50 protein-coding genes and 1 pseudogene (1 of these 51 running past the window's edge) are annotated in these 57437 nt (G+C 63.7%); 28 read left to right on the forward strand and 23 right to left on the reverse strand.

All coding sequences use genetic code 11. The features are described from left to right. Window positions 1-60: 60 nt before the first annotated feature. Window positions 61-1392: pseudogene (locus ACCAA_RS10360) on the reverse strand (chemotaxis protein CheB); the annotation flags it as partial. A 286-nt stretch (window positions 1393-1678) separates the two neighbouring features. Here ACCAA_RS10360 and ACCAA_RS10365 point away from each other — a divergent pair. From ACCAA_RS10365 to ACCAA_RS10375, 3 genes are all read left to right on the forward strand, one after another. Next, on the forward strand, window positions 1679-1882 hold the full coding sequence (locus ACCAA_RS10365; protein WP_186407176.1) for a CsbD family protein: 204 nt from the start codon (window positions 1679-1681) through the stop codon (window positions 1880-1882). Between the two features lie 177 nt (window positions 1883-2059). After that, window positions 2060-2788, forward strand: coding sequence for a proteasome-type protease (locus ACCAA_RS10370; protein WP_186407177.1), 729 nt, complete (start codon window positions 2060-2062; stop codon window positions 2786-2788). Window positions 2789-2898: 110 nt separating this feature from the next. Then, window positions 2899-3711, forward strand: a complete 813-nt coding sequence (locus tag ACCAA_RS10375) for a transglutaminase-like domain-containing protein (protein ID WP_186407178.1) — start codon at window positions 2899-2901, stop codon at window positions 3709-3711. A 55-nt stretch (window positions 3712-3766) separates the two neighbouring features. Here the strand turns inward: ACCAA_RS10375 and ACCAA_RS10380 are convergent, their stop codons facing one another. The 9 genes from ACCAA_RS10380 to ACCAA_RS10420 all read right to left on the reverse strand — a co-directional run bounded on the left by ACCAA_RS10380 (window position 3767) and on the right by ACCAA_RS10420 (window position 16915). Next, on the reverse strand, window positions 3767-4975 hold the full coding sequence (locus ACCAA_RS10380) for an ABC transporter permease (RefSeq protein WP_186407179.1): 1209 nt from the start codon (window positions 4973-4975) through the stop codon (window positions 3767-3769). Continuing rightward, complete coding sequence (locus ACCAA_RS10385; protein ID WP_186407180.1) at window positions 4957-5682, reverse strand: ABC transporter ATP-binding protein; 726 nt, start codon at window positions 5680-5682, stop codon at window positions 4957-4959. Before ACCAA_RS10385 ends, ACCAA_RS10380 begins: the two co-directional genes overlap by 19 nt. Before the next feature lie 3 nt (window positions 5683-5685). Further along, entirely contained in the window at window positions 5686-6846 is a 1161-nt protein-coding gene (locus ACCAA_RS10390; protein WP_186407181.1) for an efflux RND transporter periplasmic adaptor subunit, read from the reverse strand. Between the two features lie 180 nt (window positions 6847-7026). Continuing rightward, a complete protein-coding gene (locus ACCAA_RS10395) occupies window positions 7027-7536 on the reverse strand; it encodes a PEP-CTERM sorting domain-containing protein (protein WP_186407182.1) in 510 nt (169 codons plus the stop codon). 518 nt (window positions 7537-8054) lie between these two features. Beyond that, entirely contained in the window at window positions 8055-9533 is a 1479-nt protein-coding gene (locus tag ACCAA_RS10400; protein WP_186407183.1) for a c-type cytochrome, read from the reverse strand. 7 nt (window positions 9534-9540) lie between these two features. After that, window positions 9541-11058, reverse strand: coding sequence for a c-type cytochrome (locus tag ACCAA_RS10405; protein WP_186407184.1), 1518 nt, complete (start codon window positions 11056-11058; stop codon window positions 9541-9543). Window positions 11059-11083: 25 nt separating this feature from the next. Beyond that, the gene (locus tag ACCAA_RS10410) at window positions 11084-13240 is read right to left on the reverse strand and encodes a hypothetical protein (RefSeq protein ID WP_186407185.1); all 2157 of its coding nucleotides are present in this window, start codon (window positions 13238-13240) and stop codon (window positions 11084-11086) included. A gap of 155 nt (window positions 13241-13395) precedes the next feature. Continuing rightward, window positions 13396-14283, reverse strand: a complete 888-nt coding sequence (locus ACCAA_RS10415) for a hypothetical protein (RefSeq protein WP_186407186.1) — start codon at window positions 14281-14283, stop codon at window positions 13396-13398. A 19-nt stretch (window positions 14284-14302) separates the two neighbouring features. Further along, window positions 14303-16915, reverse strand: a complete 2613-nt coding sequence (locus ACCAA_RS10420; RefSeq protein ID WP_186407187.1) for a cytochrome c — start codon at window positions 16913-16915, stop codon at window positions 14303-14305. 274 nt (window positions 16916-17189) lie between these two features. Here ACCAA_RS10420 and ACCAA_RS10425 point away from each other — a divergent pair, with 274 nt between their 5' ends. Continuing rightward, window positions 17190-17771, forward strand: a complete 582-nt coding sequence (locus ACCAA_RS10425; protein WP_186407220.1) for a Uma2 family endonuclease — start codon at window positions 17190-17192, stop codon at window positions 17769-17771. An 80-nt stretch (window positions 17772-17851) separates the two neighbouring features. Here the strand turns inward: ACCAA_RS10425 and ACCAA_RS10430 are convergent, their stop codons facing one another. Together ACCAA_RS10430 and ACCAA_RS10435 are read right to left on the reverse strand one after the other, a co-directional pair. Beyond that, window positions 17852-19633, reverse strand: coding sequence for a carbamoyltransferase family protein (locus tag ACCAA_RS10430; RefSeq protein ID WP_186407188.1), 1782 nt, complete (start codon window positions 19631-19633; stop codon window positions 17852-17854). Between the two features lie 140 nt (window positions 19634-19773). Beyond that, window positions 19774-20649, reverse strand: a complete 876-nt coding sequence (locus ACCAA_RS10435; protein ID WP_186407221.1) for a lysophospholipid acyltransferase family protein — start codon at window positions 20647-20649, stop codon at window positions 19774-19776. A 381-nt stretch (window positions 20650-21030) separates the two neighbouring features. Here ACCAA_RS10435 and ACCAA_RS10440 point away from each other — a divergent pair, with 381 nt between their 5' ends. From ACCAA_RS10440 to ACCAA_RS10450, 3 genes are all read left to right on the forward strand, one after another. Further along, window positions 21031-22305: a TIR domain-containing protein gene (locus ACCAA_RS10440; protein WP_281193186.1), complete on the forward strand. Its 1275-nt coding sequence runs from the start codon at window positions 21031-21033 to the stop codon at window positions 22303-22305. A gap of 202 nt (window positions 22306-22507) precedes the next feature. Continuing rightward, complete coding sequence (locus tag ACCAA_RS10445) at window positions 22508-23848, forward strand: NTP/NDP exchange transporter (protein ID WP_186407190.1); 1341 nt, start codon at window positions 22508-22510, stop codon at window positions 23846-23848. A gap of 44 nt (window positions 23849-23892) precedes the next feature. Then, window positions 23893-24642: an NADPH-dependent F420 reductase gene (locus ACCAA_RS10450; protein WP_186407191.1), complete on the forward strand. Its 750-nt coding sequence runs from the start codon at window positions 23893-23895 to the stop codon at window positions 24640-24642. 112 nt (window positions 24643-24754) lie between these two features. Here ACCAA_RS10450 and ACCAA_RS10455 read toward each other — a convergent pair whose 3' ends face one another. Further along, complete coding sequence (locus tag ACCAA_RS10455) at window positions 24755-25012, reverse strand: hypothetical protein (RefSeq protein ID WP_186407192.1); 258 nt, start codon at window positions 25010-25012, stop codon at window positions 24755-24757. A 248-nt stretch (window positions 25013-25260) separates the two neighbouring features. Here ACCAA_RS10455 and gltA point away from each other — a divergent pair, with 248 nt between their 5' ends. Then, the gene (gltA, locus tag ACCAA_RS10460; RefSeq protein ID WP_186407193.1) at window positions 25261-26595 is read left to right on the forward strand and encodes a citrate synthase; all 1335 of its coding nucleotides are present in this window, start codon (window positions 25261-25263) and stop codon (window positions 26593-26595) included. 34 nt (window positions 26596-26629) lie between these two features. Here the strand turns inward: gltA and ACCAA_RS10465 are convergent, their stop codons facing one another. From ACCAA_RS10465 to ACCAA_RS10485, 5 genes are all read right to left on the reverse strand, one after another. Further along, the gene (locus tag ACCAA_RS10465; RefSeq protein WP_186407194.1) at window positions 26630-27763 is read right to left on the reverse strand and encodes an ABC transporter ATP-binding protein; all 1134 of its coding nucleotides are present in this window, start codon (window positions 27761-27763) and stop codon (window positions 26630-26632) included. After that, complete coding sequence (gene modB / locus ACCAA_RS10470; RefSeq protein WP_186407195.1) at window positions 27760-28422, reverse strand: molybdate ABC transporter permease subunit; 663 nt, start codon at window positions 28420-28422, stop codon at window positions 27760-27762. Before modB ends, ACCAA_RS10465 begins: the two co-directional genes overlap by 4 nt. A gap of 7 nt (window positions 28423-28429) precedes the next feature. Beyond that, on the reverse strand, window positions 28430-29146 hold the full coding sequence (gene modA, locus ACCAA_RS10475) for a molybdate ABC transporter substrate-binding protein (RefSeq protein ID WP_245754536.1): 717 nt from the start codon (window positions 29144-29146) through the stop codon (window positions 28430-28432). Between the two features lie 61 nt (window positions 29147-29207). Continuing rightward, on the reverse strand, window positions 29208-30164 hold the full coding sequence (locus ACCAA_RS10480) for a D-2-hydroxyacid dehydrogenase (RefSeq protein WP_186407197.1): 957 nt from the start codon (window positions 30162-30164) through the stop codon (window positions 29208-29210). Window positions 30165-30168: 4 nt separating this feature from the next. Next, window positions 30169-30876 carry an aldehyde dehydrogenase family protein gene (locus tag ACCAA_RS10485; RefSeq protein WP_186407198.1) on the reverse strand — a complete coding sequence of 236 codons (708 nt, stop codon included), beginning with the start codon at window positions 30874-30876 and terminating at the stop codon, window positions 30169-30171. 277 nt (window positions 30877-31153) lie between these two features. Between ACCAA_RS10485 and petA the strand changes: the two genes are divergently transcribed. The 5 genes from petA (at window position 31154) to ACCAA_RS10510 (ending at window position 35010) form a co-directional block, all read left to right on the forward strand. Beyond that, complete coding sequence (gene petA, locus ACCAA_RS10490; RefSeq protein ID WP_186407199.1) at window positions 31154-31750, forward strand: ubiquinol-cytochrome c reductase iron-sulfur subunit; 597 nt, start codon at window positions 31154-31156, stop codon at window positions 31748-31750. A 3-nt stretch (window positions 31751-31753) separates the two neighbouring features. After that, on the forward strand, window positions 31754-33073 hold the full coding sequence (locus ACCAA_RS10495; protein WP_186407200.1) for a cytochrome b: 1320 nt from the start codon (window positions 31754-31756) through the stop codon (window positions 33071-33073). 13 nt (window positions 33074-33086) lie between these two features. After that, the gene (locus tag ACCAA_RS10500) at window positions 33087-33797 is read left to right on the forward strand and encodes a cytochrome c1 (RefSeq protein ID WP_186407201.1); all 711 of its coding nucleotides are present in this window, start codon (window positions 33087-33089) and stop codon (window positions 33795-33797) included. A gap of 103 nt (window positions 33798-33900) precedes the next feature. Continuing rightward, window positions 33901-34497, forward strand: coding sequence for a glutathione S-transferase N-terminal domain-containing protein (locus ACCAA_RS10505; RefSeq protein ID WP_186407202.1), 597 nt, complete (start codon window positions 33901-33903; stop codon window positions 34495-34497). A gap of 78 nt (window positions 34498-34575) precedes the next feature. Then, window positions 34576-35010, forward strand: coding sequence for a ClpXP protease specificity-enhancing factor (locus ACCAA_RS10510; RefSeq protein WP_186407222.1), 435 nt, complete (start codon window positions 34576-34578; stop codon window positions 35008-35010). 101 nt (window positions 35011-35111) lie between these two features. Here ACCAA_RS10510 and ACCAA_RS10515 read toward each other — a convergent pair whose 3' ends face one another. Together ACCAA_RS10515 and ACCAA_RS10520 are read right to left on the reverse strand one after the other, a co-directional pair. After that, complete coding sequence (locus ACCAA_RS10515) at window positions 35112-35435, reverse strand: type II toxin-antitoxin system PemK/MazF family toxin (protein WP_186407203.1); 324 nt, start codon at window positions 35433-35435, stop codon at window positions 35112-35114. Beyond that, the gene (locus tag ACCAA_RS10520) at window positions 35432-35644 is read right to left on the reverse strand and encodes an antitoxin MazE family protein (RefSeq protein ID WP_186407204.1); all 213 of its coding nucleotides are present in this window, start codon (window positions 35642-35644) and stop codon (window positions 35432-35434) included. The genes ACCAA_RS10515 and ACCAA_RS10520 overlap by 4 nt, the downstream gene beginning before the upstream one ends. A 131-nt stretch (window positions 35645-35775) precedes the next feature. Between ACCAA_RS10520 and ACCAA_RS10525 the strand changes: the two genes are divergently transcribed. After that, window positions 35776-37803, forward strand: a complete 2028-nt coding sequence (locus ACCAA_RS10525) for a diguanylate cyclase domain-containing protein (RefSeq protein ID WP_186407205.1) — start codon at window positions 35776-35778, stop codon at window positions 37801-37803. Between the two features lie 26 nt (window positions 37804-37829). On the opposite strand, the gene ACCAA_RS10530 is transcribed toward ACCAA_RS10525, so the two are convergent. Together ACCAA_RS10530 and ACCAA_RS10535 are read right to left on the reverse strand one after the other, a co-directional pair. After that, on the reverse strand, window positions 37830-40790 hold the full coding sequence (locus tag ACCAA_RS10530) for an ankyrin repeat domain-containing protein (protein ID WP_186407206.1): 2961 nt from the start codon (window positions 40788-40790) through the stop codon (window positions 37830-37832). 36 nt (window positions 40791-40826) lie between these two features. Continuing rightward, window positions 40827-42839, reverse strand: a complete 2013-nt coding sequence (locus ACCAA_RS10535) for a fused MFS/spermidine synthase (RefSeq protein WP_186407207.1) — start codon at window positions 42837-42839, stop codon at window positions 40827-40829. A 308-nt stretch (window positions 42840-43147) separates the two neighbouring features. On the opposite strand from ACCAA_RS10535, the gene rpoH reads away from it, so the two are divergent. Beyond that, the gene (rpoH, locus tag ACCAA_RS10540) at window positions 43148-44032 is read left to right on the forward strand and encodes an RNA polymerase sigma factor RpoH (RefSeq protein WP_186407208.1); all 885 of its coding nucleotides are present in this window, start codon (window positions 43148-43150) and stop codon (window positions 44030-44032) included. A gap of 88 nt (window positions 44033-44120) precedes the next feature. On the opposite strand, the gene ACCAA_RS10545 is transcribed toward rpoH, so the two are convergent. Next, the gene (locus ACCAA_RS10545; protein ID WP_186407209.1) at window positions 44121-45053 is read right to left on the reverse strand and encodes a PAS domain-containing protein; all 933 of its coding nucleotides are present in this window, start codon (window positions 45051-45053) and stop codon (window positions 44121-44123) included. Window positions 45054-45071: 18 nt separating this feature from the next. On the opposite strand from ACCAA_RS10545, the gene bufB reads away from it, so the two are divergent. The 13 genes from bufB to ACCAA_RS10605 all read left to right on the forward strand — a co-directional run. Next, entirely contained in the window at window positions 45072-45926 is an 855-nt protein-coding gene (gene bufB, locus ACCAA_RS10550; RefSeq protein ID WP_245754537.1) for an MNIO family bufferin maturase, read from the forward strand. Then, on the forward strand, window positions 45910-46737 hold the full coding sequence (locus ACCAA_RS10555) for an HvfC/BufC N-terminal domain-containing protein (protein ID WP_186407210.1): 828 nt from the start codon (window positions 45910-45912) through the stop codon (window positions 46735-46737). Before bufB ends, ACCAA_RS10555 begins: the two co-directional genes overlap by 17 nt. A 127-nt stretch (window positions 46738-46864) precedes the next feature. Then, on the forward strand, window positions 46865-47161 hold the full coding sequence (locus ACCAA_RS10560) for a BufA1 family periplasmic bufferin-type metallophore (protein WP_186407211.1): 297 nt from the start codon (window positions 46865-46867) through the stop codon (window positions 47159-47161). A gap of 72 nt (window positions 47162-47233) precedes the next feature. Beyond that, complete coding sequence (locus tag ACCAA_RS10565; RefSeq protein WP_186407212.1) at window positions 47234-47725, forward strand: DoxX family protein; 492 nt, start codon at window positions 47234-47236, stop codon at window positions 47723-47725. A 36-nt stretch (window positions 47726-47761) separates the two neighbouring features. Next, window positions 47762-48589 carry a glucose 1-dehydrogenase gene (locus ACCAA_RS10570; RefSeq protein WP_245754538.1) on the forward strand — a complete coding sequence of 276 codons (828 nt, stop codon included), beginning with the start codon at window positions 47762-47764 and terminating at the stop codon, window positions 48587-48589. 3 nt (window positions 48590-48592) lie between these two features. Then, window positions 48593-50056 carry an FAD-dependent oxidoreductase gene (locus ACCAA_RS10575; protein WP_186407214.1) on the forward strand — a complete coding sequence of 488 codons (1464 nt, stop codon included), beginning with the start codon at window positions 48593-48595 and terminating at the stop codon, window positions 50054-50056. Continuing rightward, complete coding sequence (locus ACCAA_RS22610) at window positions 50053-51540, forward strand: hypothetical protein (protein WP_342674048.1); 1488 nt, start codon at window positions 50053-50055, stop codon at window positions 51538-51540. The genes ACCAA_RS10575 and ACCAA_RS22610 overlap by 4 nt, the downstream gene beginning before the upstream one ends. Continuing rightward, window positions 51495-52430: an MGH1-like glycoside hydrolase domain-containing protein gene (locus ACCAA_RS22615; protein WP_342674049.1), complete on the forward strand. Its 936-nt coding sequence runs from the start codon at window positions 51495-51497 to the stop codon at window positions 52428-52430. Before ACCAA_RS22610 ends, ACCAA_RS22615 begins: the two co-directional genes overlap by 46 nt. Window positions 52431-52442: 12 nt before the next feature. Then, window positions 52443-53249 (forward strand): MIP/aquaporin family protein, encoded by an 807-nt coding sequence (locus tag ACCAA_RS10585; protein ID WP_186407215.1) that lies wholly within the window; start codon window positions 52443-52445, stop codon window positions 53247-53249. Further along, on the forward strand, window positions 53246-54682 hold the full coding sequence (locus tag ACCAA_RS10590; RefSeq protein WP_186407216.1) for an FAD-dependent oxidoreductase: 1437 nt from the start codon (window positions 53246-53248) through the stop codon (window positions 54680-54682). Before ACCAA_RS10585 ends, ACCAA_RS10590 begins: the two co-directional genes overlap by 4 nt. Window positions 54683-54794: 112 nt before the next feature. Further along, window positions 54795-55583, forward strand: a complete 789-nt coding sequence (locus ACCAA_RS10595; protein ID WP_186407217.1) for a DUF1223 domain-containing protein — start codon at window positions 54795-54797, stop codon at window positions 55581-55583. Window positions 55584-56090: 507 nt separating this feature from the next. Then, window positions 56091-56891: an SDR family oxidoreductase gene (locus ACCAA_RS10600; protein ID WP_186407218.1), complete on the forward strand. Its 801-nt coding sequence runs from the start codon at window positions 56091-56093 to the stop codon at window positions 56889-56891. 133 nt (window positions 56892-57024) lie between these two features. Then, window positions 57025-57437, forward strand: the beginning of a protein-coding gene (locus ACCAA_RS10605) for a GGDEF domain-containing protein (RefSeq protein ID WP_186407219.1). Its footprint extends 493 nt past the window's final position; 413 of the gene's 906 nt are visible here — the first part of the coding sequence; it begins with the start codon at window positions 57025-57027; its stop codon lies off the right edge, out of view.

Genomic DNA, 57437 nt, shown 5'->3' on the forward strand with positions numbered 1-57437 from the left:
AACCTGCAAGCAAGAATCCCAGATTCAGCGAACGGTCATGCCCGCGCTTTTTGAGAAGTTACAACTGATCAGGTCCAGTCGAGAGAAGGGCGGGTCCTTGATCACATCCTGCTCGGAAAAGACCATCAGGTCGCGGATGCCCTTGTGGATGCGGTAGGCGCCGCCGTCGGCCTCGGCCGTAAAGAAGCGCTTCAGCCGTTCCGGCGAGACGTCGGCAGCGATGCTGGCCGGATAAAGCCCGCTGCGCGCCGTGGCGATGGCGCGGCTGTCGATGTCGGTGGCGAACACTTGTACGGTGTAGCGCTGCTTGATCGCCTGCAGGTACTCCTGCAGGATGATGGCCAGTGAATAAGCCTCCTCGCCGGTGGAGCATCCCGTTGACCAGACACGGATCACGGCGCCGGCAGGTTTGTCGGCAAAGAGCCGGGGGACGGCCTTCTCCGCCAGTGCGGCGAAGGCCTCGGGATCACGGAAAAAGCTGGTCACGCCGATCAGCAGGTCGCGAAACAGCGATTCCACCTCCTGCGGCGTCTGCTGCAGGTACTTGACATAGCTGTCGATCGCTTCGATCTGGTGCACGGCCATGCGCCGCTCGATGCGGCGATTGATCGTGCTCGGCTTGTATTGCGAGAAGTCGTGGCCCGTCTGCGAGCGCAGGACGACGAAGATCTTCTTCAGCGCGCCCTCGGTCTTCAGGGTATGAACCGGGTCGGGGCGGGCAGGCCGGGCGAAGGCTCGCGCCGCGTAGGCGACGAGCTGAGCAGGCATTTCGGCCGGTGGCAGCTCGTAATCCACCAGGCCGGTGGCCAGCGCGCTGCGCGGCATGCCGTCGTACTCGGCGGAAGCGGGGTTCTGAGCGATCACCAGGCCGCCCTCGCCCTTGATCGCGCCCACGCCCAGGGTGCCGTCGCTGCCCGTGCCGGAGAGGACGATACCGATTGCCCGCTCGCGCTGGTCGTGGGCCAGCGAGCGAAACAGAAAGTCGATGGGCAGGCGATGACCGCGCGGCGACGAGGGCTCGAGCAATTGCAGCGTGCCGTTGAGAAAAGCCATGTCGCGGTTGGGTGGGATGATGTAGGTGCAGTTGGGCTGCACGCACATGCCGTCCTCGACCTCGAAGACCTGCATGCGCGTGCACCGCTGGATGAGGCTGCACAGGAGACTCTTGTGGTCGGGTGCCAGGTGCTGAACCAGGACAAAGGCCATGCCTGTATCGGTATCGGCCGGCATGCCCGAGAAGAAGGCCTCGAACGCCGCCAGTCCCCCGGCCGACGCGCCGATGCCGACGACCGGGAAGGACGCCTCCGGCGTCTGCTCTGACGGGTCGCCGCAGTTGAGCGGCGGCGGCAAAGGTTGAAGGGAATCCTTGTTCGTGACTCGTTCGCTGGCCATGATTTCCGCATCGCCTGGTTGGCAGATTACCGATGATCGGATTCTATCCAAATTGGGGGGGGGGGGGGGCAATACCATACGGCCCTCCTGCGAAGCATCTCGTCGATGCGCGGGTCGGACTTTGCCACCGTTGGCGTAAGCCCGTATGTTGGCCAGCGCACAGAACCGTTCTCCGTGTGCTGGTAGTCTTCTTGCGTCGATGCGATGTCTGCATTGCATGATTTGCCGGACGGGCCGAGGCTGGCTCGTCCATCAGAACTACCCATCAACCAGCACGGAGACCAGGATGAACAAGGATCAAGTCAAGGGCGCAGCAAAAGACTTCGGTGGAAAAATTCAGGAAGAGGTCGGCAAATTGACTGGCAGCAAGGAGCAGCAGGCCAAGGGACTGAAAAATCAGGCCCAAGGCAAGGTGCAGGAACATGTCGGCGACCTGGAAGAAAACGTCAAGGACGCGACAGACGCCGTCAAGGAAGCCATGAAGCCGTAATACAATGGGTGTTCCTGCCCATCAGCGAAGAGAAGCAGCGGCCAATGGCCGCTGCTTCTCTTCCGGTGGCCGTGTACGCGGCTCATGGGGTCAAGGCCAGGCAGCCAGGCGCCATCATGGACCATGGCCAAGGTGTTCGCAGCGTCGCTCCGACGTTGCCACTCGGGGACAGCAAGGATGACTTATTGTGTCGGTGTACGGCTGGACGAGGGAATGATCTTCGCCTCGGATTCGCGAACCAATGCCGGCGTCGATAACTTCGCGAAGTTCTGCAAGATGACGGTATTCGAGCGCCGGGGCGAGCGCGTGATCATCCTCTTGAGTTCGGGCAATCTCGCTGGCACGCAGGCGATCGTCAGCCTGTTGACCCAACGCAGCGAAGGCACTGACCAGCAGGCGTCACTATGGAATGCGCGCACCATGTTCGACACGGTCAATCTGGTCTCCGACGCCATGCGCGACATCGAACGGCGCGACGCGCCCTTCCTCGAAGCAAGCGACATTAGGTTCAACGCCTCGTTCATCGTCGGCGGGCAGATCCGCGGCGAAGGGCAACGCCTGTTCCGCATCTACGCCGAAGGTAACTTCATCGAGGCTGGCATGGACACACCCTATATCCAGACCGGTGAAACGAAGTACGGCAAGCCGCTCATCGACCGCGTCATCATCGGCTCGACAAGGCTTGCGGACGCAGCGAAATGTATTCTCGTCTCGTTCGACTCGACGATGCGCAGCAATCTTTCGGTGGGTATGCCGATCGACCTCATCTGCTACGAACGTGACAGCCTCGAAATCCGGATGCGACGCCGTTTTGCCGAAGGCGACGCGTATTTCACGTCCTTGCACCAAAGCTGGAGCGAGGGCACTCGCCGGGTGTTTCGAGAACTCCCCGAGTTGGTCTGGTGAATTTGCCCTGGCCACGACTGCTGCACGCGGCACTGTGCTGACCCCTCACCGCCGCCACGCCTTCTCCATGTTCCATCCTCCATGACATCGCTTACCGCAAGGAACCTGAAATGAAAATCCGCATCGGCTATGAAATCGTTTATGAGTGCCCGCAGCCGACACCGATGATCCTGACGCTCGATGTCCACTACTCGCGGGTGAACGACGTCGTCGTGCCTGCTCACCTGATGACCGACCCGGCGGTACCACTGGTTGCCTATCGCGACGGCTTCGGCAATTGGTGTAGCCGAATCGTCGCGCCGCGCGGCGATATCCGCATTTTTGCCGACGGCGTCGTTCGCGATTCCGGCCGGGTAGACGACCTCGCACCGGAGGCGAACCAGCTCGCCCTTCAGGATCTGCCCGAGGAGACGCTGGTCTTCCTGCTCGGCAGCCGCTATTGCGAAACCGATCTGTTGTCCGCCGAGGCCTGGCGCCTGTTCGGGCACACGCAGCCGGGCTGGGCACGCGTGCAGGCGATTTGCGATTTCGTCCATCAGCACATTCAGTTTGGTTACCAGTTTGCCCGCCCGACCAAGACCGCCTGGGAAGCCTACAACGAGCGCGTCGGAGTTTGCCGCGACTACGCCCATCTGGCGGTCACCTTCTGCCGCTGCCTGAACATACCGGCCCGCTACTGCACCGGCTATCTGGGCGACATCGGCATCACGCCGGTGCCCGGTCCGATGGACTTCTCCGGGTGGTTCGACGTGTACCTGGGCGGCCGCTGGTACGCCTTCGATGCCCGCAACAACGTTCCTCGCATCGGGCGCATCCTCATTGCGCGCGGCCGCGACGCTGCCGACGTCGCGATGGTCACCACCTTCGGGCCAAGCGTCCTGAAGAGCTTTCTCGTCCGTACCGACGAACTGCCGGCGACCTGAAGCGGGGATAAAATGTTCATCCGCACCACGCCCGGATTTGCTGATCGCTCTCGGCTCAGCGCTTGGCCAGCGACTCGACGGGGTCGAGGCGCGCCGCCTGGCGCGCGGGCAGCACGCCGAAGACGATCCCGGTGGTCAGCGCCGTTGCCAGTCCGGCGAGCACCGCCCAATCCGGCGGAAAGGCGGGATAGGCGGGATAGAGCTGGCGGATGATCGCCGCTCCGGCTTGACCGAGCAGAAAGCCGAGCACTGCGCCAGCCACCGAGAGCATCGCCGCCTCGGTGAGAAAAGCGTTGCGAATCGTCGCACTGGTTGCGCCAAGCGCCTTGAGGAGGCCGATTTCCGCCGTGCGCTGGGCCACCGAAACGAGCATCACGTTCATCACCAGGATACCTGCGACGGCCAGGCTGATCGCCGCAATCCCCGCGACCGCCAGGGTCATCGTACCGAGCAGCCGGTCGAAGGTGGCCAGGACGGCGTCCTGGGTGATGATCGTCACGTCCTGCTCGCCCTCGTGGCGCAGCCTGATGATCTCGGCGACCTGCGCCTTGGCCGGCTCGATGGCATCGCGGCTGGCGGCTTCGACGAGGATGCGGAACAGCGTGTTGCTGTTGAACATCGCCTGCGCCAGGGCCACGGGTACGATCACCAGCTCGTCGGTGTTCATTCCCAGGCCCTGGCCGCTCGCCGCGAGGACGCCGACAATGCGGAAGCGTCGGTCGCCAATGCGCACCAGTTGGCCGAGCGCCGCCTGGCGGCCGAACATCTCGTCGCGCACCTTGGCGCCGATCACCGCTTCGGAAGCGCCGCGCCGCCAGTCGCCGGCGGGCAGAAAGCGCCCCTGGGCAAGCACCAGGCGACGCACGTCGATGAACTCGGCCGTCGTGCCGGCGACCATCACTTCGCGCAGCTTGCCGCCGACGCTGATTTCCGAAGTGCCGACGGCCAGCGGCGCGACGCGGTGCACGGCGCTGGCGCGCAGCAGTGCCTGCGCATCGTCCACGGTCAGGTCGCGCGGCGTGCTGGTGATCGCGTTGCCCGGATTGAAACCGCCTGTTTGCGAGCGACCGGGCAGAACGATCACCAGATTGCTGCCGATCGACGAGAATTCGTTCAGCACGTAGCGGCGCGCGCCGTCGCCGAGCGCGGTGAGGACGACGACCGCGGCGACGCCGATGGCCATCGCCAGCACCAGCAGGAAGGTGCGCAGCGGGTTGCCGGTCGCCGCGTCGCGCGCGAAGCGAATCAGGTCGGGAGTACGCATGCTTCGGGAATCACCCTGTTGCTGCGTGACTGGTCGTTCTGCAGTGCGCCGTCCTCCATCAGCAACTGGCGTCGCGCGCGCGCTCCGAGGCTGCCGTCGTGCGTGACGACGATCAGCGTGACGCCATTCTCGTTGAGTGCTTCGAGCAGACGCATCACCTCTTCGCCGGTGGCGCGGTCGAGGTTGCCGGTCGGCTCGTCGGCGAGGATCACCGCCGGCTGCATGATCGTCGCCCGGGCGATGGCGACGCGCTGGCGCTGGCCGCCGGAGAGTTGGTCGGGACGATGATCGGCGCGGTTCTCCAGCCCGTAGTCGCCCAGCGCCCGGGCCACGCGCTCGGCGCGTTGCGCCGGGGCGATGCCGGCCAGGATCATTGGCAGGGCGATGTTCTCGCCAGCGGTCAGACGGGGCACCAGGTGGAAGCTCTGGAAGACGAAACCGATGCGCTCGCTGCGCACGCGCGCCTGCTCTTCTGCCGACAGCGTCGTCACGTCGCGGCCTTCGAGACGATAGACGCCGGCATTGGGACGGTCGAGGAGACCGATCAGGTTGAGCAGCGTCGACTTGCCTGACCCTGAAGGTCCCATCACGGCGACGTACTCGCCAGCCGCGATGCTGACATCGAGGCGGCGCAGCGCATGCACCTCGCTGTCGCCAAGGTGAAAAACCCGCTCGATGCCGGCGAGTTCGATCAGCGCGGCGCTCATCGACTACTTGCCGACCGCTTGGACATCGACGGCATAGTGCGCGCCGGCCTTGACGCCGGCGCGCTCGAGCGAAGTGACCACGCGCTCACCGGCGACCAATCCGGCCAGCACTTCGGTGAACTCCCAGTTGGCCAGTCCGGTCTTCACCTGGCGCTCTTCCAGCGTACCGTCGGCAGCAGCGACCAGCACCCGGCCGCCTTCGAGCAGAGCCGACGTGGGCACCCGGACGACTTTCTCGCGAGCGTCGAGAATCACTTCGATGTCGGCGCTGTAGCCGACGAGCAGTTTGCCGGGTGCCGCTGGATCGTCGAAAATCGCCTCGATGTCGACCGTTCGCGCCTGCTTCTCGACCGCCGATACGTACGGTGCGACGCGCCTGACCTTGCCGGGAAACGACTGTCTTGGCAGCGCGTCTAGGCTGATCCGTACCGACTGCCCGGCGCTGATCTTCGGCGCATCGACTTCATCCATCGGCGCCTTGACGTACAGGCACGAGTCGTCGATCAGGTCGATGGCCGGTGGTGTCGGTACGCCGGGCGGCGAAGGCGTCGAGTACTCACCGACTTCGCCGACGATCTTGGCGATGGTGCCGGCAAATGGCGCGTAGAGTACCGTCCGCCCCTGCTCGACGCGAGTCAGGCTGACCTTGGCTTCGGTTTGCGCGACGTCGGCCGTCGTCGCAGCGCAGGCCGCGCGCTTGGCCAGCGCCTCGCTGCGAGCGCTGTCCTCCCTGGCACCCGAGACAAAACCCATGGCGCGCAAGGCCGCCTGACGGTCGGCTTCGCGCTCGGCGTTGGCCGCCACGGCGCAGGCCTCGCTGGCGCGGTAGCGAGCCGTGGCTACCTGCGTCATGGCCAAGGTGCTCTGGGCCTGCTGGTCGTCGTTCCACAACTTCATCAGCAACTGGCCCTTGCGCACGCGGTCGCCTTCCTTCACTGCCAGCACCTCGATGCGGCCACCGGTAATCGTCGACAGTTTGGTCCGCTGACACGCTTCAACGGTCCCGGCGCGCGTGTTGGCGAGTGTCGATTCGACCAGGCCGGTTTCGATTTCCTTGACTACGACGGTCACCGGTTTCGGCCGAGTCGCCCACCATATCCCGCCGATGATCAGCAGGACAAGCAGAAACGCGATGAGCAGGCGGCGGATCAAGGGTGACGGCATGGCGGGAACCGGGATGGGGAACGATGCCTGGCATCAAGGCTCACTATGGTCCGACGAAAGCGCCGGGCTGGCAAGCCCGGCGAGCATTCCGATGGCTTCGGCGTCGCGCAACGCGTAGCGTCTTTGACGCACAAAAAAAGAGCGCCCGCCGGCGCTCGCTGAGGCAAGAAGGAAAGCGGGTCAGGCCGCCTTTCTGCGCCTAGCCCAGCCCAGCCCACCGAGACCCAGGCTCAGTAGCAGGGCCGTCGCCGGCTCAGGCACGTCACCGTCGCTATGGACGCGATAGACGTTGCCCACATCCCAGACGGCCAACCCTTGGGCATCTTCAAAGATCACTTCGTTTGGGGCCCCGAAACACGACAGATCGCCCACGTTACCCGTGCCGCAGCCATCGCTGACCAGTTGCACCGTCTGGTTGGTGAAGAGGAGCATGTCGCTCCAGGTGTTTCGGTCCTGAATGTTGCCACCGGGCTCAAGGATCAGCACATTTCCGGGTGTGACGCTTTTCGGCAGCGAAATCACCCAGCCAATTTCCGATACATCCCCGTTGGCATCTTCCTCGTAGAGGTCGCACTGGATGTTACCCAGGGCGTCGAGGACGCAGCTCGACGCCGGAGCAGCGATGGCTGCCCCCATGGTGCCCACGACCAGCAACCCAACTCCGGCAAGCATCTTGACAATCTGTTTCATGGTCTGTCTCCTCCTGATGAATAGTCACTCCGAGCGTTCGTCATCCGTCGCGCTCAGCGCATTGCGTATCGATTCCTCTGCTTTCTCTACGCCAACGAAGGGTCAGTAGACGCAGTCAACGACTGTCCTGCCTGCTGGCCCGCGCGACGCGATTGAACCGTACGCCCGGATCTAAAAGCAATGCTCGTGCCAGTTTGCATTTGCGTTTAATAATCAATAGCATTCATGACAGGTCGCGTCTACTCCCTTGAGCAACTGTAAAATTTTCCGACACCTGGATCGCGGAAAGGTCTGCGCCAGCGCGCAACGCGCAGGTTGGGGTGAGCTTGCGAACCCCAACGCCAAAACCCATACGCCATCTCTTTTCTGCCGCGCCTGGCGGGTCAGATGACCGTGACGAGCGAACGGCGAGCGATGGCCGAATGTTGGGGTTCGCAAGCTCACCCCAACCGGTTCTTGACACCCAATACGCCTACGCCGCGGGGCTAGGCAACGCCGTTGGCGCCGACACCGAGTCTTCACAGCGTCTTCATGTACTCCACCAGCGCGTCCTTTTCGTCGCCTGACAACGCGGTACCGAACTCGTGGCCGTAGTTGCCGCCACCCTTGCTTCTCGTGTCGAGCCGCGTGCCGATACGCTGTGCCTCGGGGCCATCGGTCACGAAGCCCACCCTAGTCTGGTCATACACATCGTAACCGCGCCAGAATACCTTGGGGCGTTCGGCTGCCGGTTCGAGCAGATCACGCAGGGTGGGGACCGAACCGTTGTGCAGGTACGGGGCTTTCAGCCAGATACCGTCGAGGAAGGCAGCGACATAGCCCTTCAGGTCTTCCTCCACCAGGCCGCGGCGCTCGAGGCCCATTTCCTTGACCACCTGGTTGGCCTTGATCGCGGCGCCCTTGTTCCAGGAATCGAGGCGCCCGCGGTCGGTACCGACTTCGGCCAGAGCCAGCGGCCGTCCGGTCAGTTCGCTGGCGTGACAGCCGGCACAGTTCGCGTCGAACAGCGTTTTGCCGGCAGCGGCCCTGGCCGCGTCGATGGGGAACGGGTACCTGGGGGACGGCATTTCCGAGAGGTAAGCGTGCAGCCATTTGACCTGCTCGACGAAATCATCCTTGTCTGCCGGTGGGGCGCCGAGCAGGCCGAGGGCCGAGTCCATGATCACCGAGTAGGCGTCGTTGCTGTCGCCGGCATAGTTCATGCGGTGGCCCTTGTCCCAGACGTACTTCTTCAGGTTCCATACCGAGGGCATGTCGGTCGGGCCGAAGGAGTCATCCATCGGGGCTCGGATCATGAAGTACTTGGTGAGGTTCATCGCGTCGTCGCGGCCCCGACCCCAGTCGGGAAAGTCCTGGCGGTAGATCCAGGCGAACTGGGCCTCGCGTTCAAGCAGGCGCTTCCTGGTGATCGGGATGATGAAGAAACGGTAGAGCAGTTTGTCGATGACATCGAGGTCGGTCACCCGGTTGATCTCGGCCATCAGGATGTCGGCGTTGAAGCGCGGGTCCTTGGCGCAGTCGATGAGATAGCGAAAGAAGCCCTCGACGTTGGTGGTATGGGCCGCGCCGCCGACGACGAAAACCGGGTCGGCATCGGGCGTCGCACGGTAGCTGGTGGTGTGGCAGACGGCGCAGTTGTTGCCCACCCGCGGGAAGCCGATGATTTTATTCGTGAAGCCCACCGGCAGTTCCTGGCCCTCCTCCCAGGGAACGCCCAGCGCAGCGTAGCCACCGGGAATCACCTTGCCGTCCTGGGTAAGCTTTTCGGGAAAAATTCGCGGCAGGACGTAGAAGATCCAGTAGGGAACGCCGGCGTCGTGCTCGGCGCCGATCGACCCGTACTTGAAACGCATCTCTGGCGTGGCGGTCACCCAGTCGGGCTGCGGATGTTCGCGGAAGCCGCGGTCGTAGCCGATCCAGGCGCCGACGATGGCGATCACGATAACGACGAGGACGATGATCTTGAACCAGATCCTGGAGAAGAAGTTGCTCATCATTGAACCCTCAGAAAGTCTTCAGGAACTCGACCAGCGCGGTCTTGTCGGCGGGGCTGAGGTCGGTGCCGTAGTCCTTGCCTTCGTGGCCGCCGTTGCCGTTGCCCAGCACCGCGGTGTCGAGGCGGAAGAACTTGTGGCCGTTGGCTTCCGGCTGATCGGAGACGAAGCCGACCTTGGCCGGGTCGTAGACGTCGTTGCCGCGATAGAAGGCCGCGGGTCGCCTGGCCGCCGGCTCAAGCAGGTCGCGCAGGCTGGGCACCGAGCCGTTGTGCAGGTAGGGCGCTCGCAGCCACAGTCCGTCGAGCGGCATGTTGGCGTAGCCGAAGGTCTTCCGGAAATGCGTGAAGCGCCACGGGTAGCCGGCGTAAAGCGTGGCCTGGTTCACCGCCAGGGTGTGGGTGTAGGAGTCGAGCCGCCGCCGGTCGGTGCCGATGGCGCCCAGAGGCGTCACCTGGCCGACATATTCGCCGCTGAAATCGCTGCCCGAGGCACCGTGGCAGGCAGAGCAATACGCCTGGTAGATCGGTTCGCCGCGGGCTGCCAAATGGCTATCGATGGGGAAGAACTGGCTGAAGAGGGGAGGCGTCGCGTCCATGATCCAGTCCTCGACCCGGCGGATGCGCGCCAGGTCGATGGTCGGCGGCGTCGTTCCGGTGCCGAAGGCAGCGCTCTTGTTGCGCTCCTCGACATTGGTATTGTTGCCGTCCCAGTGCAGTTGCATCTCGTGCGGCTCCTTGCGCTGGCGTTGCCGCCAGAGCGAGGGAAAATCCGCCGGCCCGTTGAACTCGCTGGGGTCGAGATGCGCCATGGGGAAGTTGAAGATCACTTTGGCCGAGTTGAACGTGTCGACCCGTCCGGGGCCCCATTCCTCCTGGTCGAACACCCACTTGAAACGTCCGGCCAGGGCCAGCACCCGATCGCGCATGATCGCGATGGCCACGGGATAGACGACGTAGCGGTCGAGCAGGTCGAGTTGCCCGCCCTGGCGCTCGATTTCCGGCATGATGAATTCCTTGGAGAATTTCGCATCGGCGGCGCAGCGGAAGAAAAACTCCTCGAACCCCTTCATGTTGAAAGTGGCGGCGGGCATGCCGAGAACGATGGTCGGTGGCTGGTCGGCTGCGGTGCGCACGGTGCTGGTATGGCAGACGGCGCAATTGACGAAGACCCGGTCAATCCCCTGGTAGCGGCGACGGGATGTCCCCACCGGGACATCCTTGTCGCTGCCGTCGGAATTTTTCTCGTAGACCATTCCCAGCGACTGGTAACCCTTGCCAGGCAAGTACTGGGGGCAGACATCGGGCAAGGCTCGCCAGATCCAGTAAGGGAAGCCCATTTCGTGCTCGCCGCCGGTAGACCCGTACTTGAAGTGTTCGGTCGGACTGTCGTAATCGACCGCGACGTCGCCGCCGAAGCGTTGCACCAGCCAGATCCCGATCAACGTCGGCAGCGCCACAATGACGATCAAGAGGATGAGAAAGCGCCGCCTCCAGGGGTTCGCGGCTTGTGCGTGGTCGTCGTTCATGGTGCTTTCCCCCACTGATGGTGCGTTAGTGCGGCGGCAGGCACGGCCGCAGGGCTTCGTAGCCGCCGGCGAGCATGGCTTTCAACTGCGGCGGGTGGCCGGTTTCGCCGTGCAGCCAGTCCTCGACCAGAGTCAACAAGACGGCCCGCGCCGGGCTCTCCCGCCAGGCTCTGGCATCGGTCGCGAAAGCCGGCAACACGCTGGCCGGCGGCATCGGCGTCTTTTCCCGCTGCTCCTGCGCCACGTCGGCCATGGCCAGGCGGACGTAGATGCGCGGCGCGCAGTGGCGGAGTTTGCTGGCCACCTCGGCTGGGCCGCCCTGGAGGAAATTCGGCGGGAAGGTCTCGGCCGTCTGATGACAGGCGGCGCAGTAGGGGTGAAAAGCGCGCGCCGCCGTTTCGCCGGCGGCTCCCGGCGACTGGCCGGAGGCCACGGCGGGCACTTCCAGCTCGGGCGGCAGCAGCAAGCGTGCCGCCTGGCAACAGGGCGTCGGAGCACCTGCGCCGAGTTCGGCGAAGAGTGCGGCGAAGAGCTTCTCGCGCGGCAAGGGGGCTGGCGCGAACAGCGTCGCCGCTTCGGGGCCGGCGGCCAGGCGGTCGATGGCCTGCTCCAGAACGGGGAATTCCTGGCGGATTTCCACGCTCGCCTCGCCGCTATAGTCGGACGAAGTGGGGTCAGCTCCGCGGCGGAATTCGATGCGGCCGATGGCGTTGCCCTCCGCGGTGCGCGCTGGGCGACCTCCTGCCTGCGCCAGCAGGGTCGCCCGGCTGGGCGTCGCCTGGCCAATGAGCATCAGTTCCAGGTTGTTCAGCGCAGTGCCGCCGGGTAGCGTCAGGCGCGTCAGTTGCCCACCAGTCGGTCGTCCGGAGTGCAGGAAAAGCGATCCTTCGAGCAGCATCCCTCCTTTCGCTGCGCAGCGCAGTGCCCAGCGCGAAGCCGGCACGCTGGCGTCGATGCGACACGGTAGCGTCACCCGCAGCGGCGCGGTTGGCGTCCGGGCCAGGGAGCTTTCCAGCCTCAGCCGGTCGGGATCGGCGACAAACTCGGCCAGGCCGGTGACCAGCTGGCGCAGTCCATCGGGGTCATCGGCCTGCCAGCTTCCCCGTGGCGGGCGCGGCAGCAGAGGATCGAAGCGCGCCGGCACATGCGCGAGGGCCAACTGGCCAGCGCGGTCTGGCGGCCAGTTGGCCACGCCCTGTAGCGGATTGCGGTTGGGGATGTCGGGATTGCCGGCGGCCAGGCCGCCTGGCCAGCGGCGGCGGCCCTCGTCGCGCAGCGGAGCGGCAACGGTCTGTTCGAATCGGGCATCCGGCGCCCAGGGCTGGCCGCCGGAGAGCGCATGGCGCAAGGCGGCGGCGAACAAGCCGGCGCGGCAGCGCTGGGCGGCGCGATCGGTCGCGCCGCAGCCTTCGCGCCACAGGTGCTGGGTCAGGGCAAAGCCGTTGGCTCGTTCGGTGGCGTTGTCGATGGCGTAGGGGATGTCGATTCCCCGCTCGGGCGCAATGCCGTAAAAGCGCCGGCCACTGGCCAGCAGCAGGGCTGCAACCTGGGGATTGGCGTTGGTCTCGTCCCACAGCGCGCGGGAGAAGATCGGCGAGCCGTTCTGATGACAGGCGAAGCAGAGCGTGCGATTGGCATAGATCACCCTCGGTTTGCCGCCGGCCCGGTAGTCCTTGACCAATTGGAATTCGAAGCGGCCGGCATCCTCGTTGTAACTGATGATCTCCAGGATTGCCGACTTTTCCTGATAGCCGATGTAGAGCCGATCCTTGAGCAGGGGCGCAGCCGCGGTGGCTGGTTGGCGATCGATGGCGACCACCACCCGCGGGTAGGCGAAGTAGTCCGGTGCGGCCGCCGTGCGCTGCAGCGAGCGACCCAACGGAATGAGTACCCGCTTGGCAGGTGGCAGAGCGCTGGCCGGGTCGCTTTGCAACTGGGCGTCGAGCCGCGCCAGCAGAAGCTCGAAAGGGAAAGGCAGGTCGATTTTCGTCTGCCCGCCGCGCGTCACGGCAAAAATCCGGTCGAACAGCGAGCGGCCGCGGCTGGGGAGATTCTCGCCGGGGTCGGCCGGGTCGACGACCCGGACCGGGGTCGGCAGTTCAGCCGCCAGCACCTGCACCACGGCTGCCCAGGCGCAGACAAGGCCCAGCAGGCCAGTCAGAAGGGCTTTGCGCGGGCTCATCACGGGTTCCCATACTCGGCGGCCCGGTGTGCCGGTCAGGGTGACGATGAAAGTCGCGCAAGCGACTCACGAACCTCCCCTCTCCCGCACGCGGGAGAGGGGTTGGGGGTGAGGGAAACGGTCATGATTTTTATTATCGGGTGTGTCTTGAGAAGTCACGACCGTTTGGCGGCGACCACAGAGCGCGTTTGGGTGCCCGGCCAGCAGTCTTCCTGCACCTTGCCGCCGTTGACGAAATCCTGCCGCGCCTTGTCGTCGGTGGCCTTGTCGTAGAGCGTGAAATTGAGCGCGAAGCCGCGGTCCAGGTAAGCCCGGCCGAGGTAGAAACCGGGGCGGATCATGCGGATTTCGTCGCGCACCTTGAGGCCGCGCCGGCCGGCCAGGTAATCCGGGTTTTCCTGATAGCCGGGGATGTCATCGGTGAACAGGTAGTCGATGATGATCGATTCCCGCCGGGCGTCGAGCAGGCTCTGGCCGCAGTAGAGCTTGGCCGGGAAGAGCAGCCAGGTGTCCTTGCCGCCATAGCTCATTTTCCTGGGTTCGCCTTCGACCAGGCCGACCTTCTTCAGCACCGACAGATCGTCGATCCGGTTACGCAACACTCGCTCGTCGCGGAAAAAAACCTTGCCCCGCCACAGCGCTTCGCCGATGTCCTCGATGACCAGCCCCTTGAGATGCAGAGCGGTGCCGGCAAAACCGCCGACCACCTCGGAAAGGCGGAACTTGCCGCTGCTCCCTTTGGGCAGCAGGATGCGGCCGTCGAAAGCGCCATCGGGAATCGGGCCGGCGGGCAGGCGCGCGTAGATCTGGTCGAGCTGTTCCTGGTCGAAGGTGGCCAGGTAGTCCGGCGTGATCTTCGCCAGTTCAACCGCAGCGATGGGGTACTTGTAGTCGACCTGCGCCAGATCCATCTTCGTCTGGTAGCCCTTGTCGTAGGGGGCGAAAGCGATGGTCGGCGGTTCCGGCTGGCTGCACGAGGCCAGCGCCAATGCCGCAAGCACGCTCGGACCTGCGCGCAGAATGAAGGTGCCCGGCAGTCCCATGATGTGATCTCCCGTTTCCTTACAGCGTGGCGAGGAAGGCGGTGAGCGCCTTCTTGTCCGCCTCGGAGAGGTCCTCGCCAAAGCGGTGGCCCTCGTTCTCTATTTCCTGGCTGCAGGTCTCGTAGTTGGCGCTGATGAAATCCCGTTTTTCACGCAGGATATCGACGAAGCGCGACGGCTGTTTGAGGATCTCGTCGGCCATCGCCTGCAGGGTGGGCAGCAGGCCTTTCTTGCCGGCCGCTTCCAGACGCGCCGGGTCGCGCTTGGCGAGAAACAGGTCGTCCACCAGTTGCTTGTGCATCACGCCGTTGAGGAAGCCGGCGCTGCTGCCGGCCGGGATCTTCACCTGCCCGAAGCCGCCCAGCGGCTTCTCGATCTTGCCGTCGAGGGGCCGGATACCGACGTCGATGAGCAGATCGCTGTTGGTCAGCGTGCGCTTGATTCCCCTGTCCTTCGGGTGCAGCAGGTCGGCCATCGACAGCTTGAACAGCTTGAAGCGGCCCTCGACGCTGGGGTCGTAGCGCAGGCAGTCGGGCTGCTTTTCGAGCAGCTTGCCATTGCTGTCCACGTAGCGGGCGCGATGGAAGTCGTTGCCCTTGTTGGCCGGTTGGCCGCAGATTTCCGGCCCGATGGCGTTGTTGTGCATGAAGGGAGCGGTCGCCCAGACATTGATCAGCGAGACGTTGCGGTAATAGCCGCGACCGCCGTCCTTGAGTTCGACGCGCTCCGGGATGTCCGCTACCACCGGTCGATTGTGCACCGTGGCCGACGCGTATTCCATGTACAGGTGGCCGGGCTTGTGATTCGAGTGCAGTGCCCGGCAGCGGAAGGTGCCGACTTCGGTCACCGGTGTCGCCTGATCGTTGCCCAGGAAATCGGCCCGCACCTTGCGCGGATGCTGCTCGTTGGCGGCGGCAAAGTCGCGGTTCCTGAACGGACCGCCTGCGCTTTCCGGAATGCTCGAATGGCAGCGCGCGCAGTTGTCGGCAAAGACGGTCTGGCCGCGACTCACAGCGCCCTTGCCGAATTCCTTTTCCAGGTCGGCGACGAAATCCGCGCGGCTGTAAGTCGCCGCCGGATCGCTGGCCTGGCGGGCCTTGGCCATGGCGACCTGGAGGTCGGCCTCGTCCGATTCGGCCGAAGCGAAGAAGTCGAGCACGTTCTGCAGTCGATCCTCGATGGCCCGGAAATTCGGGCAGTCGCGCCGACACTGGCCGATGTTGAAGGAGGTCTGCCCGAAGCCGCGCTGCGCCGGGTCCACCTGGCGCATGTCGGACAAGTGATTGACCCAGCACTGTTCGGAACACGAGCCGATATTGAAATAAACCCGCTGGATGGCCTCGTGGGCGCCGATGGAATCCTCGCCGCCCTTCAGGATGTGATGAACGCCGGGCAGAACGACCCTCTGGCCGCCGAGATTGACCACCGTGGTGTCGTCCTCGCGCGTGCTCTTCTGCCAGCACTTGCCGTTGCGGCCCGGTTCGCACCAGCACTTGTCCTCGTCTTTCTCAACGCCGCAGGAGTTGGTCTTGCGCCACTTGCTGACCGTCTCGCCCTTGAATACCGGCCGCTGGGCGACATTGATCAGCGCGTTGATGGTGCCCGGGTTGTTGATCTGGTCGTGCGAGATCGCCGATGTGTCCGTCGCTCCCGGCCGGGCGTGAGCGAACATCTGGTATTCCAGGCTGCTGATCGGCATGCCGGAACCCAGCAGTTCGGACATCCGGGTGTACTGGTTGCCGATCAGCCCCTTGATGTTCTCCCACTTGGGATGCGCCGGATCGGCAGGCGGGTTGAGCGGGTCGAAGGCGATGTGGCACGAGCCGCAGGACGTGCCGATGAGGAAGGGTGGTTCCACCGAGGCATCGGCGAGTTTGCTCACCCGCTGGTCCGATTCGATGCCGGTGGTAGTGGCCATGAGGCGGCTGAATCCGGACCAGTTGGCCAGGTCGCCGTTCAGTTGTTTCCACTTGGCGGCGTCGAAACGGGGATTGGGAAACTTGCGGATACCGAGAGCGCCGGTGGATGTGCCGAACTTGAGATCGCAGGCCGAGTGCCGCTGATCTTCCTTGCCCGCCTGGCTGTGCGGGTCGTTCGCGTCCAGCGGCGCATCCTGCAGACCGCAGGCGGGGTCTACGTAGCCGGGCTTGCCGACGTACTTGAGCAGCACATCGTCGCCGGGGCACCAGTCGAAGCCGTAGGTTTCCTCGGCCGATTTCGCCGGGCAGTCTGCATCGCCGGGCTTGCAGCAGGCCGGGTCGTTGATGATTCCCCAGGCCCAGAAACGATCGTCGCGCTGATCGCCACGCAGGACACGGAACCAGTCCACCAGCACGCCGATGCGCTGCTGGAAGGTATAGGTATGAAAGCGGTCATTGCCAGCGGTGGCCTTGAACCAGATCAGGCGCCCGACACATTCGGAGTCGTTCAGGCCCTCACGGGCGCAGGCCTCGTGGTAGGGCGCATCCTGATCGACGAGCGACGCTTCTGGAAGCGGCTTGGCGGGCGGCGCGGCGGCAACGACCGGCGCGTTTTCGGCGTGGGCGGGGCTCACGCCACGGCTCTGGAAAACGCCGACGCCGACGCCAAGAATAGCGGCTGCCGCAAAGGCAGCAAGCAGGGCACGTTTCATGCATTCTCTCCCGATGGACAAATGGCTGCGAAAGCCCCAAGGATGTGAAACTCAACGGCACTGCGAAGAGTATCTGTGGCCCTGCCGGCGCTGTCAACCGCAAGTCCATGGCGAGCTTGTGAAGACAGGTTGCCAGAAGTTGATTCCGCGCCACTGAAACGGGATACTTGTCGACGCGCCGCTGTGGATAGTTCCGACCACAACGGTGGTCGCCCTGCTCGAACTTGCCGGAATTTCCTATCCTTTCAAGCGCTTGAATCCGCGAGAACACATCATGGGCCTGCCGAAGCGCGACCTTGAACTGCACACCTACGCCGACTATCAGACTTGGCCGGACGACTGCCGTCACGAACTGATCGACGGTATTGCCTACGCGATGGCGCCGGCGCCATCGCGTAGGCATCAAATCACGGTCGGGGAAATCTTCCGCCAGATCGCCAACACGCTCGACGGCACACCCTGTCGCCCGTACATCTCGCCCTTTGACGTGCGCCTGACGCAGGCCGACCAGACCGACAACCGCATCGATACGGTCGTCCAGCCCGATATCAGCGTCATCTGCGACCGCAACAGGGTTGACGACAAGGGCGGCAAGGGCGCGCCGGACTGGATCATCGAAGTCCTTTCGCCGGCGACCGCCAGCCACGACCAGATCATCAAACGCGCCCTCTACGAGCGCGTCGGTGTGCGCGAATACTGGCTGGTTCATCCAACCGACCGTATTGTCACCATCTATCGTCTGATCGACGGTGCCTACGGCAAGCCCGACATCCGCGAACTCGACGGCGAAACCGCCTGCGGCGTGCTGCCCGAAGTCGTCATCGGTTGGGAGAAAGTACTGCGCGACGACGACTGAGCGAGCAAGACCGCGGCCCAGCATGGCCGTTTGCGGGAAGTCGATTTCGAATCAGGGCCTTGATCGACCGTTCGACTCGATCAAGTCCCGGCGATGGCTTCCCGGGCCAGCGGTGAAGCGCTGGTGCTGGCTTGTGCCTTGACGACCAGAATGTCCTCCATCACCAGATACTCCAGATCCGACCCGAAGAACATGTTCAGCGCGTCGGTCGGCGAACAGATCATCGCTTCGCCGCGACGATTCAGTGAGGTGTTGAGGACTACGCCGTTACCGGTCAGCTTTTCGAGTTCGACCATCAGGTCGTAGTAGCGCGGATTGAATTCGCGCTGCAGCACCTGCGCTCGCGAGGTGCCGTCTTCGTGTACCACTTCCGGGACACGCTCCTGCCAGCCATCGGCGACCTCGAAGGTGAAGGTCATGAAGGGCGCGGGATGTGCGCTGCCGAGCATCTGCGGGCCGACCGTGTCGAGCATGCTCGGGCAGAAAGGGCGCCAGCGTTCGCGGAACTTGATCTGCGCGTTGATGCGATCGGCGACGCCAGGGACGCTAGGGCAGCCGACGATCGAGCGACCGCCGAGGGCGCGCGGGCCAAACTCCATGCGCCCCTGAAACCAGGCCACGGGGTTACCCTCGACCAGCAGGCGGGCAACGTGCTGCGGCACATCGTCAAGCCGCTGCCCCAGCGGTCGCGCCGGATGGCGGGCGCAGGCGGCAATGACGTCTTCATTGCTGTACGCCGGGCCGAGGTAGACGTGCGCCATCTTCTCGACCGGCACGCCGCGTTGTACCGAAACGTAGGCCGCGGCGCCGACCGCCGTACCGGCATCGCCCGAGGCCGGCTGGACAAAGAGTTCCCTGACCTCGGGGCGGGCGATGATTTTCTGGTTGAGCTTGACGTTCAGCGCACCGCCGCCGGAGAAAGCGAGCCGGCCGGTCTCGCGCAGGATGTCTCCGAGGTAGTGGTCGAGCATCTGCAGCGACAGGTCCTCGAAGAGCTTCTGCATGCTCGCCGCGTAGTGGATGTAGGGGTCGTCGGCGACGTCACCGGAACGTCGGGGACCTAGCCAGTCGACGAGCTTGGGAGAAAAGTAGTAACCCTTGCCGTCTTCCTTGTAGCGACGGAAGCCGATCACGTTGGCGTAGTCGGTGTTGACCGTCAGTTCACCGTTCTCGAAGCTGGCCAGGCGTGAGAAATCGTATCGGCTCGGGTCACCGTAAGGCGCCATGCCCATCACCTTGTATTCACCGTCGAGCATTTCGAAACCCAGAAACTCGGTCAGGGCGCCGTACAGTCCGCCCAGCGAATCGGGGTCGTAAAACTCCTTGATTTTGTGAATCCGGCCGTTCTCGCCATAGCCAAAGAAGGTGGTTGCGTATTCACCCTTGCCGTCGATGCCCAGAATCGCCGTCTTCTCGGCGAAACCCGAACAATGGTAGGCGCTGGCCGCATGCGCGAGGTGGTGCTCGACGGGAACGATCTCGATCTTCTTCAGATCGAAGCCCAGTTGCTGAAGGCACCACTCGATGCGTTTGCGATAGCGGTGGAAGCGCCGGTTGCCGGTCAGGATCGCGTCGAGCGCACGATCGGGAGCGTACCAGTAGCGTCGGGCGTAATGCCAGCGCGCCGGTTCGCCGAGGCTGATCGGCGCAAAGGGAATAGCGACTGCGTCGACGTCGGCGGGCTTGATGCCGGCAAACTCCAGGCAGAACTTCGCCGCCTCGTACGGCATGCGGTTCTTGGCGTGCTTGTCGCGAACGAAGCGTTCCTCCTCTGCCGCTGCGACGAGCTTGCCGTCGATGTAGAGCGCCGCCGAAGGGTCGTGGGTCAGCGCGCCGGACAGTCCGAGTAGGGTCAGTGCCAAGGTCGAGTTCTCAGAGAATCACACGGTCGGCCCGGGCAACGGCTGCCGCCCGACGAAAGCGGCGAGTATACCTGTCCCCGCCCCGCTTCGGTTCGCTGACCGGGCCGATGCCTGGGCGGTCGCCGCCTGCCAGGCACCTTTCAGTACGGCCGCGGTTCGCCGGCCGGGCGGGTCTTGAAACGGCGATGGACCCAGTAGTACTGTTCCGGCATCTCGCGCACGGCCGTTTCGATCCAGGCGTTCATGCGTCGGGTATCGGCCTCGACGTCGTCGGAGGGAAAGTCCGGCCAGGGTTCGCCGACGGTGACCGCATAGCCTGCACCGCCAGGCAGAATGCGCGTTACCACCGGGACGACCGTAGCGCCACTCAGTCGCGCCAGGCGCGACAAACCGGGGAGCGTCGCTGCCTGCACGCCGAAGAAGGGGACAAAAATGGAATCGCGGCGCCCGAAGTCCATGTCCGGCAGATAATAGAGCGGGCGTCCCGCTTTCATGGCCCTGACGCTGGCGCGTACGCTCTCCTGTCGCGAGAGCAGCAGTTGATCGCCGAAGCGACGGCGACCGCGGTACAGCAGGCGGTCGAAAACGGGGTCGGACTGTACCGCGTAGATGCTCGCGCTGTCGTAGCGCATGGCAATCGCGACACCGCCAGCGTCGAGCCCGACGAAATGGGGCGTCAGCATCAGCACCGGACGGCCGGCATCGAGCAGCGCGCGGATCCTTTCCGCGCCATCGACCCTCGTCAGCCGAGCGAGGCGTTGTGGACTGGACCACCACAGGAGGCCGCGCTCGAGCATGCTGCGACTGAGCACCTTGAAGTGCGCCCTCGCCAGGCGCCAGCGCTGTCGTTCGTCGAGTTCCGGAAAGCACAGACCCAGGTTCACCAGGACAATGCGCCGCCGTCTGCTGGCAACGCTGAAGAGGGCCAGCCCCAAGGCATTACCGACCAGAGCCAGGGTCCGCAGCGGCAGGAAGTGAAGCAGCCAGAGCGTAGCGGCGAGCAGGCGACTGAGCATCGCCTCAGGCACTCTCGGTCAGAGATGCGGTCGGCAGGTGTCGGTCTTGATCGGTGTCGGTCATGCCAGACACGGTGTCACGCAGCAGTCCATGGCTCGGATGATCGAGGAGTAGAGGCGTCGAATTGTACCGTGTACGGTGTATTTTGATTCCGGCCGGGGTATCGTCCGGGGTATCGTCCATTCCGACGCGGCTTCTGACCGTCGTTCACTCCACTATCAGCGGGTATTCCGAAAGGGCACGTACCACGGTCGCAGCAAGCTCATCAGGGAGCCGCAGCTACCGGTGACGGATGGGTCGTTCCTCTGCGTCGGATTCGGTACATAATTCAGTTTGCCGGTGAGATTTTCGTAGCCGCATGATCGTCAGGGGACACTCAATTGGCAGGCACTCTTCTAGAAGGGTATGACGTATTCCTTTCCCACCGTTCACCGGACAAGCCCATGGTCGAGCGACTGGCAGACAAGCTCGTCGAGGAGGCGCAGCTCAATCCGTTTCTCGACCGCTGGCACCTGATTCCGGGAGAGCCCTGGCAGGAGAGTCTCGAAGAGGCGCTGAACCGGAGCCGCTGCGTTGCCGTCTTCGTCGGGCCCAGCGGAGTCAACTCCTGGGAAAACGAGGAGATGCGGGCTGCGCTGAGCAGGCGGGTTCAGGAAAACCGCTTCCGTGTCATCCCGGTCCTGCTGCCGGGCGCTGACCAAGAGGCCCGGGACAAGTTGCCGTCCTTTCTGCTGCGCTTCACCTGGGTCGACTTGACCGCCGGCATCGACGACCCGGTCGCCTTTTCGCGGCTGGTCGCAGGCATTCGCGGGCAGGCGCCCGGCCGCTCCGGGGTGCAGAAGCTGTCCACGGGCTCGCCGTACATACTCAAGAGCGTGCGCGAGATCATGGAAGACGCCTTGCGTCCTGAGGGCATCGACCTGGCATCGATACCGCGCGGGCTCGGGGCGACCATCAGCATGCTCATTCGCCGCTGCCAGCTTCAGTACCCGAATCTGGATCCGCAACAGGTGGCACAAAAGATCAACGGCAGCCGCGCACTGGCCTACGAAGAAAAGTACGCGCAGCGCAGCCAGAAGGAAGACGAACGCTACCGCGGCTTCGAGGAGTGGGAAACCGAACTGCACGCGCTGCTGCGGCATGTCGGCATTCGCGACTTCGCACGCTGCCGGGCGATCAACGTAGGCATCGGCAATGGGCTGGAGAAGCCGTTCTTCTACAAGGACTTCAAACAGTTGCTGGGAGTCGATCTGTCGGCGAAGGCGCTTGCCAGGGCGGCGCAAGTGATAGCGAACCTCGCCACACGCCGTGCCGAGGCTGAGGAACTGGAAGGCGTGGCGAGCAACGCCTTCGACCTTTACCTGTCGCTGCGAACCTATCAGTCGACCTTCTTCGATATCGGCGATGCCTTGTTCGCGGCCTGCCGGGTGCTCGCCAGCGGGGGCCGGGTAGTCATCTCGATACCGTACGTCTATGTCGACCAGGGCCGGTTGCTGAACGGTCTGCTGCGCCCAGGAGGGCATGATCTCGATCCTGATCTGCCCTACGAGATCGCCGATGCGGTTCGGCGCGGCTTGCAGAACCTCGGTTTCGAGGAACTCGGCCTGCAGACCGGCCTGTTCGAGATTTACATCTACGGCATGAAGACGAGCTAGCACGTCGATCGCCTTGAAGGCACTCGTGCCGTTATACTGTTCGCTCCCCAGAGCCGTCGCCGAGTAGCTGTCCGGCCCAGGCGGCGACTCGAAGCTGTGACAGGGACCGACCTTTGACAACGCGCAATGGCAGCCACGACGATTCACTCGCACGCGTCACCAACGCTGCGCCAGCGCGTTTCGCTCGGCTGGCGACGTCTCGATGACCGCGCGCCGCAGCACGCTTGCCTTGCACGGCTGGGTGGCCCGAGCGGTTCCGGTGACTCTCGCGGAATTGAGCGCATTGCTCTGGTCGTTCGCCTACTTCTTTTCCTTGCTCGCCAGTTATTACGTGTTGCGCCCGCTGCGCGACCAGATGGGAATTGCCGCCGGCGTACGCAACCTGCCGTGGCTGTTCACCGCAACTTTTGTCGTCCTGCTCCTGGCGCAACCGCTCTACGGCGCGCTGGTCGCGCGCCTGCCGCGTGCGCGCTTCATTCCCGTCGTCTATCACTTCTTTGCCGTCAACCTCGTTCTCTTCTGGCTGCTGCTGACCCTCGGTATCGCCACGGCCGAGGTCGCGCGGGTGTTCTTTGTCTGGGTCAGCGTCTTCAACCTTTTCGCCATCGTGGTGTTCTGGTCGTTTATGGCCGATATCTTCACCAGCGAGCAGGGCAAGCGCCTGTTCGGTTTTATTGGTGCCGGCGGCACCGCCGGCGCGCTGCTCGGTCCCCTCATCACGATCTGGCTCTCGGTGCCGCTGGGGCCGGTCAATCTGCTGGTGGTCGCCGTGCTCTTCCTCGAGCTCGGCGTGCTCTGCGCGCATCGGCTGGAAAAGGCGGCGCAGGTCGGCGGTCATGGTTCGCCGGGTCTGCGCGCCGAGATTGTCCCACCGCCAGCGAGCGACGACACGCGCATCGGCGGCAGCGCGTTTGCCGCCCTCGTCGAGCTTTCGCGATCCCCCTACCTGCTCGGTATTGCTGTCTGGACGAGTCTGCTCTCTTTCGGTGGGACCTTTCTGTATTACCAGCAGGCACACATCGTGTCGACAACCCTGCAGGATCCGGCCTTGCAAACGCGTCTCTTCGCCGGTATCGATCTTGCGGTGGGCCTGCTGACGCTGGCCACCCAGTCGTTCCTTACCGCTGGCTTCCTGAAGCGCTTTGGTGTGGCAGCGGCGGCGGCTGCGCTGCCTGCGGTCTATGTCGTGGCCTTTGCCGTACTGGCGCTGGTTCCCGGCCTGGCTGCAGTGGTCTTTTTCCAGACCATCCAGCGGACGATGAACTTTGCCATCTCCAACCCGGCGCGGCAGGTGCTCTACACCGTCGTGTCGCGCGAGGCGAAGTACAAGGCGAAGAACCTGATCGACGTCGTCGTGTTCCGCGGTTCCGACGCGCTCTACGGCTGGCTTTTCGACGGCCTGCAGGTGATCGGACTCAAACTTGCCGCGATCGCCGCCTGTGCCGTTCCAGCAGCGGTCGGCTGGCTCGTGCTCTCGGTCGCGCTCGGTCGGACGCAGGAACGCCGCGCCGACCGGGTGACTTCAGACCCCGTATATGATTGATTTCAGGCGTCCAGCGCCGCCCACCATCACCCGAGGAGTCGAATATGGCAAAATCTGATGTCGCCGATGGCAGCCGTCGCAATTTTTTTCGCCTCGCGGGCGGCTTCTCGCTGCTCGCCGCTTCGCCGCTGGGGGCTTTGGCCGCCAGCCTCCCAGGCGCCTCGCCGCTCAAGATTGCCACCCTTGGCGCTGGACATATCGGCAGTACGCTGGGTACCTTGTGGGTGCAGGCGGGTCACTCGGTGATGTTCTCCTCACGCCATCCGGAGGATCTGAAGGGCCTGGCCGAGGGCCTCGGCCGGCTGGCGCATACCGGCACGGTGCAGGAGGCGCTGGCGTTCGCCGATGTCGTGCTGCTCGCCGTCCCGTATCGCGCGCTGCCGCAGATAGGCAAGGACCATGCGCCGGCGCTGGCCACGAAAGCGCTCATTGTTGACGCAAGCAATCCGATCGTCGCGCGCGACGGCGAGATTGCGACCTGGGCCCGGGAGAAGGGTGCCGGTCTCGCCTCAGCCGAGTTGCTGCCCGGCGCACGCCTGGTGCGCGCCTTCAATGCGATCAATTACGCGAAGCTGCCCGAGGCTGCGCATCGCCCGGGCGAGCGTATCGGGATGCCCATGGCGGGCGATGATGCGAGCGCCCTCGCACTGGCTTCGAGCCTGGTGCGCGAGATCGGCTTCGAACCGGTCGTCATCGGATCGCTCGCCATGGGCAGGTATCTGATCCCGGGAACGCCGCTCGCTGGCGAGCATACGGCGGAGCAGATTCGGCAAATCGTGGCCACCCTCAATTGAGGCGGTAGCCGGGACGGGTCCGGGATGCGGACGCTCGCCGATAATGTGCATCGTTTCGAGCCCTGTTGTTCCGGCAACGACAGGTGACTTCGCCACGACTCGTTGCCGAGGTCTACCTGAGCGTTAGCCGGAAACCGTCGTGCGGCTGAATCTGCTCGGAAGTGTCGTCAATGAAGAGCGATCCGCGAACGAACGCGAGTTTGGCGCGAGTGAAGGTGGAGAGTGCGGCGCTGTTTTCCAGAATCAACTCTTCGCCCCCCTTCATGGCCTGGGCCAGCGGGCCGTAATGAAAACGCAGGCATTGCCCTTCCCAGTCTTCGCTGCCGATGAGTTCTTGCAGGTCGGTTTGCCACGTGCAGGTGTGTGTCATGATGGTTCTCCTTGGAGCGAGGCTCGTGTTTCACATAACGGCCAGGAATCGGAAAGGTTGATCGAGATTGACAGCGCTTGATCGGCGTCCATATACTCGCAGCGGGCTCAATGGATTTCCACTTCCTGGCGGGATGCGCGAGGAGAGTGAAACAGGCCGCGCGGACGCCGCAAGGCCATGGTCCATCTTCCGGGCTGGGTCGGTGGCACCGAATGATGACGAGTTGCACGCAGGAAGGAGACCGAGACATGAAACGCGCTCTTCCCGATCTGACAGTCGATCAGCCCGCAGCGGGCGAGAAAGTGACCCTTGTCCTGCACGCCGATGGGAAGCAGTACGATCTTCCCGTGCTCGGCGGTACCCACGGACCCAAGGTCATCGACGTTCGGCGGCTTTACGCAGAGACGGGTTACCTCACCTACGACCCGGGATTCATGTCGACCGCCAATTGCGATTCCGCACTCACCTTCATCGACGGCGAGCGCGGCATTCTCCTGCACCGCGGGTACGCGATCGAGGATCTAGCGGCGCATGCCGACTTCCTCGAAGTTTGCTATCTTCTGCTTTACGGGAAGTTGCCCACTCAGTCGGAACTCGGCGACTTCGGCCATGTGATCGGCCACCACAATATGGTCCACGAGCAGTTCAGGCGGTTTTTCGAGGGCTTCCGCCGGGATGCTCCCCCGATGGCGGTGATGGTGGGAACCGTTGGCGCGCTCAGCGCGTTCTATCATGACCAGATCGATATTACGGACACCGAGGCGCGCATGGTGGCCACGCACCGCCTCGTCGCCAAGATGCCAACCATCTGCGCAATGGCCTTCCAGTACTCACGCGGGCAACCCTTCCTGTACCCGCGCAACGACCTGGGTTACGTCCCGAATTTCCTGCGCATGGCTTTTGGTGTACCGGTCGAGGAATATGTCGTGAACCCCGTCCTGGAGCGGGCGATCAACCGTTTCCTCGTCCTGCACGCCGACCACGAGCAGAACGCCTCTACCTCGACGGTGCGTATTGCCGGCTCGAGCCGCGCCAATCCGTATGCCTGCGTTGCTGCGGGAATCGCCGCGCTCTGGGGGCCGGACCACGGCGGCGCGAACGAGGCGGTGGTGAACATGCTCGAGGAGATCGGCAGCAAGGACCGCATTCCCCTGTACATCAAGCGCGCCAAGGACAGGAGCGATCCTTTCCGGCTGACCGGTTTCGGTCACCGCGTCTACAAGAATTACGACCCACGAGCGGCGATCCTGCGTGAATCCTGCCACGAGGTGCTCGGCGAACTGGGCAAGAAGGACGAGCCGTTGTTCGAACTGGCCCTCGAACTTGAGCGCATTGCCCTCGATGATGACTACTTCGTCCAGCGCAAGCTGTTTCCGAACGTCGATTTCTACTCGGGCATCATGCTGCGGGCCATCGGCTTCCCTACCACGATGTTTCCGCCTCTCTTTGCGCTTGCTCGCACGATCGGCTGGATCGCCCAGTGGAAGGAGATGATCGAGGCGCCGGACCAGCATATCGCTCGGCCGAGACAGCGTTACACTGGTCATCCGATTCGACCCTACGTGCCTCTCGCGGAGCGCTGAGACGCGAGCCTGCACGGCTCTTTGCGGGCTGTGATCATGGCGGGAGATCGCCGGCAGCGCCGAGTTGGGCGATGATGGCCGGGTCGGCGGGGATCAGGCGAATGGCTGATTTCTGTAACTGCAGCAGTACGCTGGCGCCGGGGTCGATGCCGCGCCGTTGCGCAACCGACGCGCCTATGGCGAACGACAGGGCTGCGTCGCGGCGATCGGCGACGCGCGCGGTCACCGTCGCGTGGCCGCGCCAGGCGAGTCTTTCGCTGACCCGTGCGGCGACGGTGTTCTCACGATCGACCTGGTGTTCGCGCACCAGGACGACGCCGCCCTCGGGAACCAGCCAGCAGACCGTGTCGCCGACCGCAAAATCCGGCTGGTGAGTCGCCAGTAGCGGTCGGCCTAGCCATTCGACGACTGTCGTGTCGCTTTCCGGCGACTGCTGTCGCACCTGGCCGACAAAGAGGTTTGGCTGGTCGGTGAGACGGGCGACGAGTGCGCTTACCGGCCGCGCGAGCATCTCGTCCGGAGGCGCCGTCTGCAGTGTGCGGCCGTGATGGAGAACGGTCATCCGGTCGGCGAGCAGGCTCGCCTCTTCCAGGTCGTGCGTGACGAGGACGATCGGGATGGCCAGCGAGCGCCGCAGCTCGATCAACTGGCGTAGCAGTTTGCGGCGCGTGACCTGGTCGACCGCCGAGAACGGCTCGTCGAGCAGCAGCACCTGCGGCTCACGGGCCAGTGCGCGGGCCAGCGCCACGCGTTGCTGTTGGCCGCCGGAGAGCTCGCCGGGGCGACGCGTCTCGAGGCCTTCGAGGTTGGCGCGCGCCAGCCATTGACGCGCCTTCGCGGCGCGCTGGTGGGCCGGCAGATGGTGCAGGGCCAGCGCCACGTTGGCCAGTGCCGTCAGGTGCGGGAAGAGCGCGTAGTGTTGAAAGACGAAGCCAACCCGGCGCTGTTGCGGCGTCACATTGACGCCGCGGCCGGCGTCGAACCAGGTTTCGTCAGCACAGCGCACATGGCCGCCGGTCGGCCGGTGCAGCCCGGCGAGGCAGCGCAGGATGGTCGACTTGCCGCTGCCCGACGGGCCAACCAGCGCCAGCAGTTCGCCGTTCGCACAGGTGATGTCGGCGGCCAGCGGGATCGGTGCCGACTGTTCGAGTCGGGCGCTCAGGGTCATCGGCCGGTGACTGAACGGCCGAGACGGCTGACCAGCGCCACGGCGATGAACGAGAGGACCAACAGCAGGGCGGACATTCCGGCCGCTGCCGAATCGTTGAACGCCTGCGCCTGGTCGTAGATAGCGATGGCGATGGTTCGCGTCTCGCCGGGTAGGCTGCCGCCGACCATCAGGACGACGCCGAATTCGCCTAGCGTGTGCGCAAAGGTCAGCGCCAGCGCGGCGGCGATTCCCGGCCAGGCGAGCGGCAGTTCGACGCGCAGGAAAGTTTGCCAGCGCGACAGGCCGGAGACCCACGCCGCTTCGCGCACTTCGCGCGGAATGGCCGCGAAGGCGCGCTGCATCGGCTGGACGGCAAAAGGCAGGTTGAAAATCAACGAGGCGGCGAGCAGGCCGTCGAAGGTGAACACCAGTGCCCGGCCGGTCAGCGCGTGGTACAACTCAGCCAGCGGCGAAGCGCCGCCGAAGCCGAGCAGCAGGTAGTAGCCGAGCACCGTCGGTGGCAGGACCAGCGGTAACAGGATCGCCGCTTCGATGGCGCCCTGGCCGCGAAACGGCGACCACGCGAGTCGCCGCGCCAGCCAGACGGCGAAAGGGAGAAGCAACAGCGCCGTGGCGGCAGCCAGTTGCAGCGACAGCGAGAGGGCCTGCCAGTCCATGAGCTGATCACCTGGCCGGCAACGAGAAACCGTAATGTTCGAAGACGGCGCGTGCAGCGGGTTGTTGCAGGTAGTCGTAGAAAGCCGTCGCCTCCGGGCTCGCCCGTCTGGTCAACGCCATACGCTGGCGCAGGGGGGGGTGCCAGCTCTCGGGAATCAGCGCTGCTTCGCCACGTTCCGACAGTTCCGGCGAGCGGACCAGCGACCAGGCGACGATTCCGCCCTGGGCCGAGCCGCTGAGCGCGAACTGCGCCGCCTGGGCAACATTCTCGCCGAACACCAGTCGGCCCTGCAGCGCCTGCCAGAGGCCGGCATGTTCGAGGGCGGCGCGGGCGGCCCGCCCGTAGGGCGCGTGTGCGGGGTTGGCGATCGCCAGACGCTGCAGGCGGCCATCGGCAAGCGTCGCGGCCAGGCCGCGCAGTTGGCCATCGACCGGCAGCGGCGATCCGGGTGGCGCCAGTAGCGCAATACGGCCAATGGCGTACAGTCGACCCCGGTCGCGCAGCAGGCCCTGCGCCGCCAGGCGGAAAATGTAGTCCTCGTCGGCCGACAGGAAGAGGTCGAAAGGGGCTCCTTGCGGAATCTGGCGGGCGAAATTGCCGGAAGAACCGAAGGAGATCTGGACCTTGCTGCCGGTCTGCTGGGCGTAGGTGGCGGCGATCTCGCCGAGGGCGAACTTCAGGTCGGCGGCCGCGGCCACACGAGGCGCGTCGGCGAGGCTCATGCTGGCAAAAAAAGCCAGCGGCAAGAGGCAAAGGCGCCGCCGGGACCCCTGACGCATCGGCTCAGGCGACCCGGTTCTGCGGCTCGCCGCGGGCGAAGGCTTCGAGGTTGGTGGTCAACTGGTCGGCGAGGGCCTGCATCGCCGGGCCGCTTGCCCAGGCGACATGCGGCGTCAGGAGGAAGTTGGGCAGCGCAAGCAGTTGCGGTGCCAAAAGCACGTTGCCCGCGCTCGGCGGCTCGGTGGTCAACACGTCGCAAGCGGCGCCGGCGATCCAGCCTTCCTGCAAGGCCCGCGCCAGCGCTGTCTCATTGACCAGACCGCCGCGCGCGGTGTTGATCAGCAGGGCTGAACGCTTCATGGCGCGCAGTTCGGGCTCGCCGATCAGGTCTGTCGTCGCTGTCGTCAGCGGGCAGTGCAGCGAGACCGCGTCAGCCTCGCGCAGGGCATCGGCGAATGGCGTGTGACCCGGACGGACGCCTGGCGCGCCTTTGCGCTCGCAGCGCAGGATGCGCATGCCGAAAGCCTCGGCCAGTCGGGCGACACCGCTGCCGAGGCTACCGCTGCCGATCAGCGCGAGCGTCGCCCCGTGCAGGTCGCGGATCGGGTAGTCGAAACAGCAGAACTGGTCGGAACGTTGCCAGTTGCCGGCTGCTACGGCCTGGTGATAGCCGAGCAGATTGCGCGACAGCGCCAGCAACAAGGCGAGGACATGCTCGGGAACGGTATGGACGGCGTAGCCGCGAATGTTGGCAACGACGATGCCGCGGGCGCGGCAGGCTTCGAGGTCGACGTTGTTGGTGCCGGTCGCAGTGACGGCGACCATCTTCAATGCCGGCAGTGCCCCGACCAGTGCCGCGCCAATCGGCAGCTTGTTCACGATCGCAATCGTCGCGTCGGCGAGTCGGCCTTCGAGTTGGGCCGGCAAGGTTTTCGCATGTTCGACCCAGTGATGGGGGAAATCCGGCCGGCGAACCTCGGCGATGATCGAATCGCGTTCGAGATAGACGATGCGGTGCATGGCTTCAGTCGGCAAAAGGCTTGCCGTGACGATCGGCGATGGCGCTCACTCTGGCGCCCAGCGCCGGATCACCGGCAAAGAACACGAGGCTGACTTGCTGCGCTGCGCAAAGGCCTTCGATCGCCGCCAGGTCCCCCTGCAGGACGTTGACCACGCCGCCCGGAAAACCGCTCAGCGCCGTCAGTTCAGCCAGCGCGAAGGCCGCCGCGGGCGCTTTCGGGCTCGGTTTGAGGATCACCGTTGCGCCCGTCAGCAGGGCCGGAACGGCCGCTTGCAAGAGACCCAGCAAGGGCGCGCCGTCGTCGCTGACGATGGCCACGATGCGGCTGCTGCCGGTGGTCGCCGTGTCGTCGCTTGCTGCGCCGCGCAGCAGAGCGACGGTGTCGCCCACCTCGGCCGCTGCGAGAACAGCGTCCTTGCCGGTCTCTTCAGCGATCAGGCCGGCAAAGTGTTCCGCGTATGCCGCCAACTCATCGCCGACCAGCGCGAGCAGTGCCGCACGTTCGCCGACCGCGCGGGCCGACCAGGCGGGCAGCGCAGCGCTTGCCGAGTCGACGGCAGCCAGCGCTTCGACGCTCCCGCACAGGGGTGTCCGCCGCTTGATCTGGCCACTCCTCGGGTCGCGGACATCGAAAAAAGCTGGCGCCATGGTCAGATATGCGTGGCCGTTGATCCACAGTGGGATGGCCAGGATTTCATCGGTTTCGGTCATTGCACTCCTCGGCAAAGTGGCCAGATGACGCGTCGCCCAGCGGGCAGCGGGCGAGCAGCGGCGTGCCCAATAGTATTCCGCCACCGGGCAAAACGGAAGCTGTCGACCACCAGACGATGGCCGGGCGATTACCGACAACTGAAGGCCGATGACTTCAATGGCCAGGCAAAGCGATCCTGCTGTCGCAAGTCCAGCGATTCAAACCGCCGCGGGTTTGTCGTATAATGCGGCGGTTTAGTTCGTACCAACTTTTCATTACGTCCTGGGAACCAGCGCTATGAGCAATGAGTGCAAAGTGGACGGCGGGAGGCGGCGGCTGATCGTCGCGACCGCTGCGGTCGGCGGCGTGGGGGCAATAGTCGCGCTCGTGCCTTTCATCTCGAGTATGCTGCCGTCCGAGCGAGCCAAGGCGGCCGGTGCGCCGGTCGAAGTTGACATCGCCAGTCTGGAGCCTGGTCAGATGATGACCGTCGAGTGGCGAGGAAAACCGGTATGGATCGTCAACCGTACCCCGAATATGCTCGAAACGCTGCCCAAGCTCGATGACGCGGTGGCGGATCCGAAATCGGAAAAGCCGATGCAGCCGGCGTACTGCAAGAATGAGGGGCGCTCGATCAAGCCTGAAATTCTGGTTGCCGTCGGGATTTGCACCCATTTGGGCTGTTCGCCATCGGCCAAATTCAAGAAGGGTAGCGAGGACGGCATGGACAGTAGCTGGCTGGGCGGCTTCCTCTGCCCGTGTCACGGTTCTACCTTCGACTTCGCCGGGCGGGTCTTCAAGAACAAGCCGGCACCGGACAACCTTGAGGTGCCGCCGCACATGTACCTGTCGGAGAAGCGCATTCTCATCGGCGAAGACAAGAAGGGGGCTTAAGCCATGGCGTCGAATACGGATTTCGAGAAGTACAAGTCTGACGGTTCCCTGCAGGGCCATCTGCTCGAGTGGGTTGACGCCCGCTTCCCGGCAACGTCGATGTGGCGCGCGCATCTGTCCGAGTACTATGCGCCGAAGAATTTCAACTTCTGGTACTTCTTCGGCTCGCTGGCGATGCTCGTGCTGGTCATCCAGATCGTCACCGGCATCTTCCTCGTCATGCACTACAAGCCGGACGCTTCGCTCAACGCGAATGGCATTCCAGTGGCTTTTGCCAGCGTCGAATACATCATGCGCGACGTCAACTGGGGCTGGTTGATCCGCTACATGCACTCAACCGGCGCTTCGGCATTCTTCGTCGTCGTTTATCTGCACATGTTCCGCGGCATGTTGTACGGTTCTTATCGGCAACCGCGCGAACTGATCTGGATCTTCGGCACACTGATCTTCCTGTGTCTGATGGCCGAGGCTTTCATGGGCTATCTGCTGCCCTGGGGACAGATGTCGTTCTGGGGAGCGCAGGTGATCGTCAACCTGTTCTCTGCGATTCCGCTGATCGGCGAGCCACTGTCGATCTGGATTCGTGGCGACTTCGTTGTCGGCGACGCGACGCTCAACCGCTTCTTCTCGTTTCACGTCATCGCGGTGCCGCTGGTGCTGCTCGGCCTCGTCGCCGCACACATCCTCGCGCTGCATGAAGTCGGCTCGAACAACCCGGACGGCATCGAGATCAAGAAGCGCAAGGATGCCAACGGACATCCGCTCGACGGCATACCCTTCCACCCGTACTACACGGTCAAGGATATCGTCGGCGTGGTGGTGTTCCTGATGGTCTTCTCGATCATCGTCTTCTTCGCGCCAGAGGGTGGCGGTTACCTCCTCGAGTACAACAACTTCCTCCCTGCCGATCCACTGAAGACCCCGCTGCACATCGCTCCGGTGTGGTATTTCACGCCCTACTACTCTCTCCTGCGCGCCATGGTCTGGCCGTTGTTTGGCATCGACGCCAAGTTCTGGGGTGTCGTGGCGATGGGTGGCGGCGTCGTGATTCTGGCCTTTCTGCCGTGGCTCGACCGTAGTCCGGTCAAGTCGATCCGCTACCGTGGCCCGATCTTCAAGACCTTGCTGACCATCTTCGTGATCGCGTTTGTCATTCTTGGTTTCCTTGGCACGAAACCGCCGTCCTACGTTTTCTTCGGCGTCATCCCGGGCGCCCCGGTGGCGCAGCTTCTCAGCGCGTACTACTTCCTCTACTTCCTGACCATGCCCTGGTGGTCGAAGATAGACAAGTACAGGCCGGAACCCGACCGCGTGACGATGTGAAGGAATGCAAAAAATGAAAAAACTGCTTACGGCATTGCTCTTTGCCCCGGTCATCGCTCTGGCCAGTGGCGCGGGTGTCCACCTTGACAAGGCGCCGGACGTGCAGGGCGACAACGCAGCCCTGCAAAGCGGCGCCAGGACCTTCGTCAACTATTGCCTGAACTGCCATGGAGCCAGCTTCGTCCGCTACAGTCGCCTGACCGAACTCGGCCTGACCGAGCAGCAGGTCAAGGAGAACCTGATGTTCACGGCGGTCAAGATCGCCGAACCGATGCGCATCGCGGCTCGTTCGGACGAGCAGAAGCTGTGGTTTGGCGCGGCCCCCCCGGACCTGACGCTGGTCGCGCGCGCCCGTGCTTCGGAAGAGGGTAGTGGTGCCGACTGGCTGTACACCTATTTGCGCTCCTTCTACGTCGACGAAAAACGGCCCACCGGCTGGAACAACACTCTTTTCCCGAACGTCGGCATGCCCAACGTCCTCTGGGAGTCGCAGGGCTTGCAGGAATTAAACAAGGATCACCATCTTGAACTGCTTGTTCCCGGCAAACTCTCGCCTGCCGAGTACGACAAACAGATCGCTGATCTGGTTGGCTTCCTGGTATGGATGTCCGAGCCCGATGCCGGTTTCCGCAAGCGGCTCGGTTTTGGCGTGCTGGCTTTTCTCGTCGTTCTCTTCGGCGTCGCCTATCCGCTGAAGAAAGCGTACTGGAAAGACGTCAAGTAAGCCGAAGAACAAGCGCCAGTTTTCAGGCCGCGGCATCGCCGGCAAGGGCGCGAAAAGCACCCGTCGCCGTCGCGATGCCGATTCGTTTTTGAGGGTATTGATCATGATGAATCTCTATTCGGGAACCACCTGCCCGTTCAGTCACCGTTGCCGTATCGTGCTCTATGAAAAGGGTATGGATTTCCAGGTGATCGATGTCGATCTCTTCGCCAAACCGGAAGACATCGCCATCATCAACCCCTATGGCCGTGTTCCGGTACTCGTTGAACGCGACCTCATCCTCTATGAGCCGAACATCATCAACGAGTATATCGATGAGCGCTTTCCGCATCCGCAGTTGATGCCCGCGGACCCGATCATGCGTGCGCGTGCGCGCCAACTCCTGATCACCATGGAACGTGAGGTTTTTGCCTACATCGAACCGCTGGAAAAGAACAGCAAGGCCGCAGACAAGTCTCGTCAACAAATTCGCGATCGCCTCACTGAAATGGCCCCGGTCTTCGTCAAGCAGAAGCACATGCTCGGTGAAGAGTTCTCGATGCTCGACGTCGCCATCGCGCCGCTGCTCTGGCGGCTCGATCACTACGGTATCGAGTTGTCGAGAGTCGCGGCGCCCTTGATGAAGTATGGCGAGCGGATCTTCAGCCGTCAGGGCTTCATCGATGCGCTGACGCCGTCAGAGAAAGCCATGCGCAAGTAGACGCGGCAAGCAGCACCCGGCAATGTCCACAGTTGCCGGGTGCTTGCCGCACCTCAATCCCTCGTGACTGGAATGAACGTGGACTTGCCGTCGACCAAACCCTACCTGATTCGCGCCATTCATCAATGGTGCTGTGACAATGGCTTCACCCCTTACCTCGCGGTGCTGGTCGACGCCCATACGCGCGTGCCGCGGGAGCATGTTCGCGACGGGCAGATTGTGCTCAACGTCGACTATGAAGCGACCGCCAGGTTGACGATTGCCAACGACGGCATTACTTTCCAGGCCCGTTTCGGCGGCGTCGCGCGCGATATCTCGATCCCGATCAGCAACGTGGCCGCCATCTATGCGCGTGAGAACGGTGCCGGCATGGCCTTCGATCCCGAAAGCGAGGGCGCGGCCGTGGATCCGGCGGACACTGCCGAACCCTCGCCGAATGCCGACCACGACGGCCCACCTGAGCCGCCGACGACACCGCCAGCCGGTCGGCCCAAGCTGCAGCGCATCAAGTGAACGGGCCTCAAGATACGTGCTGCCGCCCCGGCGTGCGCCGCGCTTGCCGCCCCCCGCGCATGAACGACAACAGTGCTCGCTTCTCCCGTCACACTCGTTGATCAAACAACACCCAGAAACACCGCCAGCGCCCTGCTGACCGCCAGCATGTCCTCTTCGGCAAGATGGCCAAGCAGGTCGCCGACTGTGCTGCGAGCAACGGTTTGCGCTTTGTCGGCCATGACCTCGCACGGCTTGTCCAGCCCGTTTCTTTCGCCAGGGTTCACTGGAACCCGAAACAGCGGAGTATTGCGCACCTCGTGGGTGACCGGAAGGATGGTCACCGACGGATGTGCGGCAAACAGGTCCGACTGAATGACCAGCGCCAGTCGCGGCGCGCCGTCCACGGTTGCCAGGGGAAGCGAGACCAGATCGCCGCGCCTCACTTCCAGCCCTCGGTATCGGCGGCTGCGGCCAGTGCGCTCAACATTACCGCTTCCTGCAGGTCGTCGGACAGCGCCTGCGATTGGCGGCGACACTCATCCGCAAAGCCACTACGCCGCGTATCCGGCACCCAAATCTGCACCGGGCGTAGCCCGGCAGCCCGCAATCCAGCGCGGTGCTTTTGCACTCGTTCAGCAATGGTCGTTCGCATGAATGCACTCCGGTAAGTGGCCCCAAGCATTCTAGCGCAATGTTACATGTAACTCAAGGGGTGGCCTGTGCCGAGCGACGGTAAGCCTGGCCTTTACTCCTTCGCCCAGATCATCGACACTGAGAGACTGCATGAACGTAAGTATCTTTCAGTGGCGGTGGCTGAAGACCAGAATCACCTTCTTCACGCTGGCCATTTTCCTGACGAGCATCTGGTCGCTGGCCTTCTATACCAGCAGGGTGCTGCGTGAGGATATAGAACAGCTCTTGGGTGACCAGCAGTTCTCAACGGTTTCCTTCATCGCGGCAGATCTGAATCAGGAACTGGGCGGGCGCTTCGAAGTGCTCGCTGAAGTCGCCGCCAGCCTGACCCCGGACCTGCTGAGTCACCCCGCCGTTGTGCAGAAGTTCCTCGAAGGTCGTCTGCTACTGGCGGCGCGTTTCAACGCCGGAAGTTTCGTGGTTCGACTCGATGGCACCGCAATTGCCGACGTTCCGCTCTCCTCAGGACGGATGGGTGTCAGTTACAGCGACCAGGATTACATCGTAGCGGCGCTCAGGGACGGCCGGGCGACGATCGGTAGGCCGTTCATCGGCAAGGGCATGAAAGGCCCGGTTTTCGTCATGGCGACGCCGATTCGCGACCGTTCGCGTCAGGTGATCGGTGCGCTGTGCGGCGTGACGAGCCTTGAGCTCCCCAGTTTCCTGGACCAGCTCAGCAAGAGCAGCTACGGCAAGACCGGCGGCTATGTTCTTGTCGCGCCGCAGTACCGTCTGATCGTTACCGCCACCGACCCAAGCCGCGTCATGGCCACGCTTCCCGGTGCCGGCATCAACCCGACGATTGATCGCTTCATCGCCGGCTACGAGGGTACCGTCGTTTACGTCAGCGCCGTTGGCGTCGAAATACTGACTTCATCCAAGCGGATTCCTGTGGTGGGTTGGGACATGGTGGCTATCCTGCCGACCGCCGAGGCTTTTGCGCCCATTCGCGCCATGCAGCAGCGAACCCTGTTCGCCACGCTGTTTTTTACGCTGCTGGCGGCTGCGCTCACCTGGTGGATGGTGCGCCGGCAGCTATTTCCCTTGGTCGAGGCGGCGAACATGCTCGCCGCGGTGCCGGAAACCAACGAACCGCCGCAACCCTTGCCCATTGCGCGCCTGGACGAAATCGGCGAACTGATCGGCAGCTTCAATCGTTTGCTGGCCATCCTGGCCCAGCAGGAGGCCGCCTTGCGTGAGCAGAAGGAGTTCTTTCGCTTGATCGCCGAGAATCTCGACGGCTTCGTCGCCGTTCTCGACAGCGAAGGGCGGCGGCTGTACAACAGTCCGTCGTACGCACGTCTGCTCGGCAAGCGCAATATTTCCGGCACCTCGTCGTTTGCCGATATCCATCCGGATGACCGCGAGCGAGTCATGGGGGCCTTTCGTCAGGCGGTGGCGACAGGAATTGGGCAGCGACTCGAGTTTCGCTTCGTGATGGCCGACGGCCGCATTCGCCTGTTGGAATCTCGCAGTGGCGTCATCAGGGACGACGCAGGCCGCACCAAACGCGTCGTCGTCGTCTCGCATGACGTGACCGAGCGCAAACAGGCCGAGGACAAGATCCATCATCTGGCTTTCCATGATGCCTTGACGCGACTGCCCAACCGACTGACACTCGACGACCGCTTGCGCCAGGCGATGGTTGCCAGCAAGCGCAGCGGATGCTACGGCGCGCTGATGTTCATTGATCTGGACAACTTCAAACCACTGAATGATACGCATGGGCACGAATTCGGCGATTTGCTCCTCATCGAGGTGGCGGGTCGACTGAAAAGTTGTATCCGCGAGACGGACACCGTGGCGCGATTCGGCGGTGACGAGTTTGTCGTCGTATTGAGCGATCTCCAGGCGGATGAAGCCGAATCGACTGCACAAGTCAGAACGGTTGCTGAAAAAATCCGGGCCACTTTGTCGCAATCCTATCGGCTGACCATCACGCGCGATGGAAAACCGGATACAAGCGTCGAGCATCAGTGCACCGCAAGCATAGGCGTGACCTTGTTCATCAGTCATGGCGCGAGCCCGGACACCCTCCTCAAGTGGGCCGATGCGGCGATGTATCAAGCCAAGGAGGAAGGGCGCAACAGGATTTGCTTCAATCAGTCGCAGTGCTGAGCGACCACGCTGGCACTGCTTGACGATCAGCGCTTTTTGCGTTCGTCGTATTGCCGCTGCAGCCGTTCGATCTCCAGGCGATTTGCCGCCGCACCAGTCCATCCGGCGGGCTCGTGCACTGCAGCCGCTGCTCGCGCGACCGAGCGCTCGGCGGCGATCGGTGTGCTGCGCCTGCCCAGCCCCGCCCAAGCCAGATAGCTGTCGATTGCCTCAGGGATACTGTCGCGCCAGTCCCAGTTGTCCGTGCGCGAGAATTCATTGATCAGCGGCAGATTGAGCGCGGCGTAGATGGGTAGCCAGTGCTCATGGTCGCCTTGCCGGCGACGGACGGCGAGTCCTGGATTGAACTGATACCAGCCCTGGCAGACGCGTTTGAACAAGGCCCTGTTGTAGGCGTAGTCGCGTTCGATTTCGTTACGCGCGAGGACACTGGAAAGATACTGGCGCTTGTTGCGCTCCGGACGCACGACATTGACCGGCAGGTGCTGCCAGGCCTCGATGATGGCCTGGGTGTCGAAGGCGCCGTTGGCTCTGCGCTGAGCGTGGGTGAAGCGCGACTTGAACAGGACCCACAGCGTCTGGAAGAGGAAGTATTCGGACAGATGCCGGTCCAGGCGTACCAGGCGCTCGCCGGTATTGACGTCGATACTGGCCGGGGCCAATTGTTCGTAGAGTCCGGCCAGCGGGCCGCGGGCGAATTTCGGCTCGCGGAAAGCCTCGCGCAAAGCCCAGTGCAGCGCGTTGTAGCCATAGTGATCGACGGCGTCGCGGTTGGCGCCGCGCTCGATCAGGGCTTCCACCAGCGGCACGTTGCCGGCCGCGGCGGCAGCCATCAGCGGGGTCTGGTTCATCGCCAGACGATGCTCGATCCCATACAGGTCGCACTGTTTCAGAATGTCCTTGAAATGGTTGGCGAAGTAGGGGACGTATGTCTTTCGGCCGAAGGTCGCGCGTTGCTGGGGAAAATTGCTGGCCTGGTCGAATTTCGCTTCTCCGGCCAGCCAGGCCGCGAGTTGCGGTTCGTCATGACAGCTTGCGTATTCGTAGAGCTGCTGCTTCATCTTGTTGCCCGGTGCCTGTTCGCGGAACACTTTGACCAGCAACTCAACGACCTTAGTCTCGTTGCACACCGGCCAGGGTACCGGAGACTGTTTCAGGATCGTGCTGCGGATGGCTTCGGCCTGTTCCTGCTTGCCCTGCAGCTCGAGCTTGCGCGCTTCCTTCTGCCAGTCTTCCAAGGTCGATTGTCTGGCCTCGACGGTGACCTGGCCGGGAGTCATGCCGAGCAGGCCAAAAAGCGGATGCGTCATGTCCGACTCGATGACGTAAACATTTTTTATGGCGCGCGTCAGCGCCACGTAGAGGGCATTGACGAAGAACTTGTAGATCTCCAGTGACTTGTCGCTCTTGTCTCTCGCCCGCCGGTAATCCAGCGTCTCGACGAGCAGATCGGCGCTGACGACACCTTCGACAATCTCGCTGAACTCGGCGCGATGGTCCGAGATGAAGCGGTAGAGGACGATGTTCTCGTACTCGAGGCCCTTGGCTTCATGGATCGAGAACAGCAACGGTGTCGCGAAGTGCCTTCTTGCCTCGGCCTTGTCTTCGTCGCGCATTACCAATACAGCAAACTGCGTCGACTGGCGAATCTTCCGGTCAAGTTCGCGCTTTGCCGTGTCCTTGTCGGGCATCAGGGCGACTTGCCCGGCTTCGCCACCGACCGCCTGGACCAGAAAGTTGCTCTCGCGGTCGATCGAGCCAAAACGCCGCTGCTTGATCTTCAGTAACTGGTTGGCGACCCGAGTGGTCTCCAGTCCGTTGCGGAAGTTGGCGGTCAGGACGCGCAACTCCTGCCGCTCGGCCAGCTTCGGGTCCTTCCAGAACAGGCTCTTGACCTGACTCCACGAGAAAAAGTTGGGATGAACGATCTGGTTCGAGTCGCCGCAGAGGAGGAAATGACCGGGTCTCTTCAGTGTCTTGAAGACCAGCGCCAGTTGCACGGTGGTGATGTCCTGCACCTCATCGATGACCACGAAGTCGTAGCGCGGCGCAGCCAGAGACTGCCAATCCTGGGCGACGAGATTCAGGTCGTAGAGCTTCGCCTCGGCCAGCCAGGCGCGGTATTTCTCGAACGCATCGTAGAGCCGGTCACGCAGATCGGCGGGAAAGATCGACTGGCGGACGCCGAGCGCCAGGTAGCCGGCGCGCGTCAGGACGCCGTCGGACCCCGCGGCCAGCACGCCGCGAATCTCTTCGAAGACCTGATGTCCGTCGAACTCCTTGAACGTCTGCCGCAGTCGTCCGAACCAGCCGGAAAAATCGCGCCAGGTGGCTTCCCGGCCCGGCGGTACGCGGATTGACTCGACGAACTCGCGGTAGGAGAGGAAAACGGCTTCCTGCCCGGCATGTTCGAATCCGTTGGCGTAGTACAGGTCACGGGCGCTCTGTGCGAGGTAGCTGGAATGGGTGACGTAAAGCACCTCGCCTTCGCTATGCTTGAGCTTTTCGAGGGTCAGCGCGGTCTTGCCGCTGCCGGCGCTGCCGACGACGATCAGCGGCGGTGGCTGGCGGTAGATGGCCTCCTGCGTGTCGTCGAAGGAGATCGGCTTGTCCAGCAGATGAATCGCGGTACGTTGCGGGTGCAGGTAGCGCACCGGCTGAGCTTCCCGGATGGCTTCTTCGGCGCCGATGTCTGGAATCCTGCTTTCGTCGATCGGCGCGCCACGCAGAAAGCGCGATTTATCGTAATCGTGATTGGCAATCACCTCGAGCATCAGAGCGCAGACCTCGTCGCCGTGGCGGACCAGCGAGAACAGTAGCCGGTCGGCGTCGTCGAGCCTGGCGCGGTAGAACTTGCCGTGGCTGAGGTTGGTGAGCTTCTTGACCTGCGCAGCGCGGAAGTCGTCACGAGCGATGGCCTCCGCCACCTTGCGATAAGCGGCCTTGACGCGGGAGGTGTCGAGACCGTTGTATTCAAGAATTTTCATGCTTCGCCTCGGTCGGTCCGGTTTCGGTGTGGCATTTCACTTGAGGATCTTCAGCAGATTCGAGAAAGCATCGGTCCACACCGTGAACCCGGGGCGAGGAACGAGCACCTCGGCTTTCTTCAGGTCCTCCGGCAGACTCTCTAGCCGCTCCGGCCGCATCATCAACACCCAGACCGAATGACGGCAGAAGCGATCATCCGCATCCGGAGTCAGGTCAACGATGATCGCCGTTCTGCCCAGTCGGTCGGCAGCAGCGGCGACGACCGGTCGTAGATCGAGATAGCGGTTGGTGATGTGGATGGCTAGCAGGCCGTCACTTTTCAGGTGGCGCAGATAGCCTTGCATGGCTTCGAGGGTCAGCAGGTGCGTCGGGATGGAGTCGCCGGAAAACGCATCGATCGCCAGCAGGTCGAAATCCTGGGCTGGCTCGCGTTCGAGCATCAGACGGCCGTCGCCGAGCACCGGCACAATCCGGGCGGCGCTGTCGGCGAGGTAAGTGAAATCGTTGCGCGCCAGGTCGACGACCTGTTCGTTGATTTCGTAGATGCGCATTTCGTCACCGCGTCGTCCATAGGTGGCCAGCGTGCCGGTGCCGAGGCCGAGAATGCCGATCTTCAGCGCCGGCTCTCCGGAGAGGCTGCGCAGGGCCTGGCCAATGCCCGATTTCTCGCAATAGTAGGCCGTCGGTCGTCGGCGGTACTCGGCAGCCAGGAACTGTTCGCCATGATTGACTCGGCCATGGTAGATCGCGCGTTTGATGCCCAGGCCGTCGTCGTTGAGGTCTGCGACACGCAACTGGCCATAGAAGTTGCGCAGCACCCGGCGGTAGTCGGCGACGTAGTCAACCGAAATTTCTGCCAGACGGTAGCCATAAGCGAGCAGAGCCACCAGAACGAGCCAGCGCCACGCTGGCCGGAGTTCGCGCCAGAGGACGATGGCCGCCAGCGCTGCGCACAGGAACAGACCGATCGGCAGCTCGAAATAGGCGTTGAACACCGCCGGGGCGAGCAGACCGACGAATGAACCCCCCAATGCGCCGCCAATCGAGAGCATCAGGTAGAACAGGGTCAGGTGGCGAACCGGTGGCCTGCGCCTGACCAGCTCACCGTGACAGACCATGCAGAAGACGAAGAGCGATAGCGACAACAGGGCGACCAGGATCGGCACTGCCAGGCCGCCGTCGAGCACCCGGTCGACGGCCAGGAAGGCGAACGGCAGGGCCACCAGGAATCCCGGCCGGGAGTAGTAGCGCGGCGCGTCGAAGCAGAGAATGAAACTCAACAGGTAAATACTGAGCGGCAAGACCCAGAGAAAAGGTACCGGTGCCACGTCCTGCGTCAGATGGCGAGTGACGGCCAGCAAAAGGATCGAAGCGGTCATCGCCAGGCCGACCCATAGCAGGCACTCGCGCCATGGCGGACGTGGTGTTGACTCGGCAGCACTGGCCACTCTTTCCCGTTCGCCCGACACCCCCTGCCACGATTGCCAGGCGCTGCCGAGACAGGCGAGAACGAACAGGACGTACGCCGCCGACCAGGCCCAGGCCTGTTCGTGCACCGGAAAATACGGTTCGACGAGGACCGGATAGCTCAGCAGCGCCAGCATCGAAGCCAGATTCGAGAGGGCATACAGGCGGTAGGGCATCAGACTCGCAAACGAGCGTGCGTACCATGCCTGCATCAACGGGCCGGTGGTCGACAGCAGCAGATAGGGCATGCCGACTGCCGAGGCGAGCACGACGAGCACACTCCAGGTCGGGTTTTCAGCGGCCGTTTCTCGCCACGTGGGGTCGGCGACGACCGGCAGTGTCGCCAGACTCAGCAGAAGCAGCACGCAATGGACGATGTTCTGGCGCCGTGGCGAAAACGATTCGTGCAGGAGATGGACGTACAGGTAGCCAAGCAGAAGCTCGGCCTGAAAGAAGACCAGGCAGACGCTCCAAACCGACGATGAACCACCAAACCACGGCAGGATCATCTTGGCGATGATCGGCTGGACCTGGAACAACAGAAAGGCGGACAGGAAGACGGTAATGGCAAAGCTGATCATCAAGGCATCCTGAGGTGGTGAAGCGGCGACCCGTCAGGTCAAGGTTGTCGCCGTAAGGTAGGCGGGCAAGGGCGGCGATGATGACAGAAATGGTGATAGATCGAAAGCAGGTGCGCCCTGCGCGGCGACCGCAACGGCTGCGTGCGCACGCTTTGCTCCGCGCACCCCGCCTCGCTGACCATCGGAGCCTCTTGCCGACGACCTCCCACTTTGCCGCAAAGCGCTTGTCCTGGCGAATCTTTCCGCAGATTGGCACTCTCAACCAGCGAGTGCTAAAATAGTTCAGTCACACGCAAGGAGGAATTCAGATGACGCAAGCCTTTGCTTTACCCGCCCTTCCCGCTCTTGGCAGTGCAGGTGGCAGTGCAGGTGGCAGTATTGATGCCTATATCCAGGCGGCCAGACAGTTTCCGCTGTTGACCCAGGAGGAGGAGTTCCGCTTGGCCACCCGTTTCCGCGACGAAGCCGATCTCGACGCGGCGCGCGAGTTGGTCCTTTCGCATCTCCGTCTGGTGATTTCGATCGCGCGCGGCTACCTGGGGTACGGTCTGCCGCACGCCGATCTGATCCAGGAAGGCAATATTGGCCTGATGAAAGCGGTGAAGCGTTTCGATCCGCAACGCGGTGTTCGCCTGGTATCCTTCGCCATCCACTGGATCAAGGCCGAGATTCATGAGTACGTCCTGAAGAACTGGCGGATGGTCAGGCTGGCAACGACCAAGGCGCAGCGCAAGCTGTTCTTCAACCTGCGCAGCATGAAACCGACCAGCGAAACGCTCGGTCCCGGGCAGGTCGCGGATATTGCCCACCGTTTGAGCGTCAAGCCGGACGAGGTCGTCGAAATGGAAGCCCGCATGTCGGGTCATGACCTGGCGCTCGATGGCGACACCGACGATGATGAGGTATTTGCGCCGATCACCTATCTGGCCGACAGCTCAAGCGAACCCGTTCGGGTGCTCGAAAACCGTGCCCGCGAGCATCTGCACAACGAGGGCCTGCAGAGTGCGCTGGCCAGCCTTGATCCGCGTAGCCGCCGGATTGTCGAAGCGCGCTGGCTGGTCGACGAAAACCCTGCAACCTTGCACGAGTTGGCGGCAGAGTTCGGTGTCTCCGCCGAGCGCATTCGCCAGATTGAAGTCAAGGCCATGCAAAAGATGCGTGCCACCCTGACCCTACTGGTCGCCGAAGCGTAGGGGGTCACCGTGTGATGGCGGGAACGCCCGCCTCGCTCGACCCCTGCGGAAGCCTTTTGCACATTGCCGCTGACTGCCGATTCCGGCGTCAGACACTCGCCCCGAGGGCGGCGGCGGGGGTAAGCGTCGCCGCCTGTCGTTGCAGCATTTTGAGAGCAATTTTCCTTTCCATCTCGGCGCCCGCCCGTGCCGTGAAGACACGGTAGATCGATGCGAACAGCATGTCGTCAGCCATCTCCTTGCTATCGAGCAAAGCGAGGTGGCCGATGACCTTGCCGTCGCTGGCGAAGATTGGAATACCGAGATAACCTTCATAACCCGCCTCGACGGGGTAGAGGGCTCCGACGTTTTTCGGGTGAAAGCAGATCCGTCCTTCCTTGACAACGGTCTCGCAGGGCGTCCCGGGCAGGTCATATTCGATGTCCTCCCGAAAGGCGCTGTCGGACCAGAAGGCGAGAGTGCGCTGGCGGCTCGTCGGGTAATCGGCGCATTCGGTGATGAAAGCGCAGGAAACCTGTAGCGCCTGGGCGAAATGCTGGACCAGTGTGTGGAAGAACGCCTCGCCGACGGCGCCGGCAATGCCTTCGACGATTTCGTTGAGGATCGTTTCGATCCGCCGGATGCGGGTGACGTCGGTATCCAGCCCCACCACGCGGTAGGGCTTGCCACTGGCATGGCGGATGGCGGTCCCCCGCGACAATATCCAGCGCGTACCGCCGTCCCGGTGTCGCATGCGGAGTTGCTCTTCATACGGCTCGCCGGATCCCTCGAGATGGGCTTTGAGCGCGGCTTCGACCCTTGGCAGATCGGCCGGATGGATGCGCTCCCGCCACCGTTCACGGCTGCCGAGCCACTCGCTGTCGGCAAACCCGAGCATGCTTTTCCAGCGCGGCGAAAGCAGCATTTCACCGCTCAGCCGATTCCATTCCCACAAGCCGTCGCTGCTACCGCGCAGGGCGAGTGCATAACGCTCTTCGCTCAACTGAAGCGCGGCCTCGATCTGCTTGCGTCGTTGCTCCACCTCGCCGGTATGTTGTTGTTGTCTGGTGGCTCCCTCGCCGAGCACCTCGATGGCGCGCTGGAGCGTCTGGAGGTCATCGCTCGCACAGCGATCGGGAATGACCAGCGCGCCTCGCGCGGCTGCCTCGGCACTGAGCTGAGCAAGGAGAACTACTTCGGCGCCGGCGGTCAGCCGCTGCACTACCTGGAGCGCATCCGCGCAGCTTATCCGATCAGTCTGCACGGTGTCGGCCTGTCGCTGGGCACGACAGACAGCCTCGACGGCGACCATTTGCGCGCCCTGCGCGCCCTGATCGCGCGCATCGAGCCCGGCCTGGTATCGGAGCACCTGTGCTGGAGCAGCGTTGCCGGCAGGCACGTGAACGACCTCCTGCCGCTGCCGTACACCGAGGAGGCCCTGTCTGTCGTGTGTGCGCACGTGGGCGAAGCGCAGGACGCCATCGGCCGCCAGATCCTGGTCGAGAACGTCTCCAGCTACCTGCAGTTTTCGCATTCGACGATCGACGAATGGGACTTCATCGCCGAGGTCGCCGCCCGTAGCGGCTGCGCCATCCTGCTCGACATCAACAACATCTACGTCAGTGCCTACAACTACGGCTTTGACGCGCGGCGCTACCTGAACGCAGTGCCGCCGTCGGCGGTTGGCGAGCTACACCTCGCCGGCTTCGACCTGGCCGACGGCCTGCTCATTGACACCCACGGCACGCGCGTGGCCGATGCGGTGTGGCAACTGTACGGCGAGGCCGTCCACCTCTTCGGCGCACTGCCGATGCTGATCGAGTGGGATAGCGACCTGCCGACGCTGGCCGTGCTGCTGCAAGAGGCTGCTACCGCCGACCGCCTGCAGGAGGAACGACATGCCCTCGCTGCATGAACTGGAGCTTGCTTTCGTCCGCGCGATGTTCGACGCGACCGACCGTGCGGCCGAGGCTTTCGTCTGCGCCCATGGCATGGCGTCGGCAGCGCGGCTGGCGATCTACCGCAACGATATCATGCACAACTATCGCGCGGCGCTGAGCGACGTCTATCCGGTCGTCAAGCGGCTGGTAGGCGATGACTTCTTCCGTTTTGCCGCTGAGCGCTATATCCCGCGCCATCCGTCGCGCCATGGCAACCTGCATGACTTCGGTGGCGAGTTCGCTGCCTATCTCGAGCACTTCCCGCCGGCGGCCGGCTTGCCCTATCTCGGCGACGTGGCGCGACTCGAGTGGTGCTGGCATGAATCGTTTCACGCCGCCGACCGCTGTCCGCTGGCGCTCGACGGGCTGAGAACGGTCGCGGAAGCGTCGCTGCCGTCGCTGCGTTTCGAGTTGCATCCGAGCTGCCGCCTCCTGGCATCGCCCTTTCCGATCGACCGCATCTGGCAGGCCAACCAGCCGGCCGGCGGCGAGATCGCGACGGTCGACCTCGCCGCGGGTGCGGTGCGGCTGTTGATCCGCCGTCGGGGTGATGCGGTGGAGATCGAATCCGTCGGCACCGCGGAGTTCGCATTGCTTGCCGCATTTGCGCGCGGCGTCCCGCTTCAGGATGCGTTGATGCCGGCCTATGCAGCCGACGCCCGCTTCGACTTCGAGGCGTTTCTGATCAAGCGGGCCAGCGACGCCACTTTGGTCGGTTTCGTCGTCGCAACAAACGTTTCCCGCACCATCGGGCCGGCGACCTCGCCTGGTTTGCGGGTCGTGTAGCCAGTCATCGCGTTGACAGAAACGTGATCTTCCGGTGAACAGGGCGTGAAGTCCGCTCTGCATACTGACCACAGATAGGAAGCCATCCTGTCTGATCTCTTCAACCAACCCGTAGGGAGAACCAACCATGAACCATTCCGAGCAAATCATCCGCAGTGCAATCGCCGGTCTGCTGGCTCTCGGCGTCAGTGCCGCAAGCAGCCAGGCCATCGCCGCAGCCGGCGACAACGAAAAGTGCGCCGGCATCGTCAAGGCGGGCAAGAACGACTGTGGCACGAGCAAGAGTTCGTGCGCGGGAACCGCCAAGGCCGATCGCGACCCGGAGGCCTGGGTGTACGTGCCGACAGGAACTTGCGACAAGATCGCCGGCGGCACGGTGACCACCAGCGCGATGGCCAAACCGGGCGGCGCCGCGGGCAAGTAAGCCTGGCATGCGCCCTGTCCAAGGCAGCCGCAACGGACAGGGCGGCGCCGATCAATCCTGAAGGAGAGTGAAATGGATCTGGTAGCGAATCGAAACGGCAGCATCAGCGTACCCGCCGACAACCCTGGCCGTATCGTGCGCTGCGCACAACTCGCGCTGCGCGCCGCCGAATGGCTGGCCCCTGGCCTTGACTTCGGCATCCGCCTGCTGGTCGGCAGCGTCTTCTTTCAGTCGGGCTTGACCAAGATCGCTTCCTGGTCGTCCACCGTCGCGCTGTTCGAAAACGAATACGCGGTTCCCGGCCTACCGCCGGAAGTGGCTGCCTACCTCGGTACCGGCGTCGAGTTGTTCCTGCCCGTGCTGCTGGTGCTGGGCCTGGGAACGCGGCTCTCTGCCGCCGTATTGTTCGTGTTCAACATCATCGCGGTGATCTCGTATCCCGACCTCTCCGAGGTGGGCCTGAAAGATCACCAGTATTGGGGTCTGCTCCTCTTGGTGACCTTATTTCACGGTCCCGGCAAGCTTTCCCTCGACCATCTGATTCGCCGTAAATTTCCTGTCTGAGGTGACGTGATGACTGAGTCATGTGGAATGTGCGAAATGCGGATGCACCAGACCAACATTCGGGAAACCACTCTCGACGGTCAGCGGGCGATCGTGACGGGTGCCAACTCGGGCATCGGCGAAGCGATCGCCAAGGGACTGGCAGAAGCCGGCGCGGCCGTGGTGGTGAACTACGTCGCCGACGACGAAAATGCCCACCGGGTGGTCGATGAAATCTGCGCTACCGGTAGCCGCGCCTTGGCCATCAAGGCCGATGTCAGCAGCGAGGAGCAGGTGGAGGAGATGTTCCGGCGTGCAGTTGCCGAGTTGGGCTCGATCGACATCGTGGTCAACAACGCCGGCTTGCAGCAGGACGCTCCCTTTCACGAGATGTCCCTGGCCCAGTGGCGCAAGGTGATCGACGTCAATCTCACCGGCCAGTTCCTGTGTGCGCGTGCAGCGGTGCGCGAGTTCCTGCGCCGCGGCCTGGTGCCGCAACTATCGTGCTCGCTGGGCAAGATCCTCTGCCTGTCGTCGGTGCATGACGTCACCCCCTGGGCCGGGCACGCCAACTACGCGGCGAGCAAGGGCGGTGTCGCGATGCTGATGAAGACCATGGCGCAGGAACTGGCGATGAACAAGATCCGCGTCAACGCCATCTCGCCGGGCGCGATCAAGACGCCCATCAATACCTCGGCGTGGGCGACTGCGGAGGCGGAAGCGGCCTTGCTGAAGCTCATCCCTTACTACCGGGTCGGCGAGACGCGGGATATTGCCAGGGCCGCCGTGTGGCTCGCTTCGGATCACTCCGACTACGTCACGGGCGCAACGCTCTATGTAGACGGCGGAATGACCCTGTATCCCGAATTCCGCGAAGGAGGATGAGCATTGGACTACGACGTGATCATCGTCGGCTCCGGCGCTGGCGGCTGTGCCGCTGCCTATCACCTGACCCAGTCGGGCAAGCGTGTGCTGCTGCTGGAAAAGGGAATGGCCTTGCCCAGGGACGGCAGCACCCTGGATGCCGACAAGGTCCTGCGGCGCGGAATGTTTCTCAGCGACGAGCCTTGGGTCGATCGCCACGGGGCGACGATCGTTCCCGAGGAACACTTCAATCTCGGCGGCAAGACCAAGTGGTACGGCGCTGCCCTGTTGCGCTTCGCAGCGCACGAATTTGCCGCCGATGCCGATCACGCCTGCCTGGCCTGGCCTTTCCCCTACGAGGAACTGGCACCGTTCTATGACGAAGCCGAGAGGCTTCTCGGCGTTCGCCAGTTCGCGGTCGAGGCCAACTTCCAGCAGATCGTGTCCGGTCTGCGTCGCCGGGATGCGCAATGGCGCCGACAGCCGATGGCGCTTGGCCTGGCGGCGGATATCCTCTCCCATCCCGAAGAAGCGCGCCACTTCGACGCCTTCGCGTCGGTGCGCGGGCTGAAGTGCGATGCCGAATCGTCGCTTCTGCAGCGAGTGAGCGACAAATCGAACCTGACCGTACTCACCGGCAAAGCGGTGTCCGGATTCATCGCCGCCAGTGGCGAAGCGACGCGGGTGACCGGAGTCGAGTGCGAGGACGGTAGCCGCCATAACGCGGCCGCGGTGGTGATCGCCGCCGGCACCCTGCACAGCCCTCGCCTGCTGCAGTCCTATCTGGAGCGTACGGGTCTGGCGCAGGCGCTGCCGAGTTATCGCCAGGTGGGCCGCAATTACAAGGCGCACGTGCTGACGGCCATGCTCGCCCTGTCACACCGTCCGGTTACCGACGTGTTGTGCAAGACGCTGCTCCTGCTGCATGACGGCATGCCCCACAGTACTGTGCAGACGCTCGGCGGCAACCTGGCCGAGGAAATCGTGCGCAGCCAATCCCCACGCTTCGTGCCGAACTGGCTCTCGGCACCGATTACCAGACGGGTGTACGGATTGTTCCTGCAGACCGAAGACGGGTCGCATCCGGACAATCGAGTCGTCGCGAGGGCGCAGGGCAGCGATCGTCCGCTGCTGAACTATGATCTTGCCCGGTTGCCAGCGGCACAGGCGGAGCACCGGCGCCTGGTGCGTACGCTGCAGCGCCAGTTGCTCGGGCTGGGTTACGTGACCCTGGTCAAGGCGATTCCGCTCCAGGGCACCGCCCACGCCTGCGGCACGCTGGTCGCCGGCAACGATCCGGCGACTTCCGTCGTCGATGCCCACGGCAAGGTGCACGGCATGGGCAACCTGTACGTCGCCGATGGCAGCGTGCTGCCGCGCTCCAGTCGCGCCAACCCGGCGCTCACCATCTATGCCTGGGGCTTGCGCCTGGCAAGCCACCTCGGCAACACGATTCTGGCCGGCAAACTTCAAAGGAGCGGACGATGAAACCAAACGAGATCCTGAATAGCGAGCGGCAACGCCTGGAGGCTCAGCACGACGGACGCGAGAACTGGCGCCTGTGGGGCCCGTACCTGGCTGAGCGCGCCTGGGGAACGGTTCGCGAGGACTACAGCGAAGGCGGCAGCGCGTGGGACTACCTCGACCACGATCAGGCGCGCTCGCGTGCCTACCGTTGGAACGAAGACGGCATGGGCGGCATTTGCGACGACAAGCAGCGCCTGTGCTTCGCCCTCGCGCTGTGGAACGGCGAAGACCCGATTCTCAAGGAACGCGCCTTCGGGCTTACCGGCAACCAGGGAAACCACGGCGAGGACGTCAAGGAACACTACTTCTATCTCGACGCCACTCCGTCGCACAGCTATCTGCGCTATCTCTACAAGTACCCTCAGGCCGCCTATCCCTACGCCCGGTTGGTGGCGGAGAATGGCCGCCGCAGCCGCCAGGATCCACCTTTCAGTCTGCTCGACACCGGTGTCTTCGACGACCAGCGCTACTGGGATGTGGAGGTGCTTTACGCCAAGGCCTCGCCCGAGGAGATCCACATTCGCATCATCGCCAGCAACCGCGGGCCGCAAGCGGCAAAGCTGCACGTGCTGCCGACGCTGTGGTTTCGCAACACCTGGTCGTGGGGCGCCGGGGTGGACGAATGGGGTGCCCCGAAAGCGGTGCGCAAGCCGCTGCTCGCCGCGGCGCCGGCGCCCAGCGGTGCGCAGTGGGCCGTGCGCGCCGACGACGAGACGCTGGGTGCCTACTTTCTCTACGGCCGGCAGCAGGCGGAGCCGCTCTACACCGAGAACGAAAGCAACGCCGAGCGCCTGTGGAACCGGGCCAATGCGACGCCCTACGTCAAGGACGCTTTCCATCGCTATGTGGTCGACGGCGATCTGGCGGCAGTGAATCCCGCCCGGACCGGCACTCGATTCGCCGCGCGGCACGTGCTGACCGCGACCGCCGGCCAGACGGTGACCATCGAACTGACGCTCGCGCGCTGCGAACGGCAGACGCCATTCGCCCAGCAGGAGGCGGTCTTCGTCCAACGCGAGGCGGAAGCGACGATCTTCTACGAGAATCTGCAACCGCACTGCAGCAGTGAGGACGGCCGCATTCTGCGCCAGTCGCTCGCCGGCATGATCTGGTCGAAGCAGTTCTTTCACTTCGACGTGGCGCGCTGGCAGGATGGCGACCAGTTGCCGCCACCGGCGAAGCGCAAGCTGGGACGCAACCGCACCTGGCGGCACATGAAGGCGGCCGACATCATCTCCATGCCCGACAAGTGGGAGTATCCCTGGTTTGCCGCCTGGGATCTCGCGTTTCATTGCGCTGCACTGGCCCTGGTCGACGTCGATTTCGCCAAGGGTCAGATCGAGCTGCTGCTCAAACGCACGACTACGAGGACGTGGCGATCCAGTGCTACGAGCAGTTCATGGCCATCGCCAACTCGATCGCCGGTTACAGCCAGACGGGTTTGACCCTGTGGGACGAGAAGGACCAGTTCTTCAAGGACCTCGTCGTGGGCCCCGACGGGCAAAGCCGGCACATCGACGTCTTTTCGTGGGTCGGGCTGATTCCGCTGTTCGCCGTCGAGGTCATCGACCAGCGCCTGCTGACGAACGTGCCGCGCTTCCACGCCGCTTTGGTCGGCCATTACCAGGGCAAGTTTGACGGGCACAGGGTCACCCACTGCCCGATTCAGAGCAACGTCCGCGAAGAACATCTCCTGTCGCTGCTCGGACCGGCGCGACTGAAGGCAGTACTGCAGCGGGTGCTCGACGAGCGCCAGTTCCTCTCGCCCTTCGGCGTGCGCAGCGTGTCGCGCGTTCATGCCGAGCAGTGTGACCTGGGGACGCTGCCGGGGATCGGGCAGGCGCTCATCGAATACGTTCCGGGCGAGTCCAACTCGGGGCTGTTCGGTGGCAACTCCAACTGGCGCGGGCCAATCTGGATGCCGACGAATTATGTCCTCATTCAGGCCATTGAAAAGTTCCACCGCTACTATGGCGACACCTTCCTGGTGCCGGCACCGTGCTGTGAGGGCGGACAAGTGACGCTCAAGGAGGCCGCCAAGCTGATCTCCGAGCGGCTGGTGAACATCTTCCGCCGCATGCCCGACGGACGCCTGCCGGCTTTCCCCGTCGGGTCGCCGTTTCAAAGCGATCCATATTGGCAGGAGCTGCTGCTCTTCCACGAGTATTTCCATGGCGACACCGGACAGGGCCTGGGCGCGATGCATCAGACTGGCTGGACGGGTCTGGTGGCGAATCTGGTCGAGCGCCGGTATCGCGTCGATATTCCAGCCTTCTGGCGGCAGCAACAGGAAGCACAGGCAGCACGCCAGCCCGAGCCCGCCGAGCAGGTCTAGGAGAGAGCACGCATGCACCAGACCCTGCGCCAGCACTGGCCCGAGTATCTGATCGAGGCGGCGGGTCTCGGGCTGTTCATGATCTCGGCGTGCCTTTTCGTGGCCCTGATCGAGCACCCGGCGTCGCCGCTGCCGCAGGCCATCGGCAACCCTTCACTGCGTCGCGTCCTCATCGGCATCGCCATGGGGCTCACCGCCATCACCCTCATCTACTCGCCGTGGGGCAAGCGCTCGGGGGCCCACCTCAACCCGGCGGTGACGCTGACCTTCTTCCGGCTCGGCAAGATCGAGCCCTGGGACGCGCTGTTCTACGTCATTTTTCAGTTCGTCGGCGGAGTCACCGGAATGGCGGTCGCGGCACTGTTTCTTCACTCGCCGGTGCTGTCGCATCCGGCGGTGAACTTCGTCGCGACGCTTCCCGGCAAGCAGGGTGCGGTCGTGGCCTTCGTTGCCGAAGCGGCAATCTCCTTCGGCCTCATGTTGACCGTGTTGTTGGTCAGCAACTCGCAGCGCGCCAATCGCTACACGGGTTTGGTCGCCGGCGCGCTGGTGGCGCTTTACATCACGCTTGAGGCGCCGCTATCGGGGATGAGCATGAATCCGGCGCGAAGCTTCGCTTCGGCAATGTCGGCGCAGCAGTGGACGGCGATCTGGGTCTACTTCACGGCACCGCTTCTGGGCATGCTCGGCGCCGCCGCGCTCTACGTGCGCCTCAAGGGTGCGGCAGCCGTGCTGTGCTGCAAGCTGCACCACGAAAACGGGCAGCGCTGCATCTTCCGCTGCCGCTATGGCGTGAAAACCGAAGGAGAGCAAGCATGAAGCACGCGCACGCATCGACCCTGTCGCATCGCCTGGACTGGCTGGCGGATCTGGTGAATCTGTCGCTCGATCGGTTGCTCGCCCGCGGGCTGGCGCGAACGGCCGTTCCGTTTGCCGCTGCGACGCTCAGCTTGTGTGCCGACGCCACGCGCTGGCTGGCGCCGCTGTATACCCTGGTCCTACGCCTGTGGCTGGCCTTCGCGATTCCTGGTGCCCTGGCCATCGCCTCGTCGAACGGCAGTGCAGGCGACGTCGTGTCGCTGTTGCCGGTCACTTCGGCGGCCACCTTCGCGGCGCCCTTGACGCTCGTTTGCGCCACGCTGGTGGCTCTCGGCTACGCTACCCGCCCGACTGCCCTGCTGCTGATAGTGGCCATATCCGCCGTGCGCATGATGGGGCTGGGCGTCGAAGCCTATCCCTATTGGTTCATGGCGCTGGCGCTGGTGGCACTATGGGGGCCGGGGCCGGGGCCGGTGTCGCTCGATGCGCTGGTCGAACGCGCGCTGCGCCGACGTTTTCCGCAACTCTCGGGCCAGCCGGCCTTCTCGCTCGACGGTGTGCCGCGCGTGGTGATCGTCGGCGCCGGCTTCGGCGGGCTGACGTGTGCCGCGGCGCTGACGCGCGCGCGAGTGGCGGTGACCGTGATCGACCGTCACAACTACCATCTGTTCCAGCCCCTGCTCTACCAGGTGGCCACCTCAGGGCTGTCGCCCGGCGACATCGCGACGCCGGTGCGTGGTCTGTTCCGCGAGCACTTCAACGTCCGTGTGCTGTTCGGCGAGGTGAGCAGCGTCGACAGAGTCAGGCGGGAGGTGCTGATGGACGGTCAGCGAATCGCCTACGATTACCTGGTCCTGGCCACCGGAGCGGCGCACTCGTATTTCGGCCGCGACGACTGGGCACCGCATGCCCCCGGACTGAAGCGCGTCGAAGACGCCACCGAGGTCCGGCGGCGGCTGCTCACTGCCTTCGAACAGGCCGAGGTAACCGACGACCCCGCCGAGCAAGCCAGCCTGCTGACCTTCCTCATCGCCAACGCCTGGAACGGCACGCCGGTGCCGGGGCTGGCACCGGCGGCCAAGCAGGGCGGCGACTACGTCGCGCAGGTGATCCGCGCCCGCGTCGAGGGCCGCCCGGCGCCAGCCTCTTTTCGGTATCAACACCTGGGCAGTTTGGCGACCATCGGGCGCAAAGCGGCAGTGGCGGACTTCGGCTTCGTCAAGCTGCATGGCGGACTGGCCTGGTGGCTCTGGGGCGCAGTGCACCTCGGCTTCCTGGTCGGCCTGCGCAACCGCACTTCGGTCGTGCTCGACTGGTTCTGGGCGTACCTCACTTATCGCAGCGGCACGCGACTGATTACCGGCGGCGCCGGTAGTCAGAAGACCGAGCAGATGCACGCGACAGACGCTTTGCAACGCCAAGGTGCGGCCTGAGCAAGGCGGCGCGCTGTGTTTCCCGGCCTGATCGGCGAGAACGCTGTAAGGTCTGTTGCGGCTGGTACGACCAAACAGTGTCTCGAATCCACAGCGAATCAGGGAGGCACCCATGTTGCGACCATTGCTGATCCTCGTACCCCTGCTCTCGGCGCTCGCCCCGGCGCAGGCGGCGCAATCCGCCTGCGAGCGCAGCAGTCCGGCGCATACCGTCGCCCTCGTCGAGCTATACACGTCGGAGGGCTGCAACAGTTGCCCTCCCGCCGACCGCTGGCTGAGTTCGCTCCTCTCGCGGCACGATTCGACGCGAGTGCTGCCCCTGTCACTGCACGTCGACTACTGGGACTACATCGGCTGGAGTGATCCATTCGCGCAGGCGCAGTTCAGCGAACGTCAGCGCCGCCTCGCCGGTGGCGCGACGATCTACACGCCTGAAGTTTTCGTTTCCGCGCGCGAGCTGCGCGGTTGGCGCGACGCCGACAACGTCGAGCGCTGGCTGCGCGAGGTCAATGGTCAGCCGGCGCGCGCCGGCATCACGCTGGCCATGCACGCGGGCGAGCCGCAAAGTCTGGTTGCCGAGGCGCGCTTCAGCCTGCCGGCTGAGGCACAGCGCAGATCGGGCCTGCAGGGCGTACTGGTGCTTTATGAAGACGGGCTCGTTTCGAGCGTGAGTCGCGGCGAGAACCGGGGCGTCACGCTGCAGCACGAGCACGTCGTGCGCCAGTGGCTGCCGCTGCCGCTCAAGTCGGAGCCAGGCGCCCAGGTCCTGAAGCGGACGCTGTGGTTGGCGCCAGGCTGGAAGACCGCAAACCTCGGGATGGCGGCTTTTGTCCAGGATCTGCGCACGGGCGAAGTTCTGCAGGCCGTTTCCTTGCCGGCGTGTGCGCCGGCTGAGACGTGACCGTGAATCACGGGGTCTGGAAATCCCAAATGAGGGACTTCCAGACCTGACCGTCCCGCCCTGCTCGCACTCGCTGCTCATCGGCCAGAGCTCACGCCTGATCCGGATGGGACAAGTCGCCAGTGTCGGCTTTGCAGAAGCAGCGTTCAACGAGTACTATCGGCCAGGAAGAGACGGTGAAGAAGTTTCCCGAAAGCAGTCTTGAAGCGGCTTGAGTGTATGCTATAAACATAGTCTACGAAGTGCCGCTTTTCACGATTCTTTGATACTGTATAGAACCAACACACATCGGGCGCAGAGCCTGCTGCGGTAAAGCTTCGAGCGTTCCGAGCGACGCCGAGTTGGTGAGCGGGCGCAGGAGTTATGGGCAAACTGCTCCCGATAACAAAGTTGACCCAGCGCTTTCGGAGCGGCAGATAAGCGCTATTGGGCGTCGTAGGCTCCACACTGCTCGAATCCCGTTGATGATCATCCTGGCTCGATTGAGCTTTGTCCGAGGAGCTCTGAATGAACAACGTACCACCAACGATACTTCTCACTGGCGCGACAGGTGGCATCGGCCGAGCAGTCGCCGAGCGCTTGGCTGGCGCTGGATACTCGCTCATTCTTGCGGCTCGCAACGCCGACAAGCTACAGGCGCTCGCCTCTGAGTTGGGGAGCCTCTTTCCCGACGCTGGCGCTTACTCTTGGATCAGCGTCGACATGACACGTGACGACTCTGTCGAGTCATTCTCGACAGAGCTCACGGCGAGAAGTCTGTTCCTGCATGGCGCTGTCTTGATGCCACCGCAAGATCCGCCAACGAACGACCCCTTCCCAAGTAGTGATAGATGGCGCGAGATTCTGCAGAACAGTTTTATCGGGCCGCTGGCATTGCTCAAAGCTGCCATCGCGACGATGCAGCCCGACCCTGCGAACGGCAAGCGATGCAAGATCGTGATCATCTCGGGTATGTCCTCAGTCCAGGTCTTGGGCCACTACGCCTCCAGTAACGTCATCCGCTGTGCCTGGCTGGCCGAGGCCAAGACGCTGGCATTCGCGCTGGGTGAGCGAGGCGTCCACGTGAACACGCTTTCCCTCGGCGGCACGCTCACGCCGGGCTACGCAGCCTCACTCGAGCGGCGAGCCGCCAGCGCCGGAGTGAGTGTCGAGCAGCGTCTTGCAGATGAAACAGACAACATCCCCTTGAAGAAGTATGGGTCGCCGAAAGAGGTCGCCGCCGCGGTGGAAGGATTGCTTTCAGCGCTCTCGGATCACATGACCGGGGTAAACATCTTGCACGACGGCGGATTCACCAGAGCCTACTGATGCCAAGTCGCCACACCTCTGCCGGTTGGGTCGCCGAATCTGATGCCTGGGCGACGCCGAACCACATGTTCCAGCGGACTGCCTACGGCAGTCGCTGAACACGAACGTTTGGCGTCCCGATGGTAGGCAACTCATGCTGAGCGCTTTCAAAAAATTCTTCGATGGTAGGTCACCAGCACTGGTGATCGCTTTGGGTCTCACGCTCCTGGCTTCCATCGGGACACTCGATCATCTCACGGGGTTCGAGCTTTCGTTGTCCATTTTCCACCTCCTGCCCATAGTGCTTGTCACGTGGTACACGCGGTCATGGATAGGCTATTTCTTCTGTGGCCTTGCCGCAATGGTTGGGCTGCTTGTTGACCACGCCTCCGGCCATACCTATAGCAGCGCGCTCACCCCTTACTGGAATACTGGCGTCCGACTCGGCGTTTTTCTTATGACTTCGAAGCTTCTCATTCAATTGAAAGCGAGTCTGAAGCACGAACAGGTTTTGGCAAGTACGGATGGTCTGACCGGACTCTTGAATGCGCGGGCTTTCAAGGATCT

The organism is Candidatus Accumulibacter aalborgensis (assembly GCF_900089955.1).
Taxonomy (GTDB): domain Bacteria; phylum Pseudomonadota; class Gammaproteobacteria; order Burkholderiales; family Rhodocyclaceae; genus Accumulibacter; species Accumulibacter aalborgensis.

Bases quoted from the DNA above. Each gene is read 5' to 3' on its own strand.
- ACCAA_RS10365 (WP_186407176.1), top strand. From the start codon at position 1,679: ATGAACAAGGATCAAGTCAAGGGCGCAGCAAAAGACTTCGGTGGAAAA.
- ACCAA_RS10370 (WP_186407177.1), top strand. From the start codon at position 2,060: ATGACTTATTGTGTCGGTGTACGGCTGGACGAGGGAATGATCTTCGCC.
- ACCAA_RS10375 (WP_186407178.1), top strand. From the start codon at position 2,899: ATGAAAATCCGCATCGGCTATGAAATCGTTTATGAGTGCCCGCAGCCG.
- ACCAA_RS10380 (WP_186407179.1), bottom strand. From the start codon at position 4,975: ATGCGTACTCCCGACCTGATTCGCTTCGCGCGCGACGCGGCGACCGGC.
- ACCAA_RS10385 (WP_186407180.1), bottom strand. From the start codon at position 5,682: ATGAGCGCCGCGCTGATCGAACTCGCCGGCATCGAGCGGGTTTTTCAC.
- ACCAA_RS10390 (WP_186407181.1), bottom strand. From the start codon at position 6,846: ATGCCGTCACCCTTGATCCGCCGCCTGCTCATCGCGTTTCTGCTTGTC.
- ACCAA_RS10395 (WP_186407182.1), bottom strand. From the start codon at position 7,536: ATGAAACAGATTGTCAAGATGCTTGCCGGAGTTGGGTTGCTGGTCGTG.
- ACCAA_RS10400 (WP_186407183.1), bottom strand. From the start codon at position 9,533: ATGATGAGCAACTTCTTCTCCAGGATCTGGTTCAAGATCATCGTCCTC.
- ACCAA_RS10405 (WP_186407184.1), bottom strand. From the start codon at position 11,058: ATGAACGACGACCACGCACAAGCCGCGAACCCCTGGAGGCGGCGCTTT.
- ACCAA_RS10410 (WP_186407185.1), bottom strand. From the start codon at position 13,240: ATGAGCCCGCGCAAAGCCCTTCTGACTGGCCTGCTGGGCCTTGTCTGC.
- ACCAA_RS10415 (WP_186407186.1), bottom strand. From the start codon at position 14,283: ATGGGACTGCCGGGCACCTTCATTCTGCGCGCAGGTCCGAGCGTGCTT.
- ACCAA_RS10420 (WP_186407187.1), bottom strand. From the start codon at position 16,915: ATGAAACGTGCCCTGCTTGCTGCCTTTGCGGCAGCCGCTATTCTTGGC.
- ACCAA_RS10425 (WP_186407220.1), top strand. From the start codon at position 17,190: ATGGGCCTGCCGAAGCGCGACCTTGAACTGCACACCTACGCCGACTAT.
- ACCAA_RS10435 (WP_186407221.1), bottom strand. From the start codon at position 20,649: ATGCTCAGTCGCCTGCTCGCCGCTACGCTCTGGCTGCTTCACTTCCTG.
- ACCAA_RS10445 (WP_186407190.1), top strand. From the start codon at position 22,508: ATGACCGCGCGCCGCAGCACGCTTGCCTTGCACGGCTGGGTGGCCCGA.
- ACCAA_RS10450 (WP_186407191.1), top strand. From the start codon at position 23,893: ATGGCAAAATCTGATGTCGCCGATGGCAGCCGTCGCAATTTTTTTCGC.
- ACCAA_RS10455 (WP_186407192.1), bottom strand. From the start codon at position 25,012: ATGACACACACCTGCACGTGGCAAACCGACCTGCAAGAACTCATCGGC.
- gltA (WP_186407193.1), top strand. From the start codon at position 25,261: ATGAAACGCGCTCTTCCCGATCTGACAGTCGATCAGCCCGCAGCGGGC.
- ACCAA_RS10465 (WP_186407194.1), bottom strand. From the start codon at position 27,763: ATGACCCTGAGCGCCCGACTCGAACAGTCGGCACCGATCCCGCTGGCC.
- modB (WP_186407195.1), bottom strand. From the start codon at position 28,422: ATGGACTGGCAGGCCCTCTCGCTGTCGCTGCAACTGGCTGCCGCCACG.
- modA (WP_245754536.1), bottom strand. From the start codon at position 29,146: ATGAGCCTCGCCGACGCGCCTCGTGTGGCCGCGGCCGCCGACCTGAAG.
- ACCAA_RS10480 (WP_186407197.1), bottom strand. From the start codon at position 30,164: ATGCACCGCATCGTCTATCTCGAACGCGATTCGATCATCGCCGAGGTT.
- ACCAA_RS10485 (WP_186407198.1), bottom strand. From the start codon at position 30,876: ATGACCGAAACCGATGAAATCCTGGCCATCCCACTGTGGATCAACGGC.
- petA (WP_186407199.1), top strand. From the start codon at position 31,154: ATGAGCAATGAGTGCAAAGTGGACGGCGGGAGGCGGCGGCTGATCGTC.
- ACCAA_RS10495 (WP_186407200.1), top strand. From the start codon at position 31,754: ATGGCGTCGAATACGGATTTCGAGAAGTACAAGTCTGACGGTTCCCTG.
- ACCAA_RS10500 (WP_186407201.1), top strand. From the start codon at position 33,087: ATGAAAAAACTGCTTACGGCATTGCTCTTTGCCCCGGTCATCGCTCTG.
- ACCAA_RS10505 (WP_186407202.1), top strand. From the start codon at position 33,901: ATGATGAATCTCTATTCGGGAACCACCTGCCCGTTCAGTCACCGTTGC.
- ACCAA_RS10520 (WP_186407204.1), bottom strand. From the start codon at position 35,644: ATGCGAACGACCATTGCTGAACGAGTGCAAAAGCACCGCGCTGGATTG.
- ACCAA_RS10525 (WP_186407205.1), top strand. From the start codon at position 35,776: ATGAACGTAAGTATCTTTCAGTGGCGGTGGCTGAAGACCAGAATCACC.
- ACCAA_RS10530 (WP_186407206.1), bottom strand. From the start codon at position 40,790: ATGAAAATTCTTGAATACAACGGTCTCGACACCTCCCGCGTCAAGGCC.
- ACCAA_RS10535 (WP_186407207.1), bottom strand. From the start codon at position 42,839: ATGATCAGCTTTGCCATTACCGTCTTCCTGTCCGCCTTTCTGTTGTTC.
- rpoH (WP_186407208.1), top strand. From the start codon at position 43,148: ATGACGCAAGCCTTTGCTTTACCCGCCCTTCCCGCTCTTGGCAGTGCA.
- ACCAA_RS10555 (WP_186407210.1), top strand. From the start codon at position 45,910: ATGCCCTCGCTGCATGAACTGGAGCTTGCTTTCGTCCGCGCGATGTTC.
- ACCAA_RS10560 (WP_186407211.1), top strand. From the start codon at position 46,865: ATGAACCATTCCGAGCAAATCATCCGCAGTGCAATCGCCGGTCTGCTG.
- ACCAA_RS10565 (WP_186407212.1), top strand. From the start codon at position 47,234: ATGGATCTGGTAGCGAATCGAAACGGCAGCATCAGCGTACCCGCCGAC.
- ACCAA_RS10570 (WP_245754538.1), top strand. From the start codon at position 47,762: ATGCGGATGCACCAGACCAACATTCGGGAAACCACTCTCGACGGTCAG.
- ACCAA_RS22610 (WP_342674048.1), top strand. From the start codon at position 50,053: ATGAAACCAAACGAGATCCTGAATAGCGAGCGGCAACGCCTGGAGGCT.
- ACCAA_RS22615 (WP_342674049.1), top strand. From the start codon at position 51,495: ATGGCCATCGCCAACTCGATCGCCGGTTACAGCCAGACGGGTTTGACC.
- ACCAA_RS10585 (WP_186407215.1), top strand. From the start codon at position 52,443: ATGCACCAGACCCTGCGCCAGCACTGGCCCGAGTATCTGATCGAGGCG.
- ACCAA_RS10590 (WP_186407216.1), top strand. From the start codon at position 53,246: ATGAAGCACGCGCACGCATCGACCCTGTCGCATCGCCTGGACTGGCTG.
- ACCAA_RS10595 (WP_186407217.1), top strand. From the start codon at position 54,795: ATGTTGCGACCATTGCTGATCCTCGTACCCCTGCTCTCGGCGCTCGCC.
- ACCAA_RS10600 (WP_186407218.1), top strand. From the start codon at position 56,091: ATGAACAACGTACCACCAACGATACTTCTCACTGGCGCGACAGGTGGC.